56 protein-coding genes and 2 riboswitches (2 of these 58 cut by a window edge) are annotated in these 57,671 nt (G+C 46.3%); of the genes, 29 read left to right on the top strand and 27 right to left on the bottom strand.

The genetic code is table 11. The annotated features are described in order from the left end of the window. From ahpF to B2U10_RS13300, 6 genes are all read right to left on the bottom strand, one after another. On the bottom strand, positions 1–687 hold the 5' portion of the coding sequence (ahpF, locus tag B2U10_RS13275; RefSeq protein ID WP_023469816.1) for an alkyl hydroperoxide reductase subunit F. 843 nt of this gene lie to the left of the window's left edge; the window shows 687 of its 1,530 coding nt (coding positions 1–687); the start codon lies at positions 685–687; its stop codon lies beyond the left edge, outside the window. A gap of 14 nt (positions 688–701) precedes the next feature. After that, positions 702–1,265 (bottom strand): alkyl hydroperoxide reductase subunit C, encoded by a 564-nt coding sequence (gene ahpC, locus B2U10_RS13280; RefSeq protein WP_012371860.1) that lies wholly within the window; start codon positions 1,263–1,265, stop codon positions 702–704. Between the two features lie 221 nt (positions 1,266–1,486). Further along, positions 1,487–2,887 (bottom strand): decarboxylating NADP(+)-dependent phosphogluconate dehydrogenase, encoded by a 1,401-nt coding sequence (gnd, locus tag B2U10_RS13285; protein WP_290788224.1) that lies wholly within the window; start codon positions 2,885–2,887, stop codon positions 1,487–1,489. 20 nt (positions 2,888–2,907) lie between these two features. After that, a complete protein-coding gene (locus tag B2U10_RS13290; RefSeq protein WP_035411791.1) occupies positions 2,908–4,254 on the bottom strand; it encodes a GntP family permease in 1,347 nt (448 codons plus the stop codon). A gap of 24 nt (positions 4,255–4,278) precedes the next feature. Further along, positions 4,279–5,820, bottom strand: a complete 1,542-nt coding sequence (gntK, locus tag B2U10_RS13295; protein ID WP_035411794.1) for a gluconokinase — start codon at positions 5,818–5,820, stop codon at positions 4,279–4,281. Further along, positions 5,813–6,529 (bottom strand): GntR family transcriptional regulator, encoded by a 717-nt coding sequence (locus B2U10_RS13300; protein WP_035411797.1) that lies wholly within the window; start codon positions 6,527–6,529, stop codon positions 5,813–5,815. The genes gntK and B2U10_RS13300 overlap by 8 nt, the downstream gene beginning before the upstream one ends. A 182-nt stretch (positions 6,530–6,711) precedes the next feature. Here B2U10_RS13300 and B2U10_RS13305 point away from each other — a divergent pair, with 182 nt between their 5' ends. The 4 genes from B2U10_RS13305 to mmuM all read left to right on the top strand — a co-directional run bounded on the left by B2U10_RS13305 (position 6,712) and on the right by mmuM (position 11,895). Beyond that, positions 6,712–7,626, top strand: a complete 915-nt coding sequence (locus B2U10_RS13305; protein ID WP_290788228.1) for a ketopantoate reductase family protein — start codon at positions 6,712–6,714, stop codon at positions 7,624–7,626. A gap of 204 nt (positions 7,627–7,830) precedes the next feature. Continuing rightward, positions 7,831–9,297, top strand: coding sequence for a polysaccharide pyruvyl transferase family protein (locus B2U10_RS13310; protein ID WP_214856568.1), 1,467 nt, complete (start codon positions 7,831–7,833; stop codon positions 9,295–9,297). Positions 9,298–9,405: 108 nt separating this feature from the next. After that, positions 9,406–9,507, top strand: a riboswitch (SAM riboswitch). A 77-nt stretch (positions 9,508–9,584) separates the two neighbouring features. Beyond that, positions 9,585–10,988, top strand: a complete 1,404-nt coding sequence (locus tag B2U10_RS13315) for an amino acid permease (RefSeq protein ID WP_290753703.1) — start codon at positions 9,585–9,587, stop codon at positions 10,986–10,988. Continuing rightward, the gene (gene mmuM, locus B2U10_RS13320; protein WP_035411808.1) at positions 10,963–11,895 is read left to right on the top strand and encodes a homocysteine S-methyltransferase; all 933 of its coding nucleotides are present in this window, start codon (positions 10,963–10,965) and stop codon (positions 11,893–11,895) included. Before B2U10_RS13315 ends, mmuM begins: the two co-directional genes overlap by 26 nt. Before the next feature lie 70 nt (positions 11,896–11,965). Here mmuM and B2U10_RS13325 read toward each other — a convergent pair whose 3' ends face one another. Next, positions 11,966–12,388, bottom strand: coding sequence for a MarR family winged helix-turn-helix transcriptional regulator (locus B2U10_RS13325; protein WP_035411811.1), 423 nt, complete (start codon positions 12,386–12,388; stop codon positions 11,966–11,968). Between the two features lie 182 nt (positions 12,389–12,570). Between B2U10_RS13325 and B2U10_RS13330 the strand changes: the two genes are divergently transcribed. Beyond that, positions 12,571–13,026, top strand: coding sequence for a CBS domain-containing protein (locus B2U10_RS13330; protein WP_290788233.1), 456 nt, complete (start codon positions 12,571–12,573; stop codon positions 13,024–13,026). 26 nt (positions 13,027–13,052) lie between these two features. After that, positions 13,053–14,291 (top strand): MFS transporter, encoded by a 1,239-nt coding sequence (locus tag B2U10_RS13335; protein WP_035411817.1) that lies wholly within the window; start codon positions 13,053–13,055, stop codon positions 14,289–14,291. Positions 14,292–14,343: 52 nt separating this feature from the next. Here B2U10_RS13335 and B2U10_RS13340 read toward each other — a convergent pair whose 3' ends face one another. Beyond that, entirely contained in the window at positions 14,344–14,769 is a 426-nt protein-coding gene (locus B2U10_RS13340; protein ID WP_290788236.1) for a DUF1801 domain-containing protein, read from the bottom strand. Positions 14,770–14,854: 85 nt separating this feature from the next. Between B2U10_RS13340 and B2U10_RS13345 the strand changes: the two genes are divergently transcribed. Next, positions 14,855–15,202 (top strand): hypothetical protein, encoded by a 348-nt coding sequence (locus B2U10_RS13345; protein ID WP_035411823.1) that lies wholly within the window; start codon positions 14,855–14,857, stop codon positions 15,200–15,202. 77 nt (positions 15,203–15,279) lie between these two features. Here B2U10_RS13345 and B2U10_RS13350 read toward each other — a convergent pair whose 3' ends face one another. Both B2U10_RS13350 and B2U10_RS13355 read right to left on the bottom strand, forming a co-directional pair. Beyond that, on the bottom strand, positions 15,280–16,452 hold the full coding sequence (locus B2U10_RS13350; RefSeq protein ID WP_052019146.1) for a M20 family metallopeptidase: 1,173 nt from the start codon (positions 16,450–16,452) through the stop codon (positions 15,280–15,282). 140 nt (positions 16,453–16,592) lie between these two features. Then, positions 16,593–17,423 (bottom strand): SDR family oxidoreductase, encoded by an 831-nt coding sequence (locus B2U10_RS13355; RefSeq protein WP_035411826.1) that lies wholly within the window; start codon positions 17,421–17,423, stop codon positions 16,593–16,595. Positions 17,424–17,558: 135 nt separating this feature from the next. On the opposite strand from B2U10_RS13355, the gene B2U10_RS13360 reads away from it, so the two are divergent. Further along, on the top strand, positions 17,559–18,428 hold the full coding sequence (locus B2U10_RS13360; RefSeq protein WP_035411829.1) for a hypothetical protein: 870 nt from the start codon (positions 17,559–17,561) through the stop codon (positions 18,426–18,428). 82 nt (positions 18,429–18,510) lie between these two features. Then, positions 18,511–20,373: a molecular chaperone HtpG gene (gene htpG, locus B2U10_RS13365; protein ID WP_035411832.1), complete on the top strand. Its 1,863-nt coding sequence runs from the start codon at positions 18,511–18,513 to the stop codon at positions 20,371–20,373. Positions 20,374–20,428: 55 nt separating this feature from the next. On the opposite strand, the gene B2U10_RS13370 is transcribed toward htpG, so the two are convergent. Next, positions 20,429–21,166 (bottom strand): hypothetical protein, encoded by a 738-nt coding sequence (locus B2U10_RS13370; RefSeq protein WP_290788240.1) that lies wholly within the window; start codon positions 21,164–21,166, stop codon positions 20,429–20,431. Between the two features lie 122 nt (positions 21,167–21,288). Further along, positions 21,289–21,612 carry a heme oxygenase gene (locus B2U10_RS13375; protein ID WP_035411837.1) on the bottom strand — a complete coding sequence of 108 codons (324 nt, stop codon included), beginning with the start codon at positions 21,610–21,612 and terminating at the stop codon, positions 21,289–21,291. A gap of 86 nt (positions 21,613–21,698) precedes the next feature. On the opposite strand from B2U10_RS13375, the gene B2U10_RS13380 reads away from it, so the two are divergent. From B2U10_RS13380 to B2U10_RS13400, 5 genes are all read left to right on the top strand, one after another. Continuing rightward, positions 21,699–22,358 carry a methyltransferase gene (locus B2U10_RS13380; protein ID WP_081780430.1) on the top strand — a complete coding sequence of 220 codons (660 nt, stop codon included), beginning with the start codon at positions 21,699–21,701 and terminating at the stop codon, positions 22,356–22,358. Positions 22,359–22,370: 12 nt separating this feature from the next. After that, positions 22,371–23,252, top strand: a complete 882-nt coding sequence (locus tag B2U10_RS13385; protein ID WP_035411840.1) for an ABC transporter ATP-binding protein — start codon at positions 22,371–22,373, stop codon at positions 23,250–23,252. Then, entirely contained in the window at positions 23,252–24,055 is an 804-nt protein-coding gene (locus tag B2U10_RS13390) for an ABC transporter permease subunit (RefSeq protein ID WP_290775485.1), read from the top strand. Before B2U10_RS13385 ends, B2U10_RS13390 begins: the two co-directional genes overlap by 1 nt. 124 nt (positions 24,056–24,179) lie before the next feature. Continuing rightward, entirely contained in the window at positions 24,180–25,253 is a 1,074-nt protein-coding gene (gene rlmN, locus B2U10_RS13395) for a 23S rRNA (adenine(2503)-C(2))-methyltransferase RlmN (protein WP_023469793.1), read from the top strand. A gap of 63 nt (positions 25,254–25,316) precedes the next feature. Next, the gene (locus B2U10_RS13400) at positions 25,317–26,753 is read left to right on the top strand and encodes a DEAD/DEAH box helicase (protein WP_035411845.1); all 1,437 of its coding nucleotides are present in this window, start codon (positions 25,317–25,319) and stop codon (positions 26,751–26,753) included. Between the two features lie 21 nt (positions 26,754–26,774). Here the strand turns inward: B2U10_RS13400 and B2U10_RS13405 are convergent, their stop codons facing one another. From B2U10_RS13405 to B2U10_RS13420, 4 genes are all read right to left on the bottom strand, one after another. Next, positions 26,775–28,091: an NAD(FAD)-utilizing dehydrogenase gene (locus B2U10_RS13405; RefSeq protein WP_290788244.1), complete on the bottom strand. Its 1,317-nt coding sequence runs from the start codon at positions 28,089–28,091 to the stop codon at positions 26,775–26,777. A 76-nt stretch (positions 28,092–28,167) separates the two neighbouring features. After that, positions 28,168–28,803: a nitroreductase family protein gene (locus tag B2U10_RS13410; protein WP_290788247.1), complete on the bottom strand. Its 636-nt coding sequence runs from the start codon at positions 28,801–28,803 to the stop codon at positions 28,168–28,170. 1 nt (position 28,804) lies between these two features. Beyond that, the gene (locus B2U10_RS13415; RefSeq protein WP_035411854.1) at positions 28,805–29,260 is read right to left on the bottom strand and encodes a MarR family winged helix-turn-helix transcriptional regulator; all 456 of its coding nucleotides are present in this window, start codon (positions 29,258–29,260) and stop codon (positions 28,805–28,807) included. 154 nt (positions 29,261–29,414) lie between these two features. After that, positions 29,415–30,080 carry a YczE/YyaS/YitT family protein gene (locus B2U10_RS13420; protein ID WP_035411857.1) on the bottom strand — a complete coding sequence of 222 codons (666 nt, stop codon included), beginning with the start codon at positions 30,078–30,080 and terminating at the stop codon, positions 29,415–29,417. A 153-nt stretch (positions 30,081–30,233) separates the two neighbouring features. On the opposite strand from B2U10_RS13420, the gene B2U10_RS13425 reads away from it, so the two are divergent. From B2U10_RS13425 to B2U10_RS13445, 5 genes are all read left to right on the top strand, one after another. Continuing rightward, complete coding sequence (locus tag B2U10_RS13425) at positions 30,234–31,019, top strand: DUF817 domain-containing protein (RefSeq protein ID WP_290753660.1); 786 nt, start codon at positions 30,234–30,236, stop codon at positions 31,017–31,019. Positions 31,020–31,212: 193 nt separating this feature from the next. Then, positions 31,213–31,851 (top strand): DUF975 family protein, encoded by a 639-nt coding sequence (locus tag B2U10_RS13430; RefSeq protein WP_035411859.1) that lies wholly within the window; start codon positions 31,213–31,215, stop codon positions 31,849–31,851. A 109-nt stretch (positions 31,852–31,960) separates the two neighbouring features. Continuing rightward, a riboswitch (SAM riboswitch) is annotated at positions 31,961–32,063 on the top strand. Between the two features lie 74 nt (positions 32,064–32,137). After that, positions 32,138–33,196 (top strand): LLM class flavin-dependent oxidoreductase, encoded by a 1,059-nt coding sequence (locus B2U10_RS13435; protein ID WP_290788250.1) that lies wholly within the window; start codon positions 32,138–32,140, stop codon positions 33,194–33,196. Then, positions 33,193–34,140 (top strand): ATP-grasp domain-containing protein, encoded by a 948-nt coding sequence (locus B2U10_RS13440; RefSeq protein ID WP_035411865.1) that lies wholly within the window; start codon positions 33,193–33,195, stop codon positions 34,138–34,140. Before B2U10_RS13435 ends, B2U10_RS13440 begins: the two co-directional genes overlap by 4 nt. A gap of 75 nt (positions 34,141–34,215) precedes the next feature. Beyond that, the gene (locus tag B2U10_RS13445) at positions 34,216–34,683 is read left to right on the top strand and encodes a hypothetical protein (RefSeq protein ID WP_056064751.1); all 468 of its coding nucleotides are present in this window, start codon (positions 34,216–34,218) and stop codon (positions 34,681–34,683) included. Positions 34,684–34,909: 226 nt separating this feature from the next. Here B2U10_RS13445 and B2U10_RS13450 read toward each other — a convergent pair whose 3' ends face one another. Both B2U10_RS13450 and B2U10_RS13455 read right to left on the bottom strand, forming a co-directional pair. Then, positions 34,910–35,290 carry an NUDIX domain-containing protein gene (locus tag B2U10_RS13450; RefSeq protein ID WP_052019147.1) on the bottom strand — a complete coding sequence of 127 codons (381 nt, stop codon included), beginning with the start codon at positions 35,288–35,290 and terminating at the stop codon, positions 34,910–34,912. A 65-nt stretch (positions 35,291–35,355) separates the two neighbouring features. Continuing rightward, a complete protein-coding gene (locus B2U10_RS13455) occupies positions 35,356–36,978 on the bottom strand; it encodes an ABC-F family ATP-binding cassette domain-containing protein (RefSeq protein WP_035411871.1) in 1,623 nt (540 codons plus the stop codon). A gap of 299 nt (positions 36,979–37,277) precedes the next feature. On the opposite strand from B2U10_RS13455, the gene B2U10_RS13460 reads away from it, so the two are divergent. Then, a complete protein-coding gene (locus B2U10_RS13460; RefSeq protein WP_058713675.1) occupies positions 37,278–38,147 on the top strand; it encodes a prohibitin family protein in 870 nt (289 codons plus the stop codon). A gap of 88 nt (positions 38,148–38,235) precedes the next feature. Here B2U10_RS13460 and pepT read toward each other — a convergent pair whose 3' ends face one another. Then, positions 38,236–39,471 (bottom strand): peptidase T, encoded by a 1,236-nt coding sequence (pepT, locus tag B2U10_RS13465; protein WP_290753643.1) that lies wholly within the window; start codon positions 39,469–39,471, stop codon positions 38,236–38,238. Positions 39,472–39,580: 109 nt separating this feature from the next. On the opposite strand from pepT, the gene B2U10_RS13470 reads away from it, so the two are divergent. Then, on the top strand, positions 39,581–40,573 hold the full coding sequence (locus tag B2U10_RS13470) for a zinc-binding dehydrogenase (RefSeq protein WP_035411886.1): 993 nt from the start codon (positions 39,581–39,583) through the stop codon (positions 40,571–40,573). An 89-nt stretch (positions 40,574–40,662) separates the two neighbouring features. Here the strand turns inward: B2U10_RS13470 and B2U10_RS13475 are convergent, their stop codons facing one another. Then, complete coding sequence (locus B2U10_RS13475; protein WP_290788253.1) at positions 40,663–41,847, bottom strand: class I SAM-dependent rRNA methyltransferase; 1,185 nt, start codon at positions 41,845–41,847, stop codon at positions 40,663–40,665. Between the two features lie 186 nt (positions 41,848–42,033). Here B2U10_RS13475 and B2U10_RS13480 point away from each other — a divergent pair, with 186 nt between their 5' ends. Continuing rightward, positions 42,034–42,438 carry a (deoxy)nucleoside triphosphate pyrophosphohydrolase gene (locus tag B2U10_RS13480; RefSeq protein ID WP_035411892.1) on the top strand — a complete coding sequence of 135 codons (405 nt, stop codon included), beginning with the start codon at positions 42,034–42,036 and terminating at the stop codon, positions 42,436–42,438. On the opposite strand, the gene B2U10_RS13485 is transcribed toward B2U10_RS13480, so the two are convergent. From B2U10_RS13485 to B2U10_RS13505, 5 genes are all read right to left on the bottom strand, one after another. Continuing rightward, the gene (locus B2U10_RS13485) at positions 42,413–45,577 is read right to left on the bottom strand and encodes a DUF3427 domain-containing protein (protein ID WP_290788256.1); all 3,165 of its coding nucleotides are present in this window, start codon (positions 45,575–45,577) and stop codon (positions 42,413–42,415) included. The two genes, B2U10_RS13480 and B2U10_RS13485, sit on opposite strands and share 26 nt — an antisense overlap. Before the next feature lie 126 nt (positions 45,578–45,703). Then, on the bottom strand, positions 45,704–46,153 hold the full coding sequence (locus B2U10_RS13490; RefSeq protein ID WP_414655330.1) for an OsmC family protein: 450 nt from the start codon (positions 46,151–46,153) through the stop codon (positions 45,704–45,706). Positions 46,154–46,236: 83 nt separating this feature from the next. After that, positions 46,237–47,169 carry an aldo/keto reductase gene (locus B2U10_RS13495; RefSeq protein ID WP_290788259.1) on the bottom strand — a complete coding sequence of 311 codons (933 nt, stop codon included), beginning with the start codon at positions 47,167–47,169 and terminating at the stop codon, positions 46,237–46,239. 13 nt (positions 47,170–47,182) lie between these two features. Next, positions 47,183–48,073: an aldo/keto reductase gene (locus B2U10_RS13500; protein ID WP_214856595.1), complete on the bottom strand. Its 891-nt coding sequence runs from the start codon at positions 48,071–48,073 to the stop codon at positions 47,183–47,185. Positions 48,074–48,159: 86 nt separating this feature from the next. Next, entirely contained in the window at positions 48,160–48,645 is a 486-nt protein-coding gene (locus tag B2U10_RS13505; RefSeq protein WP_214856596.1) for a cupin domain-containing protein, read from the bottom strand. A 156-nt stretch (positions 48,646–48,801) separates the two neighbouring features. Here B2U10_RS13505 and B2U10_RS13510 point away from each other — a divergent pair, with 156 nt between their 5' ends. The 3 genes from B2U10_RS13510 to B2U10_RS13520 all read left to right on the top strand — a co-directional run bounded on the left by B2U10_RS13510 (position 48,802) and on the right by B2U10_RS13520 (position 51,646). After that, positions 48,802–49,083 carry a putative quinol monooxygenase gene (locus B2U10_RS13510; protein ID WP_035411908.1) on the top strand — a complete coding sequence of 94 codons (282 nt, stop codon included), beginning with the start codon at positions 48,802–48,804 and terminating at the stop codon, positions 49,081–49,083. Positions 49,084–49,321: 238 nt separating this feature from the next. Continuing rightward, the gene (locus tag B2U10_RS13515; RefSeq protein ID WP_056064783.1) at positions 49,322–50,725 is read left to right on the top strand and encodes a YfcC family protein; all 1,404 of its coding nucleotides are present in this window, start codon (positions 49,322–49,324) and stop codon (positions 50,723–50,725) included. Positions 50,726–50,824: 99 nt separating this feature from the next. Next, positions 50,825–51,646: a DUF1028 domain-containing protein gene (locus B2U10_RS13520; RefSeq protein WP_290788263.1), complete on the top strand. Its 822-nt coding sequence runs from the start codon at positions 50,825–50,827 to the stop codon at positions 51,644–51,646. Between the two features lie 39 nt (positions 51,647–51,685). Here the strand turns inward: B2U10_RS13520 and B2U10_RS13525 are convergent, their stop codons facing one another. Beyond that, positions 51,686–53,323, bottom strand: a complete 1,638-nt coding sequence (locus B2U10_RS13525) for a glycosyl hydrolase family 28-related protein (RefSeq protein WP_290788266.1) — start codon at positions 53,321–53,323, stop codon at positions 51,686–51,688. A gap of 141 nt (positions 53,324–53,464) precedes the next feature. Between B2U10_RS13525 and B2U10_RS13530 the strand changes: the two genes are divergently transcribed. The 4 genes from B2U10_RS13530 (at position 53,465) to B2U10_RS13545 (ending at position 56,955) form a co-directional block, all read left to right on the top strand. Then, complete coding sequence (locus B2U10_RS13530) at positions 53,465–54,232, top strand: hypothetical protein (protein ID WP_290788269.1); 768 nt, start codon at positions 53,465–53,467, stop codon at positions 54,230–54,232. A 49-nt stretch (positions 54,233–54,281) separates the two neighbouring features. Beyond that, positions 54,282–54,788: a hypothetical protein gene (locus B2U10_RS13535; protein WP_035411922.1), complete on the top strand. Its 507-nt coding sequence runs from the start codon at positions 54,282–54,284 to the stop codon at positions 54,786–54,788. 255 nt (positions 54,789–55,043) lie between these two features. Further along, a complete protein-coding gene (locus B2U10_RS13540; RefSeq protein WP_290788272.1) occupies positions 55,044–56,027 on the top strand; it encodes a YhdH/YhfP family quinone oxidoreductase in 984 nt (327 codons plus the stop codon). Between the two features lie 67 nt (positions 56,028–56,094). Further along, on the top strand, positions 56,095–56,955 hold the full coding sequence (locus tag B2U10_RS13545; RefSeq protein ID WP_056064797.1) for a hypothetical protein: 861 nt from the start codon (positions 56,095–56,097) through the stop codon (positions 56,953–56,955). Between the two features lie 108 nt (positions 56,956–57,063). On the opposite strand, the gene B2U10_RS13550 is transcribed toward B2U10_RS13545, so the two are convergent. Then, a protein-coding gene (locus B2U10_RS13550; protein ID WP_290753598.1) for a M4 family metallopeptidase crosses the window boundary here: on the bottom strand, positions 57,064–57,671 show its end. Its footprint extends 928 nt past the window's final position; only the last 608 of its 1,536 coding nucleotides appear in the window; its start codon lies off the right edge, out of view; its stop codon occupies positions 57,064–57,066.

A 57,671-nucleotide genomic window follows, 5' to 3' on the forward strand; every position in this document is an offset into this window, starting at 1 on the left:
ACGAGCTGCATAGATGGCAGCGCTCGATCCAGCTGGACCACCACCGACGACGAGGACATCGTATGGATCTTTATCAGCGAAATCAGAAGCATCGGCACCTGTGCCAAGCTTCGCCAAGATTTCTTCAAGTGACATCCGTCCGTTACCAAATGCTTCGCCGTTGACGAAGACCGTCGGAACAGCCATGATCTCTTTTTGTTCGACTTCTGCTTTAAATGCCGCGCCATCAATCATCGTGTGACTGATGTTCGGGTTGAGGACGCTCATGACGTTCAATGCTTGTACGACATCTGGGCAGTTGTGGCAGCTCAAGCTGATGTACGACTCGAAGTGGTACGTTTCTTGAATGCCTTGAATCTGCTTGATGACGTCCGCATCGACCTTCGGTGCTCGACCGCTGACTTGGAGCAGTGCGAGGACGAGGGACGTGAACTCATGACCGAGTGGGATTCCCGCGAACGTGATGCCGCTTGTCTCACCGACACGGTTGACTGTGAAACTTGGTGTCCGGGGAAGGCTTGCCTGCTCGACGGAGATGCGTGGTGTCATGCTTGCGATCTCTTCGACGAGTGCGCTCATCTCAAGCGAGACGGCGTCTGTCCCAGCACTAACGGCTAGGACGAGATCGCCTTCGAGAAGCTCGAGGTATTGCGCGAGTTGTGCTTTAATGTCTGGTGCTAAAGCCATCGCGAATCCGCTCCTTAAATTTTTCCGACGAGGTCAAGGCTTGGTGTGAGTGTTGCAGAGCCTTCTTCCCATTTCGCTGGGCAGACTTCGCCTGGATTGTTACGTACATATTGTGCTGCTTTGATTTTGTTGACGAGTGTGCTCGCATCACGACCGATGCCGCCTGCGTTGATCTCAACTGTTTGGATGACGCCGTCTGGATCAATGATGAACGTACCGCGGTCAGCAAGACCATCTTGTTCGTTCAAGACTTCGAAGTTACGTGAGATGACGTGTGATGGGTCACCGATCATAACGTACTCGATTTTACCGATTGTTTCTGATGTTTCGTGCCATGCTTTATGTGTGAAATGCGTATCTGTTGAGACAGAGTAAACTTCAACGTCAAGCGCTTTGAGTGTTGCGTATTGGTTTTGGAGATCTTCGAGTTCTGTCGGGCAAACGAATGTAAAGTCTGCAGGGTAGAAACATACGACACTCCATTTACCGCGAAGGTTGGCATCCGTTAGGTCAACGAATTCTCCGTTGTGGAATGCTGATGCACTGAATGGTTTTACTTCACTTCCGATTAAAGACATGATAAAAATCCTCCTCAAGGGTTCTATATTTAGAATCTGTTCTAGTGCATACAGATAATCTGTATTTATCACACTAGAATAATTCTAATCTAATACTAATTTCATATAGACCAACACTTTTGTCAAGGTATAATCGGCAATTTCTTATTTCAGGAAAGATTGTGTGAACAAAAAAAGAAATCCCGACTCCTAAATGAAACAGGAGTCGGGAGCTGTATTTCTTATTGCCAGTCCGTGTGGAAGATCCCTTCGCGGTCTGTCCGAGCATACGTATGCGCACCGAAATAATCGCGTTGCGCTTGCAACATGTTGGCATTCGAGTTTGCTGTCCGGTAGCTATCATAATACGTCAACGACGTCGATAGACATGGGAGCGCGAAACCAGACAGAGCACCCTCGGCAACGACGTGGCGTAACGATTCTTGATACGCCTGTACTTTCTCAGCGAAGAACGGTGCGAGCATCAAGTTCGAGAGGTTCGCGTCGTTTTTGAACGCTTCACTGATGACGTTCAAGAAGTCTGCCCGGATGATACATCCACCACGGAAGATCAAGGCGATTTCTTCAAGGCGTAAGTTCCAGTCGTATAGTTCAGACGACGTCCGGTATTGGGTGAAGCCTTGCGCGTATGCGGCGACTTTCCCCATATAAAGCGCTTGACGAATCCGTTCGATCCACGCGTCCCGCTCAAGCGATGACAAGTCTTCTGGTCCCTTCAGAACAGCAGACGCTGCGACGCGTTCTTCTTTAACAGCTGAAAGGTAACGAGCGAACAAGGCTTCCGTGATGATCGAAGAGGCGACTCCATTATCAATTGCTTGTAAGCTTGTCCATTTTCCGGTTCCTTTTTGACCAGCTTGATCGAGAATGACATCGATCAACGGTTGCCCTGTCTCGTCATCCGTTTTCCGGAGAATGTCCGCTGTGATCTCAATCAGGTAACTTTTCAGTTCGCCTGCGTTCCACTCGGCGAAGATGTCTGCAACTTCCGTCACGTCGAGTCCAAGGCGGAAACGAAGGAAGCTGTAAGCTTCAGCGATCAGTTGCATGTCAGCGTACTCGATCCCGTTATGGACCATCTTGACGAAGTGACCAGCGCCCTTCGGACCGATATAGACACAACATGGATCGCCTTCAACGTGAGCGGCAATCTTCGTCAAGATCGGTGCGACATGTTCGTAAGCTTCTTTCGATCCACCCGGCATGATCGCAGGACCGGTCCGTGCACCGACTTCACCACCCGATACGCCGACGCCGATGTATTCGATGCCGTGGCGTTGGAGTTCGTCGAAGCGACGTTCCGTATCAAGGAAGTGGGAATTCCCACCATCCATGATGATGTCGCCTGTTTCGAGATGCGGAAGTAACGATTCGATGACTGAATCAATCGCGCTGCCGGCCGTGACCATCATGAAGATTTTACGCGGACGGGCGAGTGACTGTACGAATGCTTCGATATCGTAGTACGGATGAAGTGGTAATCCCTCATCGTGTGCGACGAGATCGTCCGTTAAATCACGTGTGTAGTTATAGATGGCGACTTCTTCTTGATGACTAGCCATATTCAGTGCTAGGTTGCGTCCCATGACGCCAAGTCCGATGACTCCGATAGAATGTTGCATAAGTAGAACGACTCCTTTTCTTAGACGACGAGGCTGAGGAGAAGAACGAACCCAAGTCCACAAACGGAAATGATCGTCTCAAGCACAGTCCATGTCGCAAACGTTTCTTTTAATGATAATCCGAAATACTCTTTAAACATCCAGAAGCCTGCATCATTGACGTGTGAAGCGATCAGACTACCCGCACCAGTCGCAAGGACGACGAGCGCTAAGTTGACGTCAGATTGCTCCAGTAACGGAATGACGAGACCTGCTGTCGAAAGGGCAGCGACTGTCGCAGAACCAAGTGAGATTCGCAGAATCGCAGCGATCAACCAAGCGAGCAGAATCGGAGATAACGCCGATCCTTCAAATAATTGTGCGACGAATGTACCGACGCCGCCGTCAATCAAGACTTGTTTGAAGGCACCGCCACCACCGATGATCAATAGCATCATCCCGATTTGGGCGATGGCCGTCGTACAAGATTCCATGACCGTTTGCATCGGAATCTTACGGGCGATCCCCATCGTGTAGACCGCGACGAGTAACGAAATCAACATCGCCGTCGAGGCGTTCCCGATGAACTCGATCGCCGAGATGACGCTACTCTCACCCAAGCCGAGTGTTTCTTGTAAAAGCGTGAAGATCGTTGCGACCGACATCAAGAGGACCGGTAGCATCGCAGTGAAGACACTAATACCGAAACCTGGCGTCTCGTCTAAATCAAATTCTTTTTGTTCCCCGAGTGACGCGATGTTTCCTGTGCGTGTAAACGATTCAGGTACAAGTCGTTTCGCGATCTTCGTAAAAACAGGACCAGCAATGATGACTGTCGGAACAGCAACGATGAAACCATACAATAAGACTTCCCCGATATTGGCTTTATACTCCCCTGCGATGACGGTCGGACCTGGGTGAGGTGGTAAGAAGCCGTGCGTGACAGACAGTGCTGCGACCATTGGGATCCCAAGATATAAGATCGAGACGCGGAGCTGGCGTGAAATCGCAAAGACGATTGGAATCAACAGAACGAGTCCGACTTCGAAGAAGAGTGCGATTCCGATGATGAACGAAGCAACGACGACCGCCCATTGGATGTTCTTTTCCCCGAATCGTGCGACAAGCGTCATCGCGATTCGCTGCGCCCCCCCGGCGTCAGCGATTAGCTTTCCAAGCATCGCACCAAGACCAAAGATCAGAGCTAGGTGACCGAGTGTTCCTCCGATACCGGCTTCGATCGTCTTGACGATCTGATCGAGCGGCATACCGAGTAATAGTGCAACGCCAAAGGAAACGATGATGAGTGAAACGAACGTATTTAATTTTAACCCCATGATGAGAACGAGCAATGCGACGATCCCAATTCCTACGATGACTAAAGGCATGATGACTTCCCCCAAAAGATTAAGTTAGTTTTCCTCTTGAATCAAGCTCCGTTGATACATAGCAATTCGTTTGTGGTCTTCGGATAATGTCCGCGCTAGACTAATGAAAATCGGTAAAAGCTGACGATATTCATGCATCGCTTCTTCATTTGGTACATGGCGATGTGTTTCCCCAATCATCTTGGATACGACTTCGAACGAATCGATTTCCCCTGTCGCATACAGTCCGAGAATACAAGCGCCAAGACATGAACTTTCGAAACTTTCCGGAATGACGACTTCCGACTCAAAGATGTCCGCCATCATTTGGCGCCAGACTTCAGACCGGGCAAATCCACCGGTTGCCTGAATCCGCGTCACAGGACCATCCATGCATTCGACGAGTGCGAGGAAGACGGTATACAGATTGTAGATGACGCCTTCTAGTGCTGCCCGGATCATGTGCTCTTTTTTGTGTGAGAGCGTCAAACCGAAGAATGAACCGCTGACGTCCGGATTCCATAGCGGTGCTCGTTCACCGGACAAGTAAGGATGGAACAACAGACCGTCGGACCCCGGGCGGACGCGTTCGGCAATCTTCGTCAGGACAGCATACGGATCGATGCCGAGGCGTTTTGCTGTCTCGACTTCTGCTGAAGCAAGTTCGTCACGAATCCACCGTAAGACCATTCCTCCGTTATTGACGGGGCCGCCGATGACCCAGTGGTCCTCGGTCAGTGCGTAACAGAACGTTCGTCCTTTTTCATCCGTCTGTGGACGATCAATGATCGTTCGGATGGCACCGCTCGTTCCGATCGTGATCGCGATTTCCCCTTTGCGAATCGCGTTGACACCTAAATTGGAGAGGACACCATCACTGGCACCAACTAAGAACGGCGTATCGACGGATAGTCCCATTTGTCGTGCGTAATCAGTATTAAGTCCGGTACATGACGTCGTTGTCGGTACGGGTTCCGATAAATAGCTTGCATCGATACCTGCGACATGCAGTGCGCCCGTATCCCAACCTAATTCATGAATATTAAAGAGACCAGTTGCTGAAGCGAGAGAGTGGTCGATGACATATGTTCCGAACAGTCTTTGGAACACGAACTCCTTGATCCCGACATACTTTTTCGTTTGAGCGTGGAGCTCCGGACGATCTTCGACGAGCCAACTGATTTTGCTAAGCGGTGACATCGGATGAATCGGTGTCCCGGTCCGGTGATAGATCGAGAGACCATATTGTTCCTTAATCTTGTTCGACCATGCTTCACTCCGACTGTCCGCCCATGTGATGCAGGCAGTCAACGGTTGATGTTGTGCGTCCATCGCAATCAAACTGTGCATGGCACTACTGAACGCGACGAACTTCGGTGGCATGCTCGGATGACGTTTTGTGATCAATCGGATGGATTCGAGTACGGCATCAAAAATTTCTTCCGGATCCTGTTCCGCCGTCGAACGGTTCGGTGTGTGGAGTGGGTAACCGACGTTCGTTTGTCCGATGACCTCTCCTTTTGTCGTAAATAAGACTGCTTTCGTACTCGTCGTTCCGATATCGACGCCTAACATGTATTCAGTCATGTGAATCGACTCCTTTCGACATCATTTGTTGCGTTTTCCAGAGATCTTCGACTTCCTGAACATCATCAAAGTTCTGATGTAAGGAAGCAACCATCCGTTCACGATCTCCTGTCTCGATCGCTTCGATATACAAGGCATGGTTCGCGAGGATGCGTTCAAAGTCTTCGATGTCTTCCTCGAATCGTACCCGCATTGATAGGAGGATGAAACTTTCCATGACTGGTTTGAGATTTTGCCAAATCATGCTGACATACCCATGATCGATCGAGCGGATGATCGTTTCATGAAACAGTACGTCTTGGAAAGAGAATTCATCAGCATCCTTATATTTGATGGCAACCTTCATCATTTCGAGAATTTTGCTGAGTTCACGGACGAGTTCTGCCCGTTCGACCTTAACAAGTCGCTCGAAGACGAACGTTTCGATGAGTAACCGGACATCATAGATTTCTTGAATGTCGCGCTCGGATAAACCGACGACGACTGCTCCCATTCGTTCGAGACGAATCAACTGTTCGGCTGCAAGCACCTTTAACGCGTCACGGACAGGTGAGCGACTGACTGAAAAATCAGAGGCTATTTTGTTTTCGGATAATATGGTACCGCTTTCAATTTTTCCTGAAATGATCCGCATTCGTAGTTCGTGCGCGACACGATCTCCGGCAGAAGCTTTTGACAACCACTTCAAGGGGTATAACAGTTCTGACATAAAATCACCTGATTTCTAGAGTGAGTATACTTGTATACAAGTTAGTATATACGTTTTTCTCTAAAATGCAAACGCTTCACTTAAATCTTAGAGATTCAACTGGCAATCAGGAAATCGGTTCCAAATATGTTAGGGTGAAGGAGTAATCAATAACCAGAATGGGTAAGGAGGAGATAATACATATGAATATTTTAGTTGTAGGTGCAGGAGCAGTCGGAGGTTATTTCGGGGGCCGTCTTGCTGAGCAAGGTGAACAGGTGACCTTTCTCGTCCGTCCGAAGCGATATGAACAATTACAAAAAACAGGTCTACAGATCACTAGTCCTCATGGCGATATCACGATCACTCCTCAGTTAGTGACACGAGACATGCGACCGGATCACGTATTTGATGTCGTTTTACTTTCGACGAAAGCCTATCACTTAGATGATGTCTTAAAGGATCTTAGACCATTCGTTTCGAACGAGACGTGTATCATTCCTTTATTGAATGGCATGCAACATATTCGTCGGTTAACAGAAGTCTTCGGAGAAGAGCGTGTACTGGGCGGTCTTTGCTTCATTGAATCGACGCTTGATGCAGAAGGACGCATTTTACAGACGAGTCCGTCACATCGACTGTTGTTTGGCTCACGAACCGGCAAACCAACAGCCCGTTTGCAGGAGATCGCAACACGTTTTGCGAAAGCGAAGGCACCGATGGCGTACTCGATGCATATCATGGATGACATGTGGCAAAAGTATCTTTTTATTTCGACATTTGCGGGTGTGACGACGCTGTTTCGTTCAGCGATCGGTTCGATTCGGGAAGAAGCTGTCGGGCGTCAGATGATTGTAGACGTCATGAACGAAGCGAAACAGGCGATGGAAGAACAGGGCGCGGTCTTCAATGACGATACAGAAACGGTGCTATTGAAGCAGATGCATGCGATGGAAGATACGATGAAATCGTCGATGTTGCGCGATATGGAAAAAGGTCAGCCAGTCGAAGTGGAACATTTTTTCAGCGCCTTGTTAAAACCTACTTCGACAGAACGGTTCAGAGCTTTAAAATTAGTCGAAGCAAACTTACGCATGTATCTTGGAACGATTAAATAGTTACATTTTTCTATTTTAGAAAAATAATGGAGTAGTACAAATGTTTCGTTTTGATGACGAAAGACCTGTTTCCCCTAGGAATCGTTGACTTCCGAAATAAAGTTCATCTATTGTTAATGAGATTGAAAAAAAGTGATAATATATTTTTCCGCATTTTTTCTTGCAAGGACGAATGAAGCAGACGAGAGGGGAAGTTTATCCATTATGAAACGTATTATTATTCGTGCAGGTATGACACCATTCGAACAGTTCGATGCTCCTTATTTGATGAAACATAATTCCATTGGAGGAAACGTTGGAAATCTCATTTATCAATACAGTATCTTTCGGACGTTGATGACAGAAGGTACGACGATTACACCGGACTATTACTATTACGATGAAGAACGGGCGGACGAAATCAATGCCAACTTTGATCTTTATGTCATTCCGTTAGCGGATGCATTCCGAAAAGAATTCGTACCGACGTTGCGGAAGTACACCCGCCTTATCAAGAAATTAAAAATTCCAGTCGTCGTCATCGGTGTAGGCTTACGTGCACCGTTTGAACCAGATCTAGACGGCGGATTCCCGTTCGATGAAGATGTCAAAGCATTCGTCAGCGCTGTACTTGAGCGCTCAAGCATGCTTGGTCTTCGTGGGGAAATCACGTCGAAATACTTGACGCGTCTTGGTTTTCGCGAAGGCATTGATCATCGTGTCATCGGATGTCCTTCGATGTACGCGTTTGGTCGCGACTTACATATTCGTGAAACGAACATTACGCCCGAGTCGATGATTACGGTCAACTCGTCACGTTTAGCACCACAAAATGTTCTTGATTTCATTACGCGCGGAATGGAAGAGTATCCGAATCATTACTTCATTCCCCAATGGATGAAGGAACTGAAATTGACGTATACAGGAACGCATCCGATCGCAGATTTGTCCGTGACGAACTATCCGGTGAAGATGTCGGATCCTGCTTACATGAACGATCGTGTTCGTTTCTTCTTGAACGCACAAACATGGTTCGATTTCATCGGGCAGGCAGACCTCAGTTTTGGTGCGCGCTTGCATGGAAATATCACAGCAACGCTTGCGGGTACGCCGAGTATCCTCATTCCAAAGGATGCACGAATGCGCGAACTAACGGATTATCATCAGTTGACGCATATTTGGGCGAACGACATCAAAGCGGATACACAATTATCCGACGTCGTAGCCAATGCTGATTTCCAAAGTCCGGCACGTGTTCAAGCACGTAACTTCGACAACTTCGTTGATTTCTTGAACGTGAATGATCTTGAACACATTTATCAAGAGACGAACTATCCTGAGAATGTACCGTTTGACCGTCAAATGGCGCAAGCGGAACTACTTCCACCGGTTCAACCGATTTCTGGCGTGAGTCTCGAAGAAGCAGTAGCTCGTTTCGAACGCTTCTTCCCGGAACAAGAGAAGAAGATCGCGGATGCGCAAAAACAGGCAAAAGCGCAATTGGCCGAAAAAGATAAGAAAATCAAAGCATTGCAGAAACAGACAACGACGACTCAAAAAGATCAGGAAATTGCGGCGCTCAAAGCACAACTGGCTGCTCAAACGAAGAAAATGAAGCATCAGCAAGGAACATTGAACCGGAAAGCGGTTCGGGCAGCCTTAAAGACAGCGGATTTATTTGCTAAAAAATAAAACGTTCTAACATTCCGGATCATTACGATACGGAATGTTTTTTAATAGGAGTATTCTGAATTGCGTTGACAATTCGGAAAAGACTTGATAGGGTTAGGAACAATTACATACTTATCCAGAGAGGTGGAGGGACTGGCCCTATGAAACCTCAGCAACAGGTCGAAAGATACTGTGCTAATTCCTGCGGGTGTTGCACCCGATCGATAAGATTTCCGAATTGTCGACCGACGCATCCGTGAGGATGCGTTTTTTGTTTGAAATAGGTGGAACGAGGAGGAAATGGATTCATGAAAACGAGCGGAGCTTTTCGACGCAAGATGGAATCACGTCATCTGATCATGCTGTCGTTAGGAGGCGTCATTGGAACAGGATTATTTTTAAGTACAGGTTATACGTTGGAACAAGCGGGACGTGTCGGAACGATTTTGTCGTATTTGATAGGAGCCGTCGTCGTCTACTTAGTCATGCTAAGTCTTGGCGAACTCGCTGTACACATGCCGGAAACCGGATCATTCCATAAGTACGCAACGAAGTATATCGGACCCGGTACCGGTTATACGGTGGCCTGGCTCTACTGGCTGACGTGGACGGTCGCCCTTGGTTCAGAATTCACGGCAGCAGGCATTTTAATGCAACGTTGGTTCCCGTCGATTCCAGTCTGGGTGTTCAGTGCATTATTCGCTGCGATGATCCTTGGTATCAACGTCTTGAAGGTCCGCGTATTTGCTGAAGTCGAGTTTTGGTTCTCCGCCATTAAGGTCGTAACGATCATTGCTTTCATTTTACTTGGTGCGGGAGCCATCGTTGGCTTCATCCCATTACAAGATGGTAGCCCAGCACCATTCTTTTCTTCCTTAACGGAAGGAGGATTGTTTCCAAATGGAGCATTTGCGATCTTCATGACGATGCTTGCTGTGAACTTTGCTTACTCAGGAACGGAATTGATCGGCGTCGCAGCGGGTGAAGCGGTCGATCCGAAGCGGACGATTCCGCTTGCGATCCGAACAACGATTTTGCGACTCGTCCTCTTTTTCGTCGGTACGATCATCGTATTAGCCGTCTTATTGCCAACGGAAGGGAAGGGCGTGCTCGAAAGTCCGTTCGTTGCGGTGTTCGAACGAATCGGAATTCCGTATGCGGCAGACGTGATGAACTTCGTCATTCTGACAGCGATCTTGTCGGCAGCGAACTCTGGGCTTTACGCTGCCTCCCGGATGCTTTGGTCGCTTGCGAACGAACGCATGATTCCGCGCTTCTTCGCCCAGGTGACGCCAAGTGGGGTTCCACTTCGAGCTGTATTGTTCAGCATGCTTGGCGGAGGACTTGCTTTGCTGTCTAGCATCTATGCAGCAGGAAGTGTCTATATTGCGCTCGTCTCGATTTCCGGCCTTGCTGTCGTCGTCGTCTGGATGAGTATCAGCGTTGCGCAGTATCGCTTCCGGAAACAATTCCTCCGCGAAGGGCATACGGTCGACGAATTGGTCTATCGTACACCACTCTTTCCATTGGTACCGATCGCCGCTTTCGTCGTCTGTTTGATTTCCCTGATTGGTATCGGATTTGATCCGACGCAACGAGTCGCCTTGTATTGCGGTATCCCATTCATCGTGATCTGTTATGTCGTTCATGCGTTCACGAATTCTTCTCAGAAACGGAGTGTTGAAGATGTCCCGAATCAAAAATCCAGTTGATCAACGATTACAGGAAGTTCCTTTCCTAATTTTAGATGGTGCGCTTGCGACTGAACTCGAACAAAAGGGATTCGACCTGAACGATGCACTCTGGTCAGCACGCCTCTTAATCGAAGCACCGGAACAGATTGAGCGTGTCCATCACGATTACTTTGAAGTGGGCGCCGATGTTGCGATCACCTCAAGCTATCAAGCAAGTATCGAAGGATTCAAGCAACGTCACATCACGACCGAGGAAGCACAAGCGTTAATTCGACAAACGGTTACCTTAGCGCAAGATGCACGGACGCGTAGCGGAAAGAGTGCCGCATTGATTGCGGGATCAGTTGGTCCTTATGGTGCCTACTTAGCAGATGGTTCTGAGTATCGCGGTCATTATGGTGTGTCAGCAGATGTGCTAGAAGCCTTCCACAGACCGCGCATCGAAGCATTGATTGAAGCGGGGGCTGATCTGCTGGCATTCGAGACGATTCCGTCGCTTGAGGAAGCTGTCGTGTTGTTCGGGATTCTCGAAGCGTTCCCGGAAGTATCTGCTTGGCTGACGTTCTCGCTTCAAGATGCGACGCACATCAGTGAGGGAACACCGCTTGCGATATGCATCGAGACAATCGGACAGCATCCGCAACTTGCAGCAATCGGTGCAAATTGTTTTCCGGCATCCTACGCGACCGACTTCATCCGTCACGTTAAGACGTTGACGAGTGTTCCAATCATTGTCTATCCGAACTCCGGTGAAGTCTATGATCCGGTCGCAAAGACGTGGTCGGGTACGAATCAGTGCACGTCGTTCCAAGCCATCGCAAAGACATGGTATGAAGCTGGAGCACGATTGATTGGCGGTTGTTGTAGAACTTCACCGGAACATATCGCGCAAATTCGTTCGGTTTGCCAGGTTTCTCATACGTGATGAATGATGACGAAAAAACGGACACGAAATCGATTGATTTCGTGTCCGTTTTTTTAATGGTGTGATTCCATTACCGTTCGCGCAAGGCGCGATTGAATTGTTGCAATAGGCGTCCGAAATCTTCTGCATCATCCGCTGGCCAGTCTGTCAGTAGACGTTCGATGCTCGCGAGACGTGCGGTTCGGTAGATGGTGAGTTCTTGTTGTCCTTTATCTGTAATATGATAGAAGAAGGCTCGCCCATCTGTCGGATCTTTTACTTTTTCAACGAGTTGCTTCTGATCGAGTGCCGCTGCTTGGCGACTGACGGTCGAGACATCGAGCTGAAGTTCACGGGCAAGTGTTTTAACACCGACGTTGCCGGAATCCGCTAATTGTCGCAGTAAGAGATAAGAAGCACGGTCCAAATTACGATTGTCTGCCGTCGCCGTCGTTAAGCGCCGGATCAGGATCGCTAACTCGAGTTCAATGGTTTCGAGTGATTGTTGAGACATCGGGTATCTCCCCTTTCAAAAAAGTCTCTCTGTCCCTCATGATTACCCAATGTGGATAAGCTGTCAATGCGAAAAGCAGGAGGCTTGACAGAGTTGTAGTTGTATTATACAATCATTTTTGTTCTTTTAATTGTATCATACAACTTTCGTAGATGAGAAACGAACGACAAAGGAGAATTCAGATGAAAGCTTATGAATCGATGAAACAAGAGGTCATTACGGTAAACGATACAGATCTGATTCGTACGGTCATCGAACGATTCATTCAATCTGGTATTAGCGGCGTACCCGTCATCAATGCCGAGCAAGAGGTCGTCGGTTATATCAGTGACGGAGATATCATGCGCGCGATCGGAAAACACAAGGACATCATCGTCGATACATTCTTATATGTAGATGTCATCAAAGGAGACGAAGAAGATTATGAAGATCGAATTCGTCATATCTTGAATCGACCTGTCATGGAACTTGCACGCCGGAAGGTTGTAACAGCAGACGCTGATACAGAAATGGAAGAGATTGCAGCAACACTTGGCGCAAAACGGATCAAAAAGCTTCCAATCCTTAAGGCAGGACGTCTTGTTGGGATCATTAGTCGAGGCGACGTCATCCGCCATTCGTTTAAACAGTTCATATAATACATTCAATAGAAAGAAGGGACACTATGGCACTTGCTGAAAAAACAACGACGCTTGAGCCGGAAACGGTATTAGCGGAAAGCAAACATGGATTATTCCATCAACCGGTTGCTGTTTGGGCAGTCTTTTTCGCCAGTATTACAGCATTCATGGGAATGGGACTCGTCAATCCCGTGTTACCGACGATTGCCGAGAATTTAGAAGCGTCCAAAAGTGAAGTAACGCTCTTATTTACAAGTTATAACGCCGTCATGGCATTCGCGATGTTAATTACAGGCGCGATCTCATCACGGATTGGTCAAAAAGGAACATTAATGCTCGGGATCGCCGTCATCGCAACTGTTGCTGGTTTTGCTTCACAAGCAGACAGCATTTGGACGCTCGTCGCGTTACGCGGTGGATGGGGACTTGGGAACGCTTTGTTCGTTGCAACCGCACTGGCTGCGATCGTTTCGCTGTCGTCAGGCGGAACAGCAAAAGCCATCATTTTGTATGAAGCAGCCGTTGGTCTTGGGATTTCGATTGGACCGCTATTAGGCGGAACACTCGGTTCGATCACATGGCGCGCCCCATTCATGGGTGTTGCGACAATCATGGTCATCGCGTTTCTCGTCTTGCTCTTCTTGATGCCAAAACCAGCAGCATCTGCTGCACCAAAACAAAAGTTATCATTAAAAGCACCGTTCCAAGCGATGAAGCATCGTTCGCTCTTGACACTCGGGATCGTTGCGGCGCTTTATAACGTTGGGTTCTTTACGATCATGGCCTATGCACCATTCGTCATGAAACTACCAGCGAAAGGACTCGGATTCGTCTTCCTCGGTTGGGGGATGTTGCTTGCGATCACATCAGTCTTAACGGCTCCGAAACTGAAACAATGGTTCGGAACGATCAAAGCGATGATCATGATGTTGATCACATTCGCGATCTTGCTTCTTTTAATGGGAATCTTCACGGAAACTCCAGCCGTCGTCATCGTCTGTGTCATCTTGGCGGGAGCTGTGCTTGGGAATAACAACACGCTCATCACGACAGCTGTCATGGATGCAGCACCTGTCGAACGTTCGACAGCATCTGCGGCATACAGTTTCCTACGTTTTCTCGGGGCAGCCATCGCGCCATTCATGGCCGGTAAATTGGCTGAAATCTTCAACGCAAATCTACCCTTTTATGTCGGAAGTGGCTTCGTCCTCTTATCCGTCATCATCATCGGGGTCAATCTCAAACACATTCGCCATATCGACCGGACGGAAGGCGGACATTAATTCGATAACAAGACAGCCGAAGCGCATTCGCTTCGGCTGTTTTTGATTGAAATCAAGAGGGGTACATGGTTCTTAACGTGCGGATCGAGTGCTCGATCATTTCCCGAAGTACGCCTAAGTCGATGTCAGTCAGTCGTTTGACGTAAATGCAGGACTTACCGCGTCGATACGTACCGAGACTGGCAAGCAGTCGTTCTGAGACTGCGTCTTCACCAAGCGCGAGATAAAGGACGAGGTTCGTCTTCCGCGGAGAAAAGCCGACATAAAAGCTGTCGCCCTCGCGGCCGGAGGCGTAACGGTAATGGTAGGAACCAAAACCAATCAAGGATGAACCCCAAAGGACGGCTTCATATCCCGTGACATTTTCGAAGAACTGACGTAGTGTGATACCATCTGCTTGACGTTGCGGCGGTTCGACTTGTGTCAGAAAGGCATCAACGGACTGTTCGGTAGGACCTGTCTTTGGCGTATCAGGCATAAGCAGACTCCTTTCGGATGAAGAAGATATGGGTTACTTTCGAGAAGTGCTAGTAAATATCCTGTGGCTCAGAGGTGGAAATCGAATGAAGCATCGTATCGTGTTTCGAGGAGAAGAAAGCAGTGTACTATGGGAAATCTTACACGTATATCCAACGCAAGAAGAACTAACGATTCAGATGGTAGGGCGGAATAGTGAACACCAGTTTTCAGTTACATTCAATCAATATGATGCGTTCATCCGTAACTTTGCTCACGTCCATGAGTCGTTACACGGTGAAGTCGTATTCGAGCAGGGAGTAATTCGACTCCGCTTACGCTATGACCGACTTGGTCGTGTCTTCATCAGTTGGTCTGACGGACAAACGAGTCACCAGTTTCGCAGTGATCAAAGTTATTTAAGTGAGGCGTTAGCACAACTTGGCGTCTACTGAATCAGCTGATGAAAGGCGCTAACACAAAAAGAAGGGACGACATTCGGTTACAATATCGAATGTCGTTCCTTCTTTTTTTAATGTGATGGGAGCGATTGATGTAATGGTGTGTTGATCAAGTTGAAGCAAAACGCAATCGTTTGTTCATATTCGGATAACGGAATCGATTCATCCACTTGGTGTGCGAGACGGAAATCATGGAATGAAGCGATTGCGATTGGAAATGACTTTTTCGCTTGGCTGAACATCGCACCATCCGTTCCACCTGGAATAGCGATTTTTCGTGGTGTCACGCCGCTAACCTGCTCCATCGTATCCGCGACCTGTTGCAAGAAAGGCGCCTGTTCATCGGTTTCACAAGAAGGAATATCCTTGATGACGGTCACGTTCATATCAAACTCGGAATCTTCTGCTACAAGACGACGCTCGATAGCTGTAAAGGCAGCAAGAACGTCCGCTCGACCGAACCCGGGAATCGTCCGGATATCCATATAAAAGGAAGCCTGACTCGGAACGACATTCGGTCCTTCGCCTCCTGAAATCGAGGTGATCGACGCAACGACTGGACCAAGCGCCGGATGATGATTCGCTGTAATCGAGAAGCGTTCCGACTTCACTTCCTGGATGACGCGATAGACGTCATCGATCGCATTACGTCCGAGTTGAGGGGCAGAGCTGTGTGCACTTTTCCCACGACATGTCACTTCGATCCCAACGACACCTTTTTGTGCATAACCGATCATTCCGCTTGTTGGTTCTGTGATCAGTAAAGCGTCTAAATCATCCGCGTGTCCTTGTTCGGTCAAATGACGAGCACCCGTCATTCCATTCTCCTCATCGGATGTAATCAGAAGTTTGATAGTGTTTGGTCGTTCTTGACGTTCTCTATATTGAATCAGTGCTTGCACCATTGCCATGACACCTGATTTCATATCAGAAGCCCCACGACCATAGATGCGGCCGTCTTCGATTTCGCCACCATATGGATCTTTCGTCCAGCCGTCTTCTTGAACTGGAACCGTATCGAGATGACCAGATAGACCGAGGACGGCAGGACGTGAAACATCCTCGCTCGCAGGGACGGTCGCGACGAGACAAATTCGTTTTGGTGAAACTTCAATCCATTCTGTCGAGATCTGATGATCGACCAATACATCGTATACGTAACGTGCGACGGCTTCTTCTCCGTCCATCGGATTGACACTTGGAATTTGAAGACACCGTTGTAAGTAAGTAATCGCTGTTTGCATGAATTTTTCCCCCTTTACCTGTAGTGTACCCTGATAAAAATACTTCAGGGAGGTAAACTAATTCAGAAAATAATTTACGGTACTGAACGTCTTGAGGTAAAAGAAAAGCGGTGCAACTAAAGGGTTACACCGCGCATTGCTCATTCACTTTTTTCTGCTTCGTCTTTCCACTTCGAATCGATTAACATCTCTCCCGGCCATGTATAAGCCATGATGCCGCCATCCGCCGTGATGTCCTCACCTGTGACATATGAGCTGTCGTCAGAAGCAAGGAAGAGGGCGACCGTTGCCATCTCGCGTGGTTTACCGAGTCGACCGAGTGGTGTGATCCAGGCGTTCGCATCGCGGAACTGTTTGCCTTGTTCTTTTTCTTTTTCACCGACGAGTGTATCGATGAGTGGTGTTTCAATCGTTCCTGGCGATAACGAATTGACACGAATACCATGACGCGCGTAATCGATTGCCATCGCGCGAGTGAAGTTCGCGATCCCGCCTTTCGCCGCGTTATAACCAGACCGGTTCAAGTCAGCTGCGCGACCCGACATCGATGACGTGTTGATGATCGAACCACCGTTATCCAGCATGAGTGGAATCAAGAATTTACTGACGAGGAATGTACCGCGTAAATCGACAGCGATGATCCGGTCGAAGAGATCGATTGGATACTCGTGGACTTTCCCGCCTTGTTCATCGATTCCGGCATTGTTGAAGAGGACGTCGACCGTACCGTATGTCTCTTTGACATGCTTCGCAAGTTGCTCAACACTCTCGACGTCTGAGACGTCGACATGGACGGCTTCCGCTTTCCCGCCTTGTTGTGTAATCTGTTCTACTGTTTGTTTTGCTTTTTCAAGTGAGACATCGGCACAAACGACCGTTGCTCCTTGTTCTGCGAATACAAGCGCAGTCGCTTGTCCAATCCCTGTTGCCGAGCCGGTAATGACAGCTATTTTTTGATCCAGTCTACCCATTGCTAAATCCCTCCTAAGTCGTATCGTTCACCTTATGAAACATTCCCGGAGAAATGGAGATTAAACCCATCGATGCGTCTAGTAATAGAAGATAAGGGGTACATCTACAACAGCATAATCGCTGTAAAAAGGGAGATGAGAACGCTGACATCCGATCAATGGCAACTTGCTAAAAAATTATTACAGGAAGCTGTCGAGTATCAAATGACGCTCGAGAAAAGTGCGTTCGCAGATCAACTGATTGATCAAACGACACCTGTCCTTTGGTTTGGTGATGCGACGCGTAGCAGTTGGGTGACGATCGCGACGAACCCATCCCGAACGCAGTTTTTAGACCGGACGGGCGCATTACGATTCGACGAGACCGGTCCGCTCTTTATTCGTCCGAAGTCGATGTCATGGGAGGATTATCTGCAGGAGGAGACGCTGACAGATTCAATCCGGCGCTTCAATCGTTACTTTAAACAACCAAATGTGTACCGGACCTGGTTCGGTCGACCAGGTGGGGGTAAGCTCGAAGGATTCTTGAACGGACTCGGTGCGTCGTTTTACGAAAAGACGTTTGATCCAGTCATTCACTTGGATTTTTTTCCGTTTCCGACGCACCACTACATGGGAGCGATCAAAGAACGCAGCGTGTTGGAAGATAGTCCGTTCGGTCAGACATTTTTGTTACGCCTGCTTGAACTGTTTTCGATAAAAGGAATCATCCTGCTCGGTAAGGAACACACGGAACGATTTGCGAAGCTCGAACCAGATATCGATTGGACAACCTATCGACCAACGGATTATCCAGACGCGATTTTTCAAATCGGCTTCTCGTCACGATTTCAGGTCCCCGTCGTCGGACTCCACTTCAAACCGAGTGAGCAGTTCATCGGTCTCGGTAATCGAAAGGATGAAAAAGGCGTCAGCCATGGCACCTATGGGTCAGCGGAACACTTACGTCAAATCGGAAAAATCGTCCGTGAAAAAGTCGCGACATACAGTGAAAAAGGTGATTGACAGATATTTCGAACTCCCTAATAATAGGAGATGAATTAGCACTCTGTATGATTGAGTGCTAAAAAAGGGAGGCAGAATGAGCATGGAAACGAAACAATTTAAGGCGGAATCAAAACGATTGCTGGAGATGATGATTCATTCCATCTATACGCATAAGGAGATTTTCCTGCGCGAATTGATCTCGAATGCTAGTGACGCCATGGATAAGATGTACTACAAAGCATTGACGGACGAGACGATTTCGTTCGAAAAGGAACACTACAAAATTACGATCGAACCAAATAAAGAAGCACGTCAACTCATCATTCGTGATACGGGAATCGGAATGACGAAGGAAGAACTAGAAGAGAATCTCGGTACGATCGCAAAGAGTGGGTCGCTTGCCTTCAAGGCAGAGAATGAAGCACAAGATGGTCATGATATCATCGGTCAATTCGGTGTCGGATTCTATTCTGCCTTCATGGTCGCAGACGTCGTCACTGTCGTTACGAAACCGTACGGCAGTGCAGTCGCTTATAAATGGGAATCGCGTGGTGTCGAAGGTTATACGATCGAGGAAGTCGACAAAGAAACCGTCGGAACGGAGATTACGCTCCACATCAAGGCGAACGAGGAAGAAGAATCGTATGACGAATACCTCGAGACGTATCGTCTGCGCAGCATCATCAAGAAATACTCGGATTTCATCCGTTATCCGATCGAGATGAAGGAACTCGAACGTCAGCCGATCGAAGGCAGTGATGAGACGGAAGAGGTAGAGGTCGTCAAGACGATCAACAGTATGGTGCCGATCTGGCGGAAGAACAAACGAGAATTGACAGACGAAGACTATGCGAATTTCTACCAAGAGAAGCGGTATGGTTTTGACAAACCGGCAAAACACATTCATATCAGCGTCGATGGCGCCGTTCGTTATCAATCGATCTTATTCATTCCGGAACAGGCACCGTACGATTATTATTCGAAAGAATTTGAAAAAGGACTCGAGCTTTACGCGAATGGTGTGTTGATCATGGAAAAATGCAGTGATTTGTTGCCGGATCACTTCAGTTTCGTCAAAGGAATGGTCGACTCGGAGGACTTATCGCTTAACATCTCGCGTGAGTTGTTGCAACACGATCGTCAATTGAAACTGATCGCGAAAAATATCCAAAGTAAAATTAAAACACAACTCGAAGCACTTTTGCGCGAAGATCGCGCGAAGTACGAAACGTTCTATCAAGCGTTCGGACGTCAGCTGAAGTTTGGTATGTACAATGATTATGGCATGCATAAAGAACAGGTACAGGACCTGATCCTCTTCTACTCAGCGAAGGAGAAGAAGTTGATCACGCTCGCAGAATACGTCGCAGCGATGCCGGAAGACCAAGCGCATATCTACTACGCCGCTGGTGAGAGCACAAATCGTTTGGATAAATTACCGCAATCCGAGCTCGTCCGTGATAAAGGATATGACATCTTGTACTTCACGGAAGAGATCGATGAGTTCGCGATTCAGATGCTGATGACGTATGACGAGAAAACATTCAAATCAGTTACGAGCAGTGACTTAGGAATCGAAGCAGAAGAAGCAGAGACGACAGAGGCACAAGTAGAAATGTTCCAAGCGATGCAGGAGATCTTAAGTGGACAGGTCAAGGAAGTCAAAGCATCGACGCGTCTAAAATCGCATCCTGTCTGCTTTGCGACAGACGGCGCCGTCTCAATTGAGATGGAGAAAATCTTGAAAGCGATGCCGAATAATGAAGGGGTAGAAGCGGTCAAGATTCTCGAGTTGAACCCGTCACACCTGGTGTTTAAATCTCTTGAATCAGCTTATCAAAACGACCGTTCGAAATTTGAGCGCTATACAAAACTGATGTATCAACAAGCATTGCTTGTCGAAGGACTCCCACTCGAGGATCCAGTAGCATTCGCGAATGATGTGTGTTTATTAATGGTTTAAATTGAAATGACGCTATCCGTATGAGGATGGCGTCATTTTTCAAAAAAAGAATGAGCTACTCCGCAAAATGCTGAATGAGCTGTTTCATTAAGTACGGTTGATTCTCTTCAAACTGTTTTTTCCGATGACCATTCGCACCAGATGGATGAGGGAAGTCTGAAAGAAGCTGATGCTGTTCGATTCGTCCATCATGAATCAAACTACGGACTTGTGCTTCGACGACACGACCAAGTGGAATCAACAGTGTCGGTTTTCGTAGCTGATTGATTTCAGCGACGAAGTGTTCCTCCGCATAATGTCTCAATAAAGGACTGCGACTGATCTTCGGTTGATGCCCCGAATAATTTTTTTCCCGATAGAAGACGGGTTGCTTTAACAGTGACGTCGGATGTAATAATTCCTGATGTTGATGAAATAAGCTAGCCGTCGTCTCGATTCCAAGCAATGCTGGAAGCTCAAGTGCATCTAACATCTGGACGAGATTACGTCGCATCGTTCCAGCAAAACTGGCTGTATATTTGACGAGCCGTGCCGTCTCTTCTAGCGAAGCACCATGATGGAGCGCATCCGTCGCTTCCTCAAAGGCGATTCGCATCTGTTCAAAGCCAGGTGTGATCCCGACGATGACGACTTTAGCCTCAGTATTGATATATTCACCGATCGGAGAATAATAGACGGTTAGATTATTCTCCTGTTGCAATAAAAAATCATCCGTCCATAATTCATCACGTCGTAACGTACGATCGTCAGGTAAGCTACGAATGACTTGTTCAAATATAGTTAACGAATTCATGAAAGGTCCTCTTCTCTCTGTATTGGCACTATAATAACAAATAATACCATTTGAGACAAATACACCCTTTCACTATTTTGATATGGGCACACAAAAAGGACTCAAGACGAGTCCTTTTTAGTTTATTGCGCGCGTTCTTTGACCGAAGCGACTTCGTACGTCAGAATCTCGCTACCGAGCATTGGCGATTCTCCCGCTTCACTATTCGCCGGTCGACTATGGGACGCTTTGAAATCGTCACTTTCCCGCCATGCTTGGAAACTCTTCATATCTTCCCAGTACATGTTGACGTTCATCTCATCATGTTCTTCGATGTTTTGTGTCAACAAGACCTCGACGCGGATGAATCCATCCATCGTATCAAGTCCACTTGGACGTGTAAAACGAGGAGCGAGGGCAGCAGCCATTCCTTTTTTGACTTTAATACGGTTCGTAACGACGATCATTATGAAATCCCCTTTCAAAAAACGAATAATGTACTTCTTCAGTATAGTACGATGAAGGAAAGAATGCCGGAAAGAAGGAACAAACGATGAATGAACAGGAATACGATCAACGACTACGAATTGAGACCATTGAGATGCAACATCTTTATAGTGTGTTCAGTCACTACAATCGATATGAACCAACGCCCTATGCAGCATTAGACGAACTGTGCGAAACGTATTTGTTTCAAAAACAGGATACTGTCATTGACTTCGGATGTGGGAAAGGGCGCTTGAACTTTTACTTACACGACCGTTTTGACTGCTCCGTCATCGGAATCGAGATGAACGGACAATTTTACGAAGACGCGATCCGGAATATGGGGAACTACCAAAGTCGACGGAAGCGGCGTTCCGGAGGTTTACGATTTGAACAGGCGTATGCCGAGCAGTACGTCATTCCGGATGAGGCAAACAAGTTTTATTTTTTCAATCCATTCTCTTCGCAAATTTTCATGAAAATAGTCGATCACATCCTAGATTCAGTCGAGCGCTCCTCGCGTTCAGTTGATCTCATTTTGTATTACCCAACTGATGAATACCGGGAATATCTAGAGCGCCATACCGTATTTGATCAAGTTGATGAGATTCGATTGCAGGATCTTTATGACAAAAATCACGACGAGCGATTCGTCATCTATCGTTTTGATCCGAACAAACTGCTTCAAAACGGGTATGAATACAGTGATGAGCGAAATAAAGGATGAGGAGGTCGGATGATGATCCGTTTGGAGCATGTGACGAAGGAATTTGCGCCGGGACGCGGGATATTCGATGTCAGTTTTACGGTTGAGCCGGGTATGATATTCGGTTTTATCGGACCAAATGGCTCCGGAAAATCAACGACGCTCCGGCATTTAATGGGACTACTGGCTGCGGACGATGGAAAAGCAACCGTCGGCGGTTTTGATTGCTGGAATCAAAGTAAAGAAGTAAAGCAGTTGGTCGGTTATTTACCGGGTGAAATTAGTCTGCCTGGAGAGATGACAGGAGCAGACATGCTGGATTTGATGCAGCGACTACACGGCAGCGATCCGGCACGGCGGCAATTGTTGTTGAAACGGTTTCCCTTTGAGACGAAGACAAAAATCCGAAAGATGTCAAAAGGAATGAAACAAAAACTGGCACTTGTCGGTTGTTTCATGAAGGATGCGCCGGTCTACCTACTCGATGAGCCGACAAGTGGACTTGATCCCTTGATGCAAGAGCGTTTTTTAGAGTGGATTGAACAGGAGAAACAAGCGGGAAAAGCGATCTTGATGAGTTCGCATCACTTTCCAGAGATGGAAAAGTCGTGTGATCGAGCCGCTTTAATCAAAGCGGGCCGCATCATCGTCGAATCCGATATTCATGCGTTGATTCGATCGAGTCGAAAGGTGTACACGATCGTTTTTCAAAGTGAGACGGAGGCGGCGCAATTCGCGAGGCAAGTCGGCGTTGAACCGAAGCGGACAGAAGTCAGTTTTCAAACGGATGAGACGTTAACCTTAAACCAGGTGATTGCTTATTTAACGCAGTATGATGTGCGATTGATCCGACAATCGGCGGATGATTTAGAACAGGTCTTTTTGCATTATTACGGCGAGGAGGAACCATCGTGATGTTGCTAATCCGCTCTTTATTCAAGCAAGTCAGAAAGCCTGTTCTTGCTTATTCGATTGGAACGAGTCTTTATTTGTTGATGCTTGCGTTGCTTTATCCATCGATGATGAAGACAGGTTTACTAGAAGCAAAGCTAGAAGCGTTACCTCCGGAAGTCTTGAAAGCCTTTCAATACGATAAGGTGACAGGATTCAATAATGTGCTTGATCTGCTCGGTGGGAATTATTACGGATTGATCTTCCAAGTCATCGCGAGTCTATTTTTACTCTCGCTAGCAGCACGACTCGTCGCGCGACCAATCGACAATGGAGAATTGATCGTCTACCTAGCGGCACCGATCACACGAAATGACTATACGTTAGCAGTTGCAAGCGTCATCGGACTCGCTAGTCTTCTTCTCGTCACGCTGAACGGTCTCGTATTGATGGTAGCGGATTGGTGGATGAGCGGAATTACGATCGATACTATGGTATTATGGCGAATTCAACTCAATGCGCTAATGTTACTCTTTGCAATTGGTACATTTACGTTATTCATTGCGACGTTATTCGATGAAGAACGACGTGCTTTTTCGCTTGCTGGTAGTGTACTCATCCTATCGATCGTCTTGACGATTCTGTCTGAACTGAGTGACAAGACAGAGTGGCTCCGTTATCTATCCGTCTTCTCCTTATTCAATACGACGCAATTACTAGAAGGAACGAATCATTTTCTGCTCCATTCGGTCATCCTATTCGTCCTATTTCTCATTTTCTTGACTGGAGCATTCGTTCAATTCGGGCGTCGAAGTCTGTCGATTTGATCGAAAGTGACGAAAAAAATTTACAGAAACTGAACATTTAGGATTTGAACGTTGCGTCACGCGCTGATTTTTACTAAGATAAAGGAATGTTGTAGTTCTGGAAAAAGAAATGAGGTCTTTTGAAATGAATAAACCATCCATTTATGGATTAACGCTTGAGCAGATGACAGAATGGTTATCGAATCAAGGGCACAAACCATTCCGTGCCAAACAAGTATGGGATTGGCTCTACCGTAAACGTGTCACGACTTTCGCGGAAATGACGAATGTCAACAAGGATTGCCTTGAGTTGTTAGATCAGAGTTTTACGATTGACTCGATGACAGAAGCGGTCAAGCAAGAATCAGCGGACGGAACAATCAAGTTCCTCTTCAAATTATATGATGGCAACTTGATCGAAACGGTTTTGATGCGTCATAAATACGGTCTTTCTGTCTGTGTTACGACACAGGTTGGCTGTAACATCGGCTGTAGCTTCTGTGCAAGTGGTCTCATCAAGAAGAGCCGCGACTTGTCAGCAGGCGAAATCGTTGAGCAGATCATGAACGTTCAACATCACCTCGATGCAGTCGGAAACGAAGAACGTGTCAGCCACGTCGTCGTCATGGGTATCGGTGAACCGTTCGATAACTTCGACAACATGGTCGACTTCTTGAACGTCATCAAGGACCACAATGGTCTTGCAATCGGTGCGCGTCACATCACGGTTTCAACAAGTGGTTTGGCAGACAAGATCTACAAGTTCGCTGACTTAAAACTCCAAGTCAACTTAGCTATCTCGCTTCACGCACCAAACAATGAATTGCGTACGCAAATCATGAAAATCAACCGGGCGATTCCGCTTGAGAAATTGATGCCAGCAATCGATTATTACGTTCAAACAACGAACCGTAAAATCACGATCGAGTATATCTTGCTTCGTGGCGTCAACGACCAAAAAGAACACGCGGTCGAACTCGCGAAATTGTTTGAAGACAAACGTCATTTGACGTATGTCAACTTGATTCCGTACAACCCAGTCGATGAGCACGGTCAATATCAACGCAGTACGTCTGAAGATATCACGACGTTCTACGATACGTTGAAGAAGAACGGCTTGAACTGTGGTGTTCGTCTTGAGCACGGAACAGATATCGATGCTGCGTGTGGTCAATTACGTAGTAAGCAAATCAAAAAAGATAAAGTAGCATCCAAATAATTCGTTGGGCTTCTCATCGTTTCGGTGGGAAGCTTTTTTTACGATAAGAAATGAGGACATCCTATGACACGTATACGATTCAATGATTTTAACTTAAGCACACCGATTCTCGACTCGATCGAGCAACTTGGATACACGGCACCAACCGAAGTCCAGCAATCGGTCATTCCCGTTGTATTATCCGGAAAAGACGTCATCGTCAAATCACGGACAGGAAGTGGGAAGACGGCTTCCTTCGCAATCCCCCTTTGTGAACTCGTCGAGTGGGAAGAAAACAAACCACAAGTCTTAGTCTTGACGCCAACACGTGAGCTTGCCTTGCAGGTCAAAGAAGACATCATGAACATCGGACGCTATAAGCGGATCAAAGCGACGGCCGTCTTCGGCAAGCAACCGTTCCGTGGACAAGTCACGGAACTCAAACAAAAGACACACGTCGTCGTCGGTACACCGGGACGTGTACGCGATCATATCGAGCGGGGCACGCTATCGCTTGAGAAAATCCGTTACGTCGTCTTGGATGAAGCCGATGAAATGCTGAATATGGGCTTCCTCGATCAAGTCGACGCCATCTTGTCCGAGTTACCAAAAGATCGGATGACACTCTTATTCTCTGCGACCTTCCCGGAAGATATCGCACAGTTGAGCAATCGTTACATGGATGCACCGAAACGAATCGAAGCGGGTGAAACCGTCGTCTCAACGATTACGCATAGTTATATTCCGGTGACGGATAAGACGAAATTCGCGATTCTAAAAGATGTCCTCGTCGCTGAAAACCCGGATCGCTGTATGATTTTCTGTCGGACGAAAGAACATGTCGATTTCGTTGCGAATGGTCTCCGTGCACATGACTATCCGGTTGAAGCGATTCACGGAGGAATGGAACAAGACGATCGACTCGATGCGATGAAGGCGTTCCGTGCCGGTAAATTCCGGATTCTCGTTGCAACAGACGTCGCAGCACGCGGTATCGATATCGAGAACATCACGCATGTCATCCAGTATGATCTCCCTGTCGAACGAGAAAGCTACGTTCACCGGACCGGTCGGACGGGTCGTGCAGGAGCAACTGGACAAGCAATTAGTCTCGTCACACCAGCAGACGAACGTCGCCTGAAGGAAATCGAGCAATATCACGGGAAGCTGACACGCCGCCAAGCACCGACGGAAAAGGACTTGATGCGGACAGCGGATGCGTTCGAAGAGAAAATGGCGACGGCAGATACGCGTTCGTCGAAAACGGAACAGCTCGATGCCGACATCATGAAGTTGTTCTTTAACGGCGGAAAGAAAAAGAAACTTCGTGCCGTCGACTTCGTTGGAACGATCGCGAAGATTGAAGGCGTCACAGCAGACGATATCGGGATTATCTCGATTCAGGATACGTTGACGTATGTCGATATCCTGAACGGCAAAGGTCCGCTTGTCTTACGAGCGATGAAGACGACGAAAGTCAAAGGGAAACAATTGAAGGTGTATGAAGCATTCAAGAAGTAAAACAAGCCGGTCCATCTCCGCCTAGGCGAAGAGGGACCGGCTTGTTTGCGTCAAAGCATGTCCGAGATGAAGTCCGCTAGCGGCTGCTTGGGCAAGAGAGTGCGTTGCACCAGAGCAATCACCGATCGCATAGACACCGGAGCATGTCGTCTCAAATGTTTCTGACGTCTCAAGCATCGGTGCGTAAAACTTACCATCTAGTCCATAAAGTAACGTATCTGCTGGAAGTTCCGTCTCAAGGAGTCGCTCGAGGCGTTTTAAAAAACCTTCTAAGACGAGGAGGTCTTCCACAGGTACTTCCGCGTGTAAATCTCCAGGGGAAGCAGCTAGCGAAGGGATGATTCCGTTATGAAGCAATTGATCCGTTGTTGTCGCTCGCGATTTTCGAAAGTCACTGAGGCGCTGGACAACGATGCGATCCTGTCCTTGATTGATTCCTCCGATAACGCGTGTGGCGTATGCATTGGCTTGTGCTAACGTCGAAAAATAACGCGGGAGAAACAGTGTAAAGTTCAAATTCATTGATCCATCTGCCGTCTCATGGACGTTTTGACCGTCCGGCATGACGAGTCCTTCTTGATATTTGCGGATGATCCGTCCGCATGGATTCATGCAATAGGTGACGGCTTTACCATAAGGTGAGTCGTAACCGAGCTTTGTCTCGAACGTTTCCTGTAGTAATGTTCGAAATAGTGCCTCATCCGTCTCGACCCGCACTCCGAGATCAAGTCGGGTCCGCTGTGGGATGACACCAAGCGTCGCTAACTGTTGCAACGTAAAGTCTGCACCGGAACGACCTGTCGCGAACACGATCCGTCGACTTACGAAGGTTTCGTCCGCTGTTTTAATCGTAAACGCCTCCGACTTCGTGATCTGTTCGATCGTCGTTTCGAAACGAGCATCGAGTCGTGGCAATAAAGCATCCTCAAACGCCGTGAAGACGCCAACTGTTCGTGCTGTGCCTAAATGACGGACGGTCGTCTCGACCGTATGGAGACCAGCACGACGGGCGCGAATTGCGACAGCAGGTGAATGCGTCGAGTAGGTCTCGATCATATCGGCACCGTATGTACATAAAAGATTATCGACTTCTTGGAACAGTCGTCGTGTCGTCTCTTCACCGATTTTTGAGACGAGCTCTCCGCCGAATCCCATCGCATAATTGAATTTTCCTTCTGATTTTCCAAGCCCTGCAAATCCAAGATACGCATCTTCTACTGTTCGCTTGCGGATTGGTTTTCCGGCATCGAGCAGTAAGACGCATTGCCCATCTTCAACGAGCTGATGAGCAAGGAAGATTCCCGCTACACCGGCTCCGATAATCGTCACATCATACATTACAGACGCCTCCTTTTCTCTGAGTATACAAAAAAGCCGGATTCCTATAAAAGGAATCCGGACTGAGTGAGATCGCTTATTTCCATTCTGCGATGTCAGCGATTGGTAGACGAACCGATGGGTATCCTGCGTCAACCGCTTTACCAATCGATAGCAACATGACTGGTACATAACGCTCTTTTTCAAGACCGAATGCTTCTGCGATTTGATCTTTCTCGTAACCACCGATTGGGTTCGTATCATATCCGTGCGCACGAGCGACGAGCATCAATTGCATCGAAACGAGACCTGAGTCGATCAAGATGCTATCTTTCAAATCGTTTGCTGAGATACTACTGTACATGCCTTGGATCGCAGGTACTTGGCGATCGCGTACTTCTTGTGGCATGAGCCCTTTCGCAACAGCTGTGTCGTAGATGTTTTCGAGTTGATCGACTGCGTTCATGTCACCGAAGACAGCGATGACAGCAGAAGATGTCTCGACTTGGACTTGGTTGAATTTCGCGAGTGGTGCAAGTGTTGCTTTTCCTTCTTCGCTATCGATGACGAGGAAACGCCATGGTTGCATGTTGACGGAAGAAGGTGCAAGTGTTGCTTCTTCAAGGATTTGTGTCATTTCTTCTTTTGAAATTTTTACGTTCGTGTCGTAGTTACGAATCGAGCGACGTCCTTTAACGATTTCCATGAAGTCTGTTTGAGTTTGCGTTGCCATATTAAATCGACTCCTCTTTTAGTTTAGGTAATGCGTCAGCGTTTGCTTCGATGCGCTGAATCATCTCAGCTAACGTCCGTTGTTCTTCAGCAGAGAATCCTTCGAGTAGATCCTCGAGAAACTCATCTTTTTGTTCGCGTAATTGAGCGATGCGCGTCGCCCCTTGTTCCGTTAAAGAAACAAGAATCACCCGATTGTCAGCAGCTGAACGCTCGCGAGCAATCATCCCGGTCGATTCCAGGTGCTTGAGATGACGGGTCACTGCCGCATGATCCACATTGACGCGTTTTTGTAACTCTTTTTGGCTAATCGTTTGATCGACTTGTAGTTGAGCGAGTAGATCCATTCGAGTCTGACTAAAACCATCCGTACAGAGATCGAATTTTTGAGCAATCGTCTTATTGACAGAAACGAGTGCATAGATCAACCGTCCTTTTTCAGTGCAGGAGATACTCAATCCATCACATCCTTCCCTTCGTTCGAAGAAACCTTTGACGTATCAAAGATTGATATGTAAACGAATATAACGTGTTTAATTTGATGACGCAACTTATTTGCTTTTAACATAAAAAGAGATATCATTCACGCGGAATGATATCGAGTCAGGCGACTTAGCTAATTTGGCGTTTAGACGCTGGAATTCCTTTTGCATCGATCGCTGCAATGATCCGACGGAAATAGAATAACCAAAATTGTAGGAATGGTCCGATTAAGAAAATCGAGAGGATTGTACCGAAGAAAACAGGACCACCGAGCAACCAGCCAATGCCGCATGCCGTGACCTCCATGATCGTCCGCATCAGACGAATCGACGTTCCAAATCGCTCTGCAAGTGTCAGCGTCAACCCATCGCGTGGACCGGCTCCATATCCGACAGCAACATAAAGACCTGCCCCCATGCCGATGATGAAGATGCCGAAAATCAACCAGATCGTATTCAACCAAATCGACTCAAAAGAGGGTAAGAGATGAGAATTAAGGACAAGATTCATGAAGACACCGACGAAAATCGCGTTGACGAGTGTTCCAATTTGTGGTGTGACGCGGTCTAATGTGTACTTAACGAACACGAGTAATAGACCAACGAGCAAAATAATCGTTCCGACGGACAGTGGTGTTTTCTTTTGGAGACCGAGATGCAATACATCCCACGTCGAGACACCGAGTTCAGCAGTGATCATCATCGATGAGCCGAGAGCGAGTAAAAATAAACCGAGTAGGAAGAGTCCCCACTTTAACGTAGCGCGTAATAACCAGGAAGCACGATGACGCGTCATGTCTAACACCTCATTTCTTAAAAATAATTGATTCGTTAACTGTATCATGAGGAAAGTAGAAGAAGAAAGACGAAATTTTCCGTTTTTTCCATCTTAAGAAGGAGGGGAAGGTCGAAAGAGAAACGTATACTGAAGAAAAAAGGAGATGACAGGATGAAAGCGATCCGGCACCTGATTCGTTTTACATACATAGAAGCCATCTGTTGCGTCTTTCCCGTCATGATTTTCGCAGCGCTTGCTCTTTCACGTTATCTTCCTGCTGAACCGATCGCTCGATACGATCTCCTGTTGCTATGGTGTCTTCTCGTCCAAATCGTCTTACTTGTCACGCGTTATGAAACGCTGGAAGAGTTCAAACTGATCTTACTCTTTCACGTGATTGGTCTAGCACTTGAACTGTTCAAAGTGAACGTTGGGTCTTGGAGTTATCCGGAACAGGCTCTAACGAAAGTGGCTGGTGTTCCTTTGTATGCAGGATTCATGTATGCAAGTGTCGCAAGTTATGTCTGTCAAGCGTTCCGAAGATTTCATTTACGCTTCACAGCATTTCCACCACCTTGGCTTGCGATCAGCGTAGGCAGTCTCGTCTATCTCAACTTCTTCACCCACCACTGGATCTTCGATGCACGCTGGCTATTGATGGTCCTCGTCGTCCTTGTCTTCTATAAGTCATGGGTTCATTTTACGATCGAGCAGACAATCTACCGCATGCCGCTCGTCCTGTCTTTTTTACTGATCGCGTTCTTTATTTGGATCGCTGAGAATATCGTGACGTTCTTTAAAGGGTGGGTCTATCCACATCAGGAAAGAGGATGGGAAGTCGTTGATCTCGGAAAGTTGTCTTCTTGGTTCCTGCTTGTGATCATCACGGTCCTGATCGTCATCGTCGCGAAATACAAGCAACAGGATCCGGCTGTGGAGATATATCAGCGTACATAGACGAAAAACATGACATTTCGTTTGCGATGAAGCGCTTCGATGTTCAACGTTCGTTCTAACATGTGGACGACAACTTGAGCGTGTTTGGCTCAACCAGTGACGAGACGGGAAATTATTGAAAAAAGAGTGAAACATTAGAAGTTTTAAGCCGTAGAGTAAGGTGAGAACTTATTTTTCAAGGAGGACCTTACTCATGTCATCTCAATTAAAGAAAGCAGCGAAGGAGTCGCTCAGCGGTCGTTGGGGATTTGCAGTCCTAGCTTTTCTGCTGTTTAGTATTATTCAGGGTGTTCCTAATTTATTTGGATCGGATATCGATGAGCCGTCTAGTAGTATAGATCTCGTTGTATCATTGGTGTCGATTTTATTGATTCCAGTAGGAGTCGGTTGGACATGGATTGCCATGTCGATTGCTCGTGGCGAAGAAACGAAAGTGACGGATTTGTTTGAGCCATATGGTATGTTCCTGAAAGTGGTGGGGCTGGCCATTGTTCAGTTCATCTTTATCGCGCTCTGGACGTTACTCTTAATCATCCCTGGTATCATCAAGTCATTCTCTTACTTGTTGACGTACTACATCCTTCGGGATGAGCCGTCAATCGGTATTCTCGAGGCAATTACACGCTCACGGCAACTCATGGATGGACACAAGATGGAAGCATTCTTGCTCTTCTTATCGTTTATCGGTTGGGCGTTGCTTGTTATCGTTACGCTTGGTCTTGCTGTCCTATGGGTCGGACCATACTTCAGTGTCACGCTTGCCAAATTCTACGATCGTATTCGTGGGGAGCAGGCGCCAGAGCAGACATCAGATTTCGTCGCACCATACTAATTCCGAATCCCGACACTACGTCGGGATTTTTCTTTGGAATAAATCCGATAGGAAAAGACGGTTTAATGGTTGCTTTAGTTCAATGAATTCTGTACGATGAATGCAACACATCTTATCTAGAGAAGTCGAGGGACTGGCCCGAAGACACTTCAGCAACCCCGCTATGGCGGAAGGTGCTACTTCCAGGAAGGAATACCTTCTGAAGATAAGAGCGGACAGGACAAGATACCGTCGCTCTTTTCGAACTTCGAAAAGAGCGTTTTTTTATGATAAGGGGGACGATGGAGTGGAGTATGGTTTTTGGTTACCGATTTTTGGGGGATGGCTACGTAACGTCGAGGATGAACAGATGCCAGCGACATTCGATTATGCGAAACAAGTCGCACAAACAGCTGAACGGATCGGCTTCTCGACGACGTTGATTGCGGAATTGAACTTGAACGATATCAAAGGCATCAAGGAACCGAGTCTTGAGGCATGGACAACGGCAGCGGCGATTGCTGCAACAACAGAACGCCTTGAAATCATGACAGCGGTTCGTCCCGGGTTCCATAATCCGGCGACGACGGCGAAGATGGCGGCAAACATCGATCAGTTGAGTGGAGGACGATTTACGCTCAATGTCGTCTCGGCCTGGTGGGCAGAAGAAGCAAAACAATACAACGGTATTTTTACTGCACACGATGAACGCTATGCCCGAACGGAAGAGTTCGTCACGGTCATGAAAGGACTATGGGCAGATGCGTCACCGTACAGCTTCTCCGGCAATCACTACACGATCGAACAGGCAGAACTCCATCCGAAACCCGTCCAGCGTCCGGGGATTAAGCTCTACGCTGGTGGAGAGAGTGAAGCCGGAAAACGGACGATCGTCGAACATTGTGATGCCTACGTCATGCATGGAGGCACTGTTGAAGAAGTAGCTCATAAAATCAATGATATGAAAGTACGCCGGGAAGCGACGGGACACGCACCGCTTGAGAGCTTCGGTCTTGCTGCCTACATCATTTGTCGGGATACGGAAGAAGAAGCGCTTCTTGAGTGGCAACGCATCACGGACGTCAAGGAAGACAGCGCCGGTTATGCCGGTTATCAAGATTTCATCAGTAAATCGCAACTCGAACAACAGGTCGAACGAAATGATTATTCCGTCTCGAACCGTGGTCTGCGACCGAACTTGATCGGAACACCAGAACAGATTGCCGAACGGATTCTAGCGTTCGAAGCCGCTGGTGTCACGTTGCTCTTGTTACAATTCTCACCACAACTTGAAGAAATGGAACGCTTTGCCCGTGACGTAATGCCACTGGTCGAAGCGAAACGAAAGGTAGGTCAACAATCATGACAAAAATTCATATTCTCCACGAAAACCAAGAATGGACGGATCATCTCATCAAACGTCTCGAAGAACTCAAGTTGCCGTACGAGCAGTGGCACTTAAATGAAGGAATCGTACCGTTAGATGAACTGCCGCCAGAAGGTGTCTTTTACAGTCGTATGAGTGCGTCTTCGCATACGCGGGGGCATCGTTATGCGCCAGAGTTGACGGAAGGGGTCCTCGCTTGGTTAGAAGAGCATGACCGCACTGTCTTTAACGGAACGCGTGCGCTCCGTCTTGAAGTCAGCAAAGTTAATCAATACACAGCGTTACGTAAGGCTGGGATTCGTGTACCAAAGACAACGGCTGCTGTCGGACGTGATCAAATCGTACAAGCAGCAAAAGAAATCGGTGTTTCGTCATTCATCACGAAACATAACCGTGCCGGGAAAGGTCTCGGCGTCCAGTTATTCCATTCGATTGAAGCACTTGAAGCTTATCTCGATGGTTCGACATTCGACGAACCAGTCGATGGCATCACGTTGATTCAAGAGTACATCCAAGCACCAGAACCGTACATCACGCGGTGTGAGTTCGTAGGTGGAAAATTTGTCTATGCGGTCCGAGTCGATACGTCGGAAGGATTCGAACTTTGCCCAGCTGATGCGTGTGTGATTGACGACTTGTTTTGCCCAGTTGGTGAAGAAGCGCCGCAAACACCGATGAAGTTCCAAATCGTTGAAGGCTTCGATGATCCAATCATTGAAAAGTACGAAGCGTTCCTCCAAGCGAACCAGATTGCGGTCGCAGGTATCGAGTTCATTAAGGATGCGTCAGGTACGATCTATACGTATGATGTCAATACGAATACGAACTATAATTCCGATGCCGAAGCTGCTGCAGGACGCTACGGCATGCTTGAACTGGCAAAGTTCCTCGGAGCTGCTCTTGAAACAAGCACAGTAAAATAAGAATCGGCTCCCGCCCTGTCACCGGACGTTACAAGACCGGATGACAGGGTATTTGTATAGAAAGGGGGCGAATCTATGATTACGTGGAGAGAAGAACGACAGCTCGATATCCCGATTGAGGAAGCATGGCACTTGTTTGATCACACGCGGCTGCAACGTCTGATTCCGAACGTCGTCCAGCATGAGGTGATTGAACGAAAACCGGGTGTCGTCGGTTCGACGTATCGTCAAACGTACATGCAGGGCAACCGACTCGAAACCTACATCGTGACCGATTTAGCCTATACGAATGAGCCGGACTTTAAACAAAATACGATTGGATTCACGTTAGCTAAAATATTTAAGATTGAGATGACGTTTACGCTCAAACCACTTGGACACGCTCGTTGTCTGTTGATTTATACAGGAAAAAATGAAGGGGCAAACTTCGTTGGGAAAAGTCTCTTGTCACTCGGTGGCGAACGAGAAAACGAGAAAATTGTTCAGGGCTTGTTGCAACGTGTCGAAGAAGAGGCAGCAAAACAAAAGAAGAACAATGCATGAAAAAACGGATTCCCGCACCTGAGAATCCGTTTTTTCATATCTTATCGATTCGTATACGATTTGTGACCACTCGGTAAAACGGATAGGCAGTCGACACCTTGATAACGTTCTCGTTTTCTATCGCTGGATCGAGCGATTTTGGATTATCAAAAAGCTTAGTTACCGACTACTATTTTTAAGTATAAAAACGGTTATTAAATTTTCATTTAATCCAAAAATTATATCGTTACGATAGTCGACGCAAACGAGAAATCTGTGAATCATCTTGAAGCTCCTTTAATGGTCGAAACCGAACAGCTCGTAATTCTTGTTGATCAAGCGATAGTTCAGGATCGATCCCGAGTCGAGGTTCAGGACTATCTAAGACACGGCGAACGAGAAAACATGTCTCTGTTCCTTGATCCATTGAAATCTCGTAAAGTTTCCGTTCGACCGTGACGTGAAGATGCGTTTCTTCTAACACTTCTCGCACGACGGCATGCTCTTTAGTTTCACCGTTCTCGACACCTCCGCCGGGTAACGTCCAAAATGTCCGGGAAGGGGTATGTAACTCGACCATTAGAATCTGTTGCTCTTCAATCAACGCAGCGCATACGCGATGTCGCATATCGCATTCCTCCTTCAACGTGTTCAAAAAAGAGACCGAAACGACAGTTCCGGTCTCTTTTAAAATCATTGTGCGTATAACGCTGTTAATTGCTGTTGGATCGTATCGTTGTTCAAATACTCATCGTATGTCGTTTCTTTATCGACGATACCGTTTGGTGTCAACTCGATGATGCGGTTCGCGATCGTTTCGACGAACTGGTGGTCATGCGAGCTGAAGAGCATTGCGCCTTTATAAGCGATCAAACCATCGTTGAGTGCCGTGATCGATTCGAGATCCAAGTGGTTCGTTGGATCGTCGAGTACAAGGACGTTAGCACCACTGAGCATCGCTTTTGAAAGCATACAACGGACTTTTTCGCCCCCGGATAAGACAGATGCTTTTTTCATGACTTCTTCTCCTGAGAAGAGCATCCGACCGAGGAATCCACGGAGGAACGTATCGCTCTCATCTGCCGGTGAATACTGACGGAGCCAATCGAGGATCGTCTTATCCGAGCCTTCGAAGAATTCCGAGTTGTCTTTCGGCAAGTATGATTGGGAAGTCGTGACGCCCCATTTGAATGTACCGCTGTCCGGTTCCATCTCACCCATAAGGATTTTGAATAGTGTCGTGATCGCGATATCGCTCTGGCTGATGAACGCGACTTTATCCGTCTTGTTCAACGAGAAGCGGACATTATCAAGGACTTTGACGCCATCGATCGTCTTCGAGAGACCATCGACCATCAAGAGATCATTTCCGATTTCGCGTTCTGGCGTAAAGCCAACGAACGGATAACGACGTGATGATGGACGAATGTCGTCGAGTGTGATTTTATCAAGCAATTTCTTCCGTGACGTCGCTTGTTTCGCTTTCGAAGCGTTTGAGCTGAAACGTGCGATGAAGGCTTGAAGTTCTTTAATCTTCTCTTCTTTTTTCTTGTTTTGGTCACTTGCCATACGCGAAGCAAGCTGACTTGATTCATACCAGAAATCATAGTTTCCGATATACAGTTGGATCTTACCGTAATCAAGATCCGCCATGTGCGTACAGACGTTGTTCAAGAAGTGACGGTCGTGGGAAATGACGATGACCGTGTTTTCGAATCCGATCAAGAATTCTTCAAGCCATTTGACAGCTTTCAGGTCGAGTCCGTTTGTCGGCTCATCGAGTAAAAGAATGTCAGGTTTACCGAACAATGCTTGGGCAAGCAAGACTTTAACTTTTTCAGATCCTGTCAGCTCAGCCATCGTTTTCGAGTGAAGGTCTTCCTTGATGCCAAGTCCTTGTAGAAGCATCGCTGCTTCCGACTCCGCTTCCCAACCGTTCATTTCAGCGAATTCACCTTCGAGTTCAGCAGCACGCATGCCGTCCTCATCTGAAAAATCTTCTTTCATATAAATCGCATCTTTTTCTTTCATGACTTCATAGAGACGTTTGTGTCCCATCATGACTGTTTCGATGACTTGGAATTCTTCGTATTCGTAATGGTTCTGGCGAAGGACGCCTAAGCGTTCGCCTGGTGTGATGATGACATCGCCTTGTTGTGCTTCAATGTCACCAGCGAGAATTTTCAAGAACGTTGATTTACCGGCACCGTTCGCACCGATCAGACCGTAACAGTTACCTGGCGTGAACTTGATGTTAACGTCTTCGAATAATTTTCGGTCCGCAAAGCGAAGACCGACGTTTTGTACTGTAATCATATAGAGATGAACCCTCGTTTCTAGTAAGTGATGTGCTCATTCGAGTGTACCACAAATCATGATCTGTCGTAGAGCAGGCAAAGTTCTTTCCATATTAGGACAGAAATTAAAAATAAGCAACCGGATATTTAAAATAATGAAACATTTTCCAGATGGATGCGTAGAAGAAAGTAAGGAATTCGCTAGAGGAGGGGTTAGATGGCCATCTTTTTCACGTTATTGTTTTTCGCCCTCATCGTTTTGCTTGGCATGGAACTCTATCGCTATATCCAAGAAAAGATTGATAAAGGAGATTCAGAATGAGAGAAATCAAACCGAAGAAAAAAATTCGTCCATCGATGATCATCGCTGGTGTACTTGTATTAGCCCTGCTGGCTACAACGCCGTTCGTCGTCGAACAAATCGAACCCGGACAAGTTGGTGTCGTTTATACCCCGTCAAGCGGTGTCAAAGATGAGACGTTATCGCAAGGCTGGCATGTCGTTTCACCAATCACACGGGTGACGGAGTATCCGATCCGTACACAGACGAAATCGCTTGATAACATGACGCTTGCGACTAAAGACGGAAAGAACATCGTCGTCGACTTTACATACAGCTTCTCCGTTTCGCCGGATAAGGTGACAAAAGTCTTCAACAAGTTCGGACCGATCGAAATCGATGAGATTGCCAAAGGTTACTTGAAACAACGACTCTATGATGCGTCGCGTGAGCAAATCTCGAAAGTTACCGTCCTTGAACTGTTCGGTGAAAAATCAGGAAACGTCTCGACGAGCATTCAGACGCAGTTTGCAGAAGACGTCAAGGACATCGGTTTCATCATCGAGGATGTCGCACTCGGTGCACCAAAACCAGATGAAAAGACACAGGAAGCAATCGATGCGCGTGTCAAAGCGTCGCAGGAACTCGATAAAAAGAAAACGGATCTTGAAATCGCTAAAGCAGAGGCAGAACGTCTTCGCGTAGAAGCAAAAGGAGCAGCCGATGCGCGTTTGATCGAAGCTCAAGGGTTGGCAAAAGCACAAAAAGAATTACAGAAGACGTTGACGAAAGAAATGATTCAATACGAAGCTGTCAAGAAGTGGGACGGGAAATCTCCACTCGTCAGTGGATCAGGGAGTATGGTTCAACTACCGATTCCTGACGGTACGACACAAGAAAAAAACTAATTGAAATATGTCTAAGATAAACCGCTTAAAGACCACAATGGTAGACGTGAAAAAAGCAGATTCTCAGCGCTGAGAATCTGCTTTTTGATTAGTGCGAAGCTTGTTCAAAACCTTGAGCGATGGCAATGATGACTTGTGTTGCTTTCACCATGTTATCCACAGAGACGAACTCGAACTTGCCATGATAGTTCTCACCGCCGGTAAAAATGTTCGGTGTCGGAAGTCCCATGTATGAGAGTTGTGATCCATCTGTTCCACCACGAATCGGTTTAACGATTGGCGTAATATCAAGCGACTCCATCGCTGCATGAGCAATATCAACGATGTGCATGTGGGGCTCGATTTTTTCACGCATGTTGTAGTACTGATCGTGTAAGTCGATTTCCACACTACCAGCACCATACTTTTTGTTCCACTCATCGACAAGGGCAGACAAGAAGTGTTTCCGTCCCTCGAAGGCTTCACGATCAAAATCACGAATGATGTAGTCGAGCGTCGTTTTTTCGACCGAACCGTCAAATGAAATCAGATGGAAGAATCCTTCAAAACCATCCGTGAATTCAGGAGACTCTTCTCCGGGAAGACGATCGTGGAACGCCATCGCATGTTTCTGCGAATTTACCATCTTATCTTTTGCTGTTCCCGGATGGACATTTGTTCCGTGGAAGACGATTTTAGCCGCCGCCGCATTAAAGCTCTCGTATTCAAGCTCACCAAGCGGACCGCCGTCGACCGTATAAGCATACGTGGCATCGAACGCTTCGACATTAAAGTGATGTGGTCCACGACCAATCTCTTCGTCAGGTGTGAAGGCAACACGAATGCGACCATGCTTAATTTCCGGATGTGAAATCAAATGATGCATGGCTGTCATGATTTCTGCGATTCCGGCTTTATTATCGGCTCCGAGTAATGTCGTCCCATCTGTCGTCATCAAGGTGTGACCGACGTAGTTGTGCAGTGCAGGAAAATCAGTTGGCGATAGAATGACGGATGGCACTTCACTTAATGTGATGGGATTTCCGTCATATGCTTCCACGAGTTGTGGACGGACATTCGTACCTGTGAAGTCTGTCGCTGTATCGAGATGAGCGAGAAAACCGATTGTTGGAATGTCTGCGTCTGTATTGGCAGGTAATGTCGCCATGACATAACCATTATCATCAACGGTGACTTCTTCCATGCCAATTGTCTTTAATTCTTCTACGAGCAAACGAGCTAGTGTCCATTGCCCTTCTGTCGTTGGAACAGTCATACTCTCATAGTTCGACTGTGTATCGACTTTCACGTATGTAGTTAGACGATCAATCAATTCTTGTTTCAAATCAAAAACGTCCCTTCTCGTCATAAGATATCTTCATCATAGCATGAACGACTAATGTGAGAGAATTCTGAATCATGATAGAATAATATTGAAAAAGGGGGAATTCTTCATGAGAGCATTCGTAGTCGATCAGTACGGAAAAAATGCATCACTTACAGAAAAAGACGTCACACCCGAAAAAGCGGGGAAGTACGAATTACGGGTTCAAATCGAGGGGTCAAGCATCAATCCACTTGATACGAAGATGTTTTTCGGACATGTGGCGGCGGCTTCAACGACTGGAATTCTCCAGGGTGATGTAACGGGGAAAGTGATTGAAATCGGGGAGGGTGTGACGTCTTTTTCTGTCGGCGATCGCATCGTCGCATTCGGCGGTGGACTTGGAAAACGCGCCGGTGCGTTAGCGGAAGAAATGCTTGTGCCTGAACAAATGGCAGTCTTACGACCGGAAGGGGTATCGGCTGAGGTTGCTGGTTGTTTACCGGTGATTGGATTGACAGCAATGGAAATTTTAAAAGAGCGAATCGCGATTACCCCAGGAATCCGCGTATATGTAGCAGGCGGAACGGGTGGAGTAGGACATCTTACCGTTCAACTGGCTCGTCATTATGGATGTGACGTTACAGCGAGCGCCTCTTCTGACGAGAAGGCAGCTTGGCTAGAAGCAAAAGGGATTCGCATTCACCGGTACAAGGAAGAATCAGCTGAAACATTGCTCAAACGACTCGATCTGGATGGATTCGACGTCATCATTGATACAGTGGGTGGTGACCATTTACAAGAATCGTTCATACTCGCAAAAGAGCGGGGACGCATCATTTCGATCGCGACACGGACGACACAAGATTTAACGATGATGCATAGTAAAGCCTTGTCACTCGAAGCTGTGTTCGTCGCGCTCCCGTTGCTAAAAGGAAAAGTAGAGGAGATGAAGCAACAGCAACATCACTTAGCAGAACTCATTCGTTTAGTGGAAGAAGGAGTGATTGAAATACGGATTGAAGAGCAGATTCCCTATGAACGCGATGCGTTAAACGATCTCTATCAACGATTTGATCAAACATCACACTTTGGTAAAGTGAGTGTATATCCAACCCATTAAAAATGATTCTCCATTCATTTTACATTTCCTGTTAAAATATAAAAAATCCGTTACTGAAAAATTCAGTAGCGGATTTTTTAGATAACACGTCATTTACGGCGAACAAGAATACTTTTTGGATTGAGTTGTGGCATGGAAGGAGGAGTCGGGAAATCTTTCTGCTCCGGCTGCTCCCATACGACTTCAAATTTTTGACGCAACTTGTTGAACGCCTGCTCCACAGCTTTTTTCAATTGTGACGCATCAAGAACGGGACTATCTGTCGTAATCGCAAGCAGTCCTCCGCGATTCGTCAAATGAATGACTTTTTGGATCCAAAGAGCGAGATCCTGTTCGGTCCGAAACTGACGTGTTCGTGTATTGACTTGTACGGGCGGATGGAACAAGACGACGTCAAAACGAGTCTTCTTATCCGCTTGTTCGATGTAGTCGAACGCATCCTGAACTAAAATCTTCTGTTTCTCAGGAGTAAAACTGTTCAACACAAGATTATCTTTTGTCTTATTTCGACTACGTGTCGAGAAATCAACGCTTGTCGTTTGAGTAGCCTCACCATAAAGGGCAGCTACCGTTAATGTTCCTGTATCAGAAAAGAGATTAAGTACGGTTTTTCGTTCGACGGAATCGAGAAGGATTCGGCGAAGTTCACGTTGGGCAATGTCAAAACCAGTCCGCATACCAGCATCCAAGTCATACTCATACAACACACCGTATTCTTGTGCGACTTCAGGAAAATCGCCTCGTTCCCCTTTCAAAAAGTCGTCGCCTTTGACGGGTTGAAGATCGACGAGGAAATCTCGTTTTTCATAAATGCTTCTGTAATTCAGTAGTGATTCAAGAGCTTCAAGAATCAATGGACGGAATGTATAGATGCCTTCATTTTCGAATGTAATAAGGTAATGATGATCGTAACAATCAATTGTCAAACCACCGATACCATCTCCTGCACCGTTAAAAATACGGAAGGCTTCTGAATACTCTTCAAAAAATTCGTTTCGTTTGTCTAATGCTTGTTCAAAAAGTTGTTTGAAGAAGTCGACATCAATCGCTTTTTGCTCGTCCATTGAGAGAGTCCAACCGACACCTTTTTCTTGCTTGCCAAAATAACCAGTCGCGAGGTATTCTTTATGTTCTGTCATCAGATGGAGCAGTCCGCCTGCCTCTTTGACATGTTGTAAGGCTTCGAACATTTCCTTGCGTAACGCGGGATACCCGCTTCGAATCGATTCAATCCATTCTGGTTTGACAACGATCGGATAAAGTTCACGAGACATGTAAGTTTCCTCATTTCTACTTGTGGATAAGTGGCATAATTATACCATAAATGGAGTTATCCACATGTGGATAACTGGTATATAAATAAAACCGCTATTCTTTGCATAAGTCAAAGGAATAACGGTTTTTGTTATGATAAGCAGAGAACTAAAAAATCTATAATGATTTGGAGTGAAACATAAAAAATGAAAAAACAAGTTCAAGTCGTAGGTGCTGTCATTCGCAACGATCATAATGAAATATTATGTGCACTTCGTAGTAGCCAAATGTCATTGCCCAACTTATGGGAGTTTCCTGGTGGGAAAATTGAGTTACATGAAACGCCATCACAGTCGTTAGTTCGTGAAATCAATGAAGAATTAAAATGTAATATTAAGGTCAAGCAACCAATCGAAAAAACGACTTACGAGTACGATGCTATTATTGTTACATTGCATACGTTTGAAGCTGAAATCGTAACAGGAGAACCGATTGCCGTAGAACATGCAGAGCTTCGCTGGGTGGCTGTTTCAGACCTTGATCAGCTTGAATGGGCTCCTGCCGATATTCCTGCAGTTGAGTACATTAAGAAAGAGTTTGCCACTCCTTAAACAGTTCAATTGATAGTGGAGAATGAAGTGACCAAGTCACACTAATCGGTTTAGAACCTGTACTTTGAAGATGCTTTAACTGGCCAAAGTATGTGAACGGTAGCGTTTTTCCTTGTTCTTTATCTGCTTTACGCATAAACAAATGAATACGAATTCCTTCGCTCTCATGGTTTTGATATAAAGTACCCGCTTTACCTGTAGCAGTTGCATTACTTTGAGACTGCCAATGGAAACGATATTGATCTAAGAAATAATCGTTATATTTCAGTTGCTCATCAATGGCTTCATCTTTGTGTAAATTCACAAATAAAATGTAGTCGTTACCAGCTTGAGCTACACCTTCACGCCAAGAACCTTCCTGACTTGGTGAACATAGAAGACGTTGGATAACAGAACGATTGTATGTTTGATGTAATAGAAACGCCTGGTCTTCGATCAACCAATTAATTCGATCTGGTAGTTGATGAAATGCAAGTAGACCTGCTTGGATAAAATGCATCATATATGAAAGCAATTCAGTTGATTGCTGAAGTGCTTGGACGACTGTATTTGAAAAGCGATAGTGCTCTTCTGATACAGCATCTAGTAATTGAATACGATCATTTTTTAACGCAGTAGACCAGCGTTTAAAAAGATGATGAATAATAGGGCGCTTTGAAAAAGAATGCTTCGTCGATAAGGCAAATTCTTTGAAAACTTCTTGTTCAATATCTTGTACTGAAGCAGAAGAATGACGCAGTAACTGTTTTAAAATCAGTAAGCTGAAAGGCTCACGAATTGGGAATAGTCCTTCGAGCTGTTCAACAATTTTGCGTGTAGTATCATCTTGCAGTAAACGTAGTTCTTCATCGGTAGCATGTTTTTCAAGTTGTTTAAGACGTAATGTACTTCTCCATTGCTGAACAATACTCTCAATAGCTGGTGCGTCTTTGTGCGTAACTAAATCATTTAAACTCGGAGGATTTCCGATCATACGTGTCAATCGTTGATAACTTTCACGAAGCTGTTTGCTAGCTGAAAACTCTATTTTTTTCATTTGTTCAATAATAAATCTTTCTGTAATTGAATCCAGAATAGCTAAAGATCCTTCGGGTAGAATCGGAAAATGTTGTTTTACAGCAGTAGCGATTTTATAACGATCAATAGAATGAAACGATTGTTGACCAGATAACACAAGTGGTGCAACAAAAGCTTTTTGACTATTTCCGATAAAATCTAAAATCGTAACAAATTCTTTTGAGCTGTGTTTACGTAAGCCTCGACCCAATTGTTGAATAAAAATAGTAGGGGATTCCGTTGGACGTAAAAATAGCATTAGATTGACTTTTGGAATATCGACTCCTTCGTTAAACAAGTCAACGGTAAAAATATATTGCAGTGGGTCTTGATCATCCTCTAGTCGGCGAATGGCTTCTTCGCGTGCTTCTTCGGACTGTTTACTTGTAACAGCCATTGCTTCAATCTGATGTCGTTTAAATTCCTTCTCCATAAACTCTGCATGATTGATATTGACACAGAATCCTAATCCAACAGCCTGATTACCACTGAACCCAAATTTACGAATCATTTCAACAATATAATCTGTTCGCGTTGAGCGTTCGAGTGCAACAACCAGATCCTGTTCTACATAAAAGCCGTTTTGTTGAGGAATAAGAGAATAATCAATTGATTCATCATCTTGAATGCCAAAATAATGGAATGGTGAAAGTAAATCTTGTGCTAAGGCATCATACAGACGAACTTCGTAAGCAATATTATAGTCAACAAGCTGGAAGATATTTTGACCATCCATACGCTCTGGTGTTGCTGTTACTCCAAGCAAAAATTGAGGCGTAAAATAGTCAAGAATGTTTTGGTAAGAAGCAGATGAAGCGTGATGGAATTCATCAATAATGATGTAGTCAAACGCATCCCGTAAAAATTGATTAAGGTGAACCTCTTTTGAAAGTGTTTGAACGGTAGCAAAGGTAAATTGTGCATCTTGAATTTGTTGTGATCCTGAATATCTACCAAATGTATAATTTTCATTTGAAAAAACTTGTTTAAATGTATGCTCAGCTTGTGATAGTAATTTTCCACGATGTGCAACAAATAATACTTTTTTAGCCTGAGTTTGACGGACATCAAATGCTGCTAAATACGTTTTTCCAGTCCCAGTTGCCGCAATAACCATTGCTTTTGTTTCTTTTCGCTCGCGTAAACGATCCAGTTCTTCTAAAGCCGGAATCTGCATGAGGTTCGGTTCAATAACGTTGTAATCGACAGCGGGTTCGGCAATTGTATCGCGGATAGAAAATGATTTTATAGGTGGTGTTTCTTGTTGGTACTGTTCGTATTGAAGTAATAATTCTTCTGTACAAATAGTCGCTTCTGGGCTGTTCCAAAGTTGTTCAAATAAGTTTTTCGCTTGAGTGACTAATGTTGTGACGGGTGTAGAAGGTATACGAATATTCCATTCCATACCGTGCGTTAAAGCCGACTTTGATAAATTAGAGGACCCAACAATAGCACTATCCAACTGATCAGGACGAGAAAATAAATAGGCTTTCGGATGGAACGCATGATTTTTTTTTATCGGTTCATAAATTTTTACTTCAATATTTCTGAATTCCATCAACTGTCGGATAGCCTTCGCTTCTGTAATATTCATATAAAATGAAGTCAAAATGCGGATTGATTTGCTTTGAGCTTCTGCTTCCTTCAAAGCTGGGACAAGCGTCTGTACTCCAGAATGACGTGTAAAACTCACCATCCAATCGGCAGCAGATGCTGTCCATAATTCTTGACTAATATGATGCAATAACTGTTCTTGTTCCAGTTGGCCAGGAGCAATGAGTTCCCAAGCACGCAAAGAATTTTTATATTGTGTAGGTAAAGCATGTGTTGTGCTAGTAGTGAGTTCACGATGAAGTGGCAAGTCGATCAGAGGTTGATTTAAATGCATGAGCCATTCATTGACCGTTTCAACCATTTGATCAGGTTTATCTTGTTTTTGGAAATGGTCTAAAGATTGATACAGTACTTGATTGAGGTGTGTAAGTAATTCTGTTGTGTAGTCATGTGCTGGTACAGATACACTTATTGCATCGGATTGTGAGTTAGTTTCAGTTGAAGAACGTAATGTTTCATAATAAGACATGGTTATCCTCCGAATAATAGTAAATGGTATTTAAAATGATTAAATCATCAATAATATACCAATAAGTAGATAAATAAAGTAAAAAATCATCGTTCAACTAAAAAGTTAAACGATGATTTTTGTTTGTTAATTTGAGATTCTCTCTACCACAGCCTCAAGCGATACTTTGACATTACCAGCCAGTGCCCGCGTAATCATACACGAACCTTCTGCTTTTTCAGCGAGACGTTGCGCCTTCTCCACATCACGATCCGACAGATCGGCTGGTAATAAGAGTTTCGGACGATGAATGATCGCATCGTATGTGAAGACGCCGTTCGTGACATCAACGATGCCTTCAGATTCCATCGTTAAGGAGACTTTTGGGATGTTACTACGCTCAAGCATTGCGGCAAGCGTGATGATATAGCATGTAGCAGCTGCCCCAAGCAACATCTCATCTGGATTCGTGCCAACCCCTGGACCATCCATAGCGTCCGGAATTGAAATTTTTGTTTTTAACTCACCTGTCTCGATCTGACCGACATCATTGCGATTTCCCGGCCAGTTTGCAGTTAAATGAAAATGGTGCTTCATGATCAATCGCCTCCATGCCTCCATCATACGAAGTTCAGCATGATTTTTCGCCTATTCTGCTCATTTGCATAAGAAGAGAACGATCAGCTAAAAATTTGGTCGATTTTTTCGATATCCTCTTGCGACAACTGAACGTCTAACGTACGCAACGTATCTGTCACCTGATCCGGGCGTTTCGCACCAGGAATGATGGCATCGATGCCATCTTGTGCCAAATACCAGGCGAGTACGACGTGTGCGACTTCCGCATCGTGTGCTTCTGCGATCGGACGCAATTGATCGACTTTTGCGAGGTTTTGTTCAAAGACGTCTTTTTGGAACAACGGGTCGTTTTTTCGTAAATCATCAAACGTCGTCTCTTTCGTATATTTCCCTGCCAATAACCCAGCGGCGAGTGGGAAGTACGGAACGAAGGACATACCGTTCTCAACGATGTACGGAAGTAACTCTTTTTCCGCATCCCGTTTAAACAGATTGTATTCTCCTTGATAGACGTCGACATGTCCGTCCTTGTTCGCTTCCTTCAGTTGTTCGAGTGAAAAATTCGAGACACCAATCGCGCGAATTTTTCCTTCTTTTTTCAGTTCAGCAAGTGCAGCGACGGCTTCGTCCTTCGGTGTCGACTCATCTGGGAAATGGATGTAATATAAATCGATATAGTCTGTTTTAAGACGTTTTAAACTCTCTTCGACCGATTGACGGAGAAAGTCAGGTGAGTTGTTCATGACGACGTTTCCGTCAACGAACTGATGCGCACCTTTCGTCGCGAGGACGACATCTTCTCGAGCGACCGTGTCGTGCCAGACTTCACCGACGAGTTCCTCTGAACGTTCTGGTCCGTAGATGAAAGCTGTGTCGAGGAAATTGATCCCTTGCTGTAACGCGACACGAACGAGATCGCGTCCTGCTTGCTCATCGAGATTTGGATACAAGTTGTGTCCACCGACAGCATTCGTACCGAGACCGATTGGGTGAACGAATAGGTTAGATTGACCGAGTTGAACATGTTTTGTCATGAAAATGACCTCCTTAAACGATATCGAGTGGTTCTTTTTTTGTTGGTGCTGGGAACGCTTGATCAAGTGCAGCTAGCTCTTCTTTTGTTAAATTCAAAAGTGCGGCGCGACCGTTGGCTTCGACATGATGTGCTTGTCCTGCTTTAGGAATTGCGATGACGTCACCTTCACGCATCGCCCAAGCAAGTAAGATCTGTGCCGGTTCAACACCATGTGTCTCAGCGAGTTCCTCGACGGTCGGATGATTCAGGAGTTGATCACGCAGTGAACCACCTTCAGCTAATGGGCAATACGCCATTACTGGAATACCATGTTCGCGTAGTAACGGGAGCAGTTCATACTCGATTCCGCGTGAGCCGAGGTGATAAAGTACCTGATTGACAGCACACTGGTCACCGTTCGGTAATGCTAACAGTTCTTTCATGTCTGATACGTCAAAGTTCGATACACCCCAACGGCGAATCTTACCCTCTTGTTTTAAGGCTTCCAATCCTTCAACGGTTTCCTTTAGTGGAATGTCGCCACGCCAGTGAAGAAGATAGAGATCAAGATAATCCGTACCGAGACGTTCAAGCGATTTGGAACAAGCTTTTTTTAACGCTTCCCCACCAGCGTGATGAGGATAGACTTTCGAGACAAGAAAGACTTCTTCGCGTCGATCAGCGATTGCGTCGCGAATCAATTCTTCAGAGGCGCCTTCCCCGTACATCTCTGCCGTATCGATGAGTTCCATTCCGCTATCGAGACCGACACGGAGTGCTTCGATTTCTGCTTCGTGCTTCTCCGACTCTTCCCCCATCCGCCACGTGCCTTGTCCGAGTGCGCGCACATGTGTCTGATCGGGAAACGTCACTGTTTTTTGCTTTAATGCAGCAAGTATTAGCGTCTTTTCTGTTGCGTTCATCGAATTCCTCCTTTAAGTAGAGAGACAATAGTAGGGTTTACCACGCGAACTCTGAACAAAAACGTCTTCTTCAAGAGAAAGAGACGTCACCAATGCTCAAATAAGGGACCATGATCGCCGAGGACGGGATCTTTTTTGGGACGCATTACCTGGCGGATACGCTGAAGGTTTTCCGGGCGTTCACTTGTTTGCCCGGTCAACGTATCGTAGTCTTGACCATTCGGATAGGCACCGACCACACGGAAGTGTCGACTTGTATCAAGCGCTTTGTGTCCTGTGCCTGCAGGAAGTAAGAGAACATCTCCACTCGTCAAGGTGAAGGTCTTACCGAGTGGACCACCGAGTTGGACAGTCGCATGTCCTTCGAGGATACCAATCACTTCATGGGCGATGCTATGATAATGATGAAAATCAAAAATGCCATCCACCCAGCTATTGCGCCAGTCATGTGAATGGAAAGTCTGTTCGATGCGTGACGGTTCTTCAAATGCATGCCGATAAATCAACACCGGAAAATTAGGGTTATTCGGAATATGTCCGTCATCCTCAAAGTAAAATACCTCAACACGCATCTTCGTTGCTCCCTTCTCTGATGTGGTACAAAGTAATAATTCCCTCTGTAATTACCCGTATTTAAATATCATCAATCGTCCGAGCATCTTTATGGCGTAACGAATCGGGAGGTGCTACGATGCTTAAGTTAACGAAATTACAAAGGAGGCTTTCCGATGATCGCCATCGAAGCAAAGTTAGAAGTACAACCCGCAAAACGAGAAGAATTTTTAGCAGCAACTAAAACATTAGTAGAAGGATCGCGTGCTGAAGCTGGAAACATCAGCTACGATCTGTTCCAAAGTACAGAAGACGAAAATGTCTTCATGATGATTGAAAAATGGGAAGACCAAGCTGCGATCGAAGCTCATAACACAAGTGCTCATTTCGGACAATTCGTTGCATTTGCTCAAACAGCTCTTGCTAAACCATTGGACGTTCAATCATTCCAAGCATAATGAAACGAGTTAGAAGCGAATGTAACACATAAGGAAGGTATTCTAGGTTTTGTTGATCTAGGATATCTTTCTTTTTTGTTTTATACAACGCGCTCCTTCGCTAGTTTATCTTCAGATGAAGATTTGATGAAAAATGTTCCACTTTTCTTTTACAATCACATAACATTTCATTAAAACTGTTAGTTTTTCCCTGAATAGGGCATTATTCTTATAAAGACACGAAAAGGAGGCCTTTATCATGAATGATCGAACAGATGCCACACAGTCGAAGCAATCATTCTTCAAGATGCCTCATACATATGCCATCATCATGGCGATTCTCATTATTTCAGTCATCTTGACGTACACGCTTCCAGCAGGACAATTCGACCGTGAAAAACAGGATGGTCAGACCGTCGTTATCGATGGTACCTATCGCGCGGTGGAGTCTGCACCTGTCAATTTCTTTGGTTTATTCGAAGCGATCCCGAAAGGAATGGAAGCAGGCGCTGCGATCATCTTTTACATTTTCTTAGTCGGTGGTGTCTTTGGCATCATTCGTCAAACGGGTGCCATCGAAGCGGGAATCAATCAATTGATTCGTCGGTTTGGTCAAAAGGGACACATCATGATTCCGATGACGATGTTCGTCTTTTCGATTGCCGGAGCAACAATCGGGATGGCAGAGGAAACAATCATCTTTGTACCGATTGGTATCATGCTCGCGCGTGCACTCGGTTATGACGCGATGACAGGAGCTGCAATCGTTAGTTTAGGAGCGGCGGTTGGTTTTGCTGGCGGGATGCTGAATCCGTTTACGGTAGGTGTTGCTCAATCGATCGCGGAAGTTCCACTCTTTAGCGGTCTTGGTTATCGAACCGCCGTTTATATCGTTTTCTTAGTCGTAACGATTCTTTATGTCATGACTTACGCACGGAAAGTCAAACAGGATCCAACGCGTAGCCTCGTTTATGATCTCGAACAACGTCGTGCGGAAGAAGCAGCAACGACGATTTCACGCTTTTCGAAACGTCATGCTTTTGTTTTACTGATTTTGATCGGTGGAATCACGCTCAACGTCATCGGAATTTTCGAGTGGGGCTGGTATTTGACGGAACTGACAGCCTCGTTCTTGATCATTGGACTGATTGCTGGGATCATCACACTCGGTGTGAACGGTACTTTTGAGAGTCTGATTGACGGGGCGAAAGCCGTGACGTTCGGTGCATTGATCGTTGGCTTTGCCCGTGCCATTGTCGTCATTCTTGAAGAAGGTCGTGTCATTGACACGGTCATTTACGGCTTATCGAATGCCGTAGGACATTTACCAACGTTCTTCGCTGTCATCGGAATGTACATCGTACAACTGATCACGAATTTCTTCATTCCATCGGGGAGCGGGCAAGCCGCGACAACGATGCCAATCATGGCACCTTTATCTGACTTACTCGGTATCGAGCGTCAAGTAGCTGTTTTAGCATTTCAATACGGAGATGGATTGACGAACATGATTTTTCCGACAAGTGCGCATTTGATGGCGTTTCTTGCGATCGCAGGTATTCCGTATGAGCAATGGTTACGTTTCGTCTGGAAACTCTTCGCGATTTGGATTGCTTTAGCATGTGCCGCCTTATTACTTGCTGTGACGCTCGGTATTCAATGAAGTCGACCTTTCGGACATCTGTCCGGAAGGTTTTTATGTTGCAGGAATCGGGAAGCGTTATCACGAACGGGTAGAGAAGTGACTAAAGGGGGAACTGAAGTGACATATTCAATCGTTGGTTATTGCGAGAAAGAACAAGCATGGGGTGTTGCTGTCCAATCGAAATTTTTAGCTGTTGGGAGTGCTGTTCCGTTTGCGAAAGCGGGAGTAGGTGCTTTAGCGACACAATCATTTGCAAATACGACGTATGGTCCTGAAGGGTTGCAGATGATCGAACAAGGCGATTCAGCGGATGAAGTGCTTCGTCGATTAACGGAAGCGGATGAAGGGCGAGCAGATCGTCAAGTCGGAATCATCGATGCGCAGGGCAAAAGTGCGACTTTTACGGGAGAGAGATGTAACGACTGGGCAGGCGGAATTGCGGGGAAACATTTTGCGGCGCAAGGGAATATTCTTGTAGATGGCAATACGGTCAAAGAGATGGCACGTGTCTTTGAATCGACGCAAGGGCCACTCGCAGAACGGTTGTTGCGTGCGTTGGCTGCGGGGCAAGCAGCAGGCGGGGACTCGCGTGGGATGCAATCAGCAGCACTGCTCGTCGTTAAGGAAGGTGGCGGGTACGGTGGATTCAACGATCGCTATATTGATCTACGTGTTGATGATCACCCGAATCCAATTGAAGAACTCGAACGTATCTATCAATTGCACACACTTTACCTACAACCGAGTAAGCCGGAAGAAATCAAGCCCATCGATGATGCGTTAGAGTCGGAGTTGATGGATAAATTATTGACACTTGGCTACCGCGGTGATTTCGAAGAAGCGCTCCGGACATATCTGCATACGGAAAACTTTGAGATGCGCGAACAAGCGGATCGGGCGATTGATACACGTGTCCTCGCGTACATTCGATCCCAATGAAAACGACAGGATGGACCACGGTCCATCCTGTCGTTTTGTTCATGCTTGCGTCGACTGAGCACGAATCGGTACTTTAAATCCGGTCGCGATGAACCGTTCCATTTCCGGTTCCGATTTAGCATTCAAGCCAACTGTCCCCTCTCCTTTTAGTGCCACATTCGTTAACTTGACGCGATTGATGTCAGGACCGATCGTAATCCCGTGTTTGGCAGAATCCTCGATCCGGATATCCCGAAGGCATACATCCTCAGCTCCATTTTCTCCACCAAAGATTTGGATATCCGTTTTCGCTTGTCGGAATCCGCTCATCTTCAACTGACTGATCGTAACGTTGCGTGCCTTATATTGTATTCCGATCATTGGCTGTTCTTGGTAGTCATAATACGGATCACCGAGCACCGTGAAATCATGAATGACGACATTACGATAAGCGGAAACGACGAGTGCGCGCGGTTTTGAATTCGCATAGAGCTCCGTATATTGAGGAGTCTGAGCAATCAAGCGTGTTGCGATGATATTGTAAGCCGTCTGAGACGTTGGATCACTTGCTTGATGATGCCCGATATGGCGAAAATTAAAGGCACGGTGGTCATCAATTGATAAATGACCAACGATTTTAACGGTTGAGGCAGCAGAAGAGGTCGCATGCGCCTTGATTTCAAGTCCACCGAAGCAACGACTTGATGCGTTATTGAATAACCAGACATCGCGTGACCCATCATCGATTTCAATCCCGTTCGAATTGGAAAAACCTTCTGCATGGGCACGTCCACTTGGGTCATGCATAAAGCAGTTCGAGATGAAGAGATGGTCACTATGATGTGTCGTGATCCCGTCGTCTCCGAACCCGTAACCGGTTAATCCATCGAACCAGATGAATGAACTACTTAAGTTCGCTCGAGCACCGTCCCCGTTGTAATTGTAATACGGTGTCGAGATATCAAAACAATGGAGTCCTGGATTGACAGCTTCGACATCAAAGACCCAACCATAAGTCACATGTGCGTATGTGAGACAACTGGAGTGATTGCCCCATGTGCTACTTTTCTTTGCGTCACCGATTCGTTTGATGTTCCAATCAAGCGTCATTTTCTCAACAAGCAGGTGATGATTGCCAAGGAGATAATTTTGGTTCGTTACAAGACGTCGTCCTTTAGGTGCGTCATCGTGCATCTTTATAATCGTTTTCCCTTTGCCAGCTCCCGTTAAAATCGTATAACTAGGTAAACGAATTCCTCGAACGATGTACGTACCGGCTGGAACATGGACTTGTCGATGTCCATCACCGAGCGCTTCGATGAACGCTTGTGTATCATCTGTCTGTCCATCACCGACCGCACCATAGGAAGTGATATCAACGATTTCGACTTCACTGATCAAACGTTCGAACTCATGATTGAGCCGCCCGAACCAACTCGGTCGAATCTCATCGTGTGGCGTTACGAAAGCTGGTGTCAGCGGTAAAATATGTTTATCACGGTTTGTCAAAAATAACGGTGAGATCATCGAACGAAGTGTTCGACTGAGGTTAGGATCACGTCGTGGTGCAATAAATGTACTATCGTGTAATAGTTGTTCTGCTTGTCGAACAGCCTGTTCGTTGCTTGATGTTTCAACGTATTCTTGAATCAGCGCCGCATTTTGATACGGATCATGCGTGTGATCGAGTTTCAACATGAAATAGTTCTCCTCTCTGAATAGGTCTGTCTACCTTTTCCCCTCTAATTGAACAATCATTCCTTGTTTCATAACATCCATAAAAATACACTAAAAATATAAATTTGGATTATAATGGATTTATAAAAAGGAGGGCTTTTGATGTCACTTCGCAAACGACTCGTAATTGGTATCGGATTGATTTTGCTGATATTAGGGATCAGTAAGCCGCTGACGGAAGCGGCTTTTCAAGCATTGAAGCCACAAGCGATAAAGATGTCAGGAGTCGAAATGAACGGATCGTGTAAACCGAACTGCAAGAACAACGGCAAGCTGTTAAACATTCCATTTCTTTCGTGGTTGCCTAAAAAGCAGACGAAGAATGACGAAGATTTACGTGTTTGGGACACGAATGAAAAGCCCAAAAAGCAGAAAGACCTCAAACCGAAAAAGAATAAGCTCATCGTTGTAGGGGTTGAAAATGCTAAGCGAGGTATGAATGAAAAAGGGGAATCGTCCTCATCGATGTTACTGATGAGTCTGATTGTTCTACCTCTATTCATCATAAGCTATATCGTTTGGCGGAAACGTCGAAAGACCAAGAAACAAGATGAAGTATGGATAAGAACTGATATTCCGTTGCAGTCTTCAGACAACGATTATGTTTCGATCGAGAAACAAATCGATCTGCCAGATGCCTGGATTCGTAAACAACTCATCCAGTTCAATCAGATACTCCCGACCCGCTTACGGCGACATGATACAGAAACACTTCAGGAATGGTGCCTGCGTATCGGATTCCAACCGTCACATGTCCTAATAAAAGCCTATCTCTTAGAACGCTATACAGACCGAGCTACTACGATATCGGAGATGGACAAGCAAACGATTCAGGGGGAATTTGGAGCCTTCGTCCATCAGTTTGATTGAAACCTTTTGAAAGGAATGACGTAAATGGAATAGGAAAGGGGAGTTGATGATGTACCTAGCAGATGCCGTGAAATTAAAGAGTATTCTGAGGAAACAGCTTGATCAGCTGATTGAAGAAATGGAGCGCGTAGCGTTCATTGATTTAGAAAAGGGAGAAGCACTCCCCGCACAACAAGGCCGGAGCTTAACCGACGTCGAAGCCGCCATGGACATCGTGCGTCATGATATGCGAGTCTTGGATCGTCTCGTCTATGCGGCGAATCTAGAAACTGTCATCGTGACGGACGAAGGAGAAATGCCGCTCGTCGAAGCAATCGAGTGGGCGACCCAATTGCGGGCAAAGGCACAAAATTATCAGATGCTCGCAAGTCGACCAAAACGCGAGTTCCAATACGGATTTGAAGGGACGACGATCATTCGTCATGCCTTATTCGATCCAGATGCCTATCGCTTAAAAGCGGAGGAAGTGGAACGGCAAGCACACAAAGTATCGAATGCGATCAATGCCGCGAACTATCAAACGACAATTGACTTTGATGGTGGACGTTATATGTAACTCCTTGACGTGGTGAGACTCCACGTCAAGGAGAGGGGACGGACCTCAATTTTCCTCTGTGGAGAAGAGATGGCGACGGCAAACCGATGACCATGAACCATTGACAGACTGACCTGTTACCTTTGACCACCTATGGAACGCTGATATTTTTTTCCGTCCCCGCTCCCTGTCGTTTCTTTGAGAAACGACAGGGATTTTTAGTGTGTCGATGGAAACAACAGGGTATAGAGAAGCACAAGAGAAAGGAGAGACATCATGAAACACACTTTTTCAGCATTCGTCGTACGAGAGGTGGATGGGAACTATGAAGGGAAGGTTGAGGCGAAACAAGTCGATGATTTACCGGAAGGAGACGTCTTAATTCGTGTCACGCATTCCTGTGTCAATTATAAGGATGCCTTATCGATGTCGGGTAATCGAGGGGTGACGAAATCCTATCCGCACACACCAGGCGTTGACGCAGCAGGATATATCGAACAAACGACAGATGCACGGTTTCAAACCGGTCAAGCGGTCGTCGTCAATGGCTTTGATTTTGGAATGAATACCTCGGGTGGATTTCAAGAATACATACGTGTACCAGCCGATTGGGTGACGCCACTTCCAGAATCCATTCGTCCATTAGAAGCGATGCGACATGGAACGGCAGGATTGACAGCAGCGCAATCAGTCGATGAACTATCACGAATTGTCTCAAAGGAGACAGGACCCATCCTTGTGACTGGAGCGACAGGAGGTGTCGGTACGATTGCGATCGCCTTACTGATTCGATTAGGCTATACAGTACACGCCGTAACCGGGAAACGAGTAGAACAAGAACGATTACTTAAAAAAGGTGTGGCGGAGGTATTAGACCGCACTACGTTCTTAGAAGAAACAGACCGTCCATTAAAAAAAGGAACGTATGCAGGTGTCATTGATACGGTAGGGGGTCCATTGCTCGCATCCGTCATTCGCTTCGTACAGTATGGTGGTGTCGTGACGACGTGTGGTAACGTCGGTGGGGCAGAGATGACGCTGACAGTCTATCCCTTCATCCTGCGTGGCATTCGTTTGATCGGAATCGATGCGGTACAAACACCAATTGCATATCGAGAGATCTTATGGCAACGGCTGGCGGATGAGTGGCGTGTCGATCTTGAACCAGAAGTCGACGTCAAAACACTGAACGACTTACCTAAAATTGCAGAAGCTCTGCTGACTTCTCGTCATCGTGGTCGAACTGTCATCGAAATTTAAATATTTCGAGTAAACATTGGTGGTATAGTGGGGAAAAACTGTGTCGACTTTTCAGGAGGAACCATACATGAGTGAACACCAACAAGAACGACAGTCTCGACAAGAACGACGGAAACAGAAACGTAATCGCCGAGGGATTGCGTTTGGCGGTATTTTAGCAACGCTATTCATCGTAGGTGGCTGGTTGTATATGTTGACGAATAACGATGCCTCTCAAGCAACATCGACGCTTGAGAAGCCGAAAACGACGGATCAAGCAACGAAAAACGAAAAGTCGAAGAAAGAGGCAGCCTCGACAAAGGATCCAAAAGAAGCGAAAAAAGAGAAGAAGAAATCAAAGAAAAAGGCGGCAGAGTATGCGCAAGCAGCTTGGGTGACACGTCCGTTCGCGAACGTCTATCGCGATGCAAGTCGAAGTAGTGTCATTTATAAAGCAGATTTAGGTGATGTCTATGAGGTATTGGATGCAAAAGACGGAATGGTCCACTTGAAACTAAACGATAGTATCGAAGGGTATTTGCCTGAGACCGATGTCCGATTAGAAGCACCAAAAGGAACATCAGATAAAGCAGTCCTTACGGCACTCTCGCAAGCAGTTGCCAACCAACCGATTGATAAGCCGGAGCAGTATCTCGGAAAACCAATTGCTGAGTTCGAAGCAAAATATGGTGCTGTTGGTAATACGCAACAGGACGCGGTCAATACGTATTACTTCTCAAACGCCGGATACCTGCTCGTCGTCTCGGACGGAATCATTGAAGCGATCGACTGGACGAATGCCTCAACGAACGCCTTGTCAACGCTCGGTGAACCTGTCGTCGATACGAGCTACGGGACATGGTACGAGGGAGAATCTTTACAATTGAAAGTATTCCCGGACAACGGAAAGATGCGCTTACGTCTTGCCCGTGATCCTGGACAAGACTAATGGAAAGACGGATTTGCTCCAAGCGAATCCGTCTTTTTTGCGCATAAAAAAACCTCCCGAGTCCGACACTCGGGAGGAAATATGAAAATCCTTTGGGAGGAGATTTTCTTAGTAGACGCCTACTGCATCAAATGATTTCGCTGCAGCTGTTGCTTCTGCACTTGTTGAACCGTAAAGGTCTTTCGCCGATTGAACGACTGCTGCGCGAAGTGCGCTGAAGTTCGAGTTCGGAGTCAAATAGACGCTAAGAGCACGGTAGTAGATTGCTCCAAGTTTCGGTACGCCGACACCTGTGACAGTCACGTTGTAATGAGTTCCACCATTACCGAGAAGGTAAGCAGCTTTGTTGACGATACCAGAGTTCGTGTGGACACCACCGTTATCTTGTGTACCTGTGTAGCGTTTTGAGTAGTGATCCGGATCGCCGTAAGCAGCTGGGTTCGACATTGAACGGAGTGCGTCACCGCTGACACCAGGAGTGTAGATGTCTTCTCCTACGAGCCAGTCGAAGTTCGAACCGACTGAGTATTCAGCAACCGTACCCATGATATCCGAAACAGCTTCGTTGATTGCACCTGATTCGTTTTGGTAAACGAGACCAGCTGTGTATTCTGTGACAGCGTGTGTCAATTCATGCGCTACGACGTCAAGTGCGCCTGAGAGGTATGTGAACGTTGAACCGTCTCCGTCACCGTAGACCATCTTCGTTCCATCCC

This window comes from Exiguobacterium sp. UBA7533 (assembly GCF_002479335.1).
In the GTDB taxonomy this organism is placed as follows: domain Bacteria; phylum Bacillota; class Bacilli; order Exiguobacteriales; family Exiguobacteriaceae; genus Exiguobacterium_A.

What these genes read in the sequence shown, in the direction of transcription:
- ahpC (WP_012371860.1), bottom strand. Translation starts at nt 1,265, where the DNA reads ATGTCTTTAATCGGAAGTGAAGTAAAACCATTCAGTGCATCAGCATTC.
- gnd (WP_290788224.1), bottom strand. Translation starts at nt 2,887, where the DNA reads ATGCAACATTCTATCGGAGTCATCGGACTTGGCGTCATGGGACGCAAC.
- B2U10_RS13290 (WP_035411791.1), bottom strand. Translation starts at nt 4,254, where the DNA reads ATGCCTTTAGTCATCGTAGGAATTGGGATCGTCGCATTGCTCGTTCTC.
- gntK (WP_035411794.1), bottom strand. Translation starts at nt 5,820, where the DNA reads ATGACTGAATACATGTTAGGCGTCGATATCGGAACGACGAGTACGAAA.
- B2U10_RS13300 (WP_035411797.1), bottom strand. Translation starts at nt 6,529, where the DNA reads ATGTCAGAACTGTTATACCCCTTGAAGTGGTTGTCAAAAGCTTCTGCC.
- B2U10_RS13305 (WP_290788228.1), top strand. Translation starts at nt 6,712, where the DNA reads ATGAATATTTTAGTTGTAGGTGCAGGAGCAGTCGGAGGTTATTTCGGG.
- B2U10_RS13310 (WP_214856568.1), top strand. Translation starts at nt 7,831, where the DNA reads ATGAAACGTATTATTATTCGTGCAGGTATGACACCATTCGAACAGTTC.
- B2U10_RS13315 (WP_290753703.1), top strand. Translation starts at nt 9,585, where the DNA reads ATGAAAACGAGCGGAGCTTTTCGACGCAAGATGGAATCACGTCATCTG.
- mmuM (WP_035411808.1), top strand. Translation starts at nt 10,963, where the DNA reads ATGTCCCGAATCAAAAATCCAGTTGATCAACGATTACAGGAAGTTCCT.
- B2U10_RS13325 (WP_035411811.1), bottom strand. Translation starts at nt 12,388, where the DNA reads ATGTCTCAACAATCACTCGAAACCATTGAACTCGAGTTAGCGATCCTG.
- B2U10_RS13330 (WP_290788233.1), top strand. Translation starts at nt 12,571, where the DNA reads ATGAAAGCTTATGAATCGATGAAACAAGAGGTCATTACGGTAAACGAT.
- B2U10_RS13335 (WP_035411817.1), top strand. Translation starts at nt 13,053, where the DNA reads ATGGCACTTGCTGAAAAAACAACGACGCTTGAGCCGGAAACGGTATTA.
- B2U10_RS13340 (WP_290788236.1), bottom strand. Translation starts at nt 14,769, where the DNA reads ATGCCTGATACGCCAAAGACAGGTCCTACCGAACAGTCCGTTGATGCC.
- B2U10_RS13345 (WP_035411823.1), top strand. Translation starts at nt 14,855, where the DNA reads ATGAAGCATCGTATCGTGTTTCGAGGAGAAGAAAGCAGTGTACTATGG.
- B2U10_RS13350 (WP_052019146.1), bottom strand. Translation starts at nt 16,452, where the DNA reads ATGCAAACAGCGATTACTTACTTACAACGGTGTCTTCAAATTCCAAGT.
- B2U10_RS13355 (WP_035411826.1), bottom strand. Translation starts at nt 17,423, where the DNA reads ATGGGTAGACTGGATCAAAAAATAGCTGTCATTACCGGCTCGGCAACA.
- B2U10_RS13360 (WP_035411829.1), top strand. Translation starts at nt 17,559, where the DNA reads ATGAGAACGCTGACATCCGATCAATGGCAACTTGCTAAAAAATTATTA.
- htpG (WP_035411832.1), top strand. Translation starts at nt 18,511, where the DNA reads ATGGAAACGAAACAATTTAAGGCGGAATCAAAACGATTGCTGGAGATG.
- B2U10_RS13370 (WP_290788240.1), bottom strand. Translation starts at nt 21,166, where the DNA reads ATGAATTCGTTAACTATATTTGAACAAGTCATTCGTAGCTTACCTGAC.
- B2U10_RS13375 (WP_035411837.1), bottom strand. Translation starts at nt 21,612, where the DNA reads ATGATCGTCGTTACGAACCGTATTAAAGTCAAAAAAGGAATGGCTGCT.
- B2U10_RS13380 (WP_081780430.1), top strand. Translation starts at nt 21,699, where the DNA reads ATGAATGAACAGGAATACGATCAACGACTACGAATTGAGACCATTGAG.
- B2U10_RS13385 (WP_035411840.1), top strand. Translation starts at nt 22,371, where the DNA reads ATGATCCGTTTGGAGCATGTGACGAAGGAATTTGCGCCGGGACGCGGG.
- B2U10_RS13390 (WP_290775485.1), top strand. Translation starts at nt 23,252, where the DNA reads ATGTTGCTAATCCGCTCTTTATTCAAGCAAGTCAGAAAGCCTGTTCTT.
- rlmN (WP_023469793.1), top strand. Translation starts at nt 24,180, where the DNA reads ATGAATAAACCATCCATTTATGGATTAACGCTTGAGCAGATGACAGAA.
- B2U10_RS13400 (WP_035411845.1), top strand. Translation starts at nt 25,317, where the DNA reads ATGACACGTATACGATTCAATGATTTTAACTTAAGCACACCGATTCTC.
- B2U10_RS13405 (WP_290788244.1), bottom strand. Translation starts at nt 28,091, where the DNA reads ATGTATGATGTGACGATTATCGGAGCCGGTGTAGCGGGAATCTTCCTT.
- B2U10_RS13410 (WP_290788247.1), bottom strand. Translation starts at nt 28,803, where the DNA reads ATGGCAACGCAAACTCAAACAGACTTCATGGAAATCGTTAAAGGACGT.
- B2U10_RS13420 (WP_035411857.1), bottom strand. Translation starts at nt 30,080, where the DNA reads ATGACGCGTCATCGTGCTTCCTGGTTATTACGCGCTACGTTAAAGTGG.
- B2U10_RS13425 (WP_290753660.1), top strand. Translation starts at nt 30,234, where the DNA reads ATGAAAGCGATCCGGCACCTGATTCGTTTTACATACATAGAAGCCATC.
- B2U10_RS13430 (WP_035411859.1), top strand. Translation starts at nt 31,213, where the DNA reads ATGTCATCTCAATTAAAGAAAGCAGCGAAGGAGTCGCTCAGCGGTCGT.
- B2U10_RS13440 (WP_035411865.1), top strand. Translation starts at nt 33,193, where the DNA reads ATGACAAAAATTCATATTCTCCACGAAAACCAAGAATGGACGGATCAT.
- B2U10_RS13445 (WP_056064751.1), top strand. Translation starts at nt 34,216, where the DNA reads ATGATTACGTGGAGAGAAGAACGACAGCTCGATATCCCGATTGAGGAA.
- B2U10_RS13450 (WP_052019147.1), bottom strand. Translation starts at nt 35,290, where the DNA reads ATGCGACATCGCGTATGCGCTGCGTTGATTGAAGAGCAACAGATTCTA.
- B2U10_RS13455 (WP_035411871.1), bottom strand. Translation starts at nt 36,978, where the DNA reads ATGATTACAGTACAAAACGTCGGTCTTCGCTTTGCGGACCGAAAATTA.
- B2U10_RS13460 (WP_058713675.1), top strand. Translation starts at nt 37,278, where the DNA reads ATGAGAGAAATCAAACCGAAGAAAAAAATTCGTCCATCGATGATCATC.
- B2U10_RS13470 (WP_035411886.1), top strand. Translation starts at nt 39,581, where the DNA reads ATGAGAGCATTCGTAGTCGATCAGTACGGAAAAAATGCATCACTTACA.
- B2U10_RS13475 (WP_290788253.1), bottom strand. Translation starts at nt 41,847, where the DNA reads ATGTCTCGTGAACTTTATCCGATCGTTGTCAAACCAGAATGGATTGAA.
- B2U10_RS13480 (WP_035411892.1), top strand. Translation starts at nt 42,034, where the DNA reads ATGAAAAAACAAGTTCAAGTCGTAGGTGCTGTCATTCGCAACGATCAT.
- B2U10_RS13485 (WP_290788256.1), bottom strand. Translation starts at nt 45,577, where the DNA reads ATGTCTTATTATGAAACATTACGTTCTTCAACTGAAACTAACTCACAA.
- B2U10_RS13490 (WP_414655330.1), bottom strand. Translation starts at nt 46,153, where the DNA reads ATGAAGCACCATTTTCATTTAACTGCAAACTGGCCGGGAAATCGCAAT.
- B2U10_RS13495 (WP_290788259.1), bottom strand. Translation starts at nt 47,169, where the DNA reads ATGACAAAACATGTTCAACTCGGTCAATCTAACCTATTCGTTCACCCA.
- B2U10_RS13500 (WP_214856595.1), bottom strand. Translation starts at nt 48,073, where the DNA reads ATGAACGCAACAGAAAAGACGCTAATACTTGCTGCATTAAAGCAAAAA.
- B2U10_RS13505 (WP_214856596.1), bottom strand. Translation starts at nt 48,645, where the DNA reads ATGCGTGTTGAGGTATTTTACTTTGAGGATGACGGACATATTCCGAAT.
- B2U10_RS13510 (WP_035411908.1), top strand. Translation starts at nt 48,802, where the DNA reads ATGATCGCCATCGAAGCAAAGTTAGAAGTACAACCCGCAAAACGAGAA.
- B2U10_RS13515 (WP_056064783.1), top strand. Translation starts at nt 49,322, where the DNA reads ATGAATGATCGAACAGATGCCACACAGTCGAAGCAATCATTCTTCAAG.
- B2U10_RS13525 (WP_290788266.1), bottom strand. Translation starts at nt 53,323, where the DNA reads ATGTTGAAACTCGATCACACGCATGATCCGTATCAAAATGCGGCGCTG.
- B2U10_RS13530 (WP_290788269.1), top strand. Translation starts at nt 53,465, where the DNA reads ATGTCACTTCGCAAACGACTCGTAATTGGTATCGGATTGATTTTGCTG.
- B2U10_RS13535 (WP_035411922.1), top strand. Translation starts at nt 54,282, where the DNA reads ATGTACCTAGCAGATGCCGTGAAATTAAAGAGTATTCTGAGGAAACAG.
- B2U10_RS13540 (WP_290788272.1), top strand. Translation starts at nt 55,044, where the DNA reads ATGAAACACACTTTTTCAGCATTCGTCGTACGAGAGGTGGATGGGAAC.
- B2U10_RS13545 (WP_056064797.1), top strand. Translation starts at nt 56,095, where the DNA reads ATGAGTGAACACCAACAAGAACGACAGTCTCGACAAGAACGACGGAAA.